We start from the raw sequence: 55,923 nt of genomic DNA, 5'->3' as shown, positions 1-55,923 counted from the left end.
GCCTGGTCCGGGCGCACACCAGCCTCATGCTGATCTTCGCCGTCGGCGTCGTCCTGACCGCCGCCACCAGCCTGGTCGCCGCCCTCGCCGTCGACCGGAGGCTCGCTGTCAGGCTTGTCCTGGCCCGAACCGGCCTCGTCCTGGTCCTTGTCACCGGCGCCGTCCTGACCGTCGCCACCAGCCGGACGCCCACTGCCAGGCTTGTCCTGACCCGAACCGGCCTCGTCCTGGTCCTTGCCACCAGCGCCGTCCTGACCGTCGCCACCAGCCGGAGGCCCACTGCCAGGCTTGTCCTCGCCACCAGCCGGGCCCCCACCCTGGTCGTCACCGGCCTCGTCGTGGTCGTCGTGGTGGTCGTGGTCGCCGTAGGTGCCGTGGTCGTCGTAGGGGTTGTCCTTGGTGGTGCCGCCCGGGCCGCTGGTCGCGAGGTCGGCGACCACGTCCTTCAGCAAACCGCCCACGTCCGGGAGGATGCCGTCGAACTTCGCCTTGGCCGTCTCGTCCATCTCGTTGTACGAGCGGGCCGCGGCCTCCGCACTCGCGATGAACGTCTGCATGCGGCGCATGGCCTCCTCGAGCATCGCTCGCAGGCCCGACGTCGAGTTGAGCCGGTCGTCGAACTTCTTCGCCAGCTGCTGGCCCACCGGGCTGGTGCCGAGCTGGGGCGTGAAGTCGGCGCCCTGCATCCGCGACACCTTCGCCTGCACCGCGTCCAGGAACGATCGGGCCCGGGTGACCGAACCGACGAACGCGCGCATCCGGTCCGGGTCCACCGCCCAGCCGTACTCGGGCGTGCTCGGGGCGGGCGTCGCGGTGGTGACCGGCATCGGCGGCGGCGCCTCGCCCCCGGTCGCCACCACGTCCTGCTCGGCCGCGGCCATGTTCCCGACCTGCTCCTGTTCCATCGCTTCCCTCGTGCCCTGCTGGCGGCTCAGAGGCCGATGACCGGTGGCGACGCCTTCTGCCCTGGGTCGAACGGGTCCTCGGCGTCGAACGGGAACCGTCTGCGGTGCTGCTGTGCGTCGCTGCCCGTACCGAGGCCGGCGCCCATCGGCGCCCCACCGATCGGGGCGGCGGCGCCGCCGGACGCGCCCGCCGGCACCGCGCCGGGGCCGGCGGGCGCCACGCGGCCGGGCAGACCGATACCCGGCCGAACACCGCCGCCTCCCGGACCGGGCCCGGCTCCCGCCCCGGGGCCGGCGGCGAGCATGCCGCCGCCGACACCGCCCGACACCGCACCGAAGCCCCTGCCGCCGACACCGTCGCCGCCGCTACCGGCACCCACGGGTTGGGCGGCGGCCCCGGTCGCCTGGTCGCCCATCCCGGTGAGCACCTGCCAGCGCTGGTCGACCCCGGCGGTCTGGGTGACCTTCTTGACCCATGACGACCCGCCGCCCAGGTCTCGCTCCGGACCCTCGTCGACCACCGAGTCGTCCGGGTCCGGCCGCAGCACCGTGTCCTGCCCGAGGAACCGCGGGATCGTCCGGTCGATGCCGAGCGCCGCCGCCTCGAAGCGCTGCATGGTCTCCACCGCGACGCGCTTCAGCTCCTCCTGCTCCGCCTGCGCGGCGAACCCGCCGTCCGCGCTCTCCGCCGTGGCACCGACGGCAGCACCGAGGGAGCTCTGGGTGAGCGCACCGGTCTCGGCCGCCCCATGTGGCGCGGCTCCGGGGAACGGGCTGGCCGGGGTGGCCGGGAGCGGGGGCATGGCCTCCTGCGCGGCCTTCAGGGCACCGGCCGCCTCCTCGATGGGATCACCCATCTGGTGGGCGGTGGTACCGAGGTCGGCGACCCACTGGGCGTTCAGCGCCACGGCGTGCCTCGCCTTCTCGGCGGAGGCTCCCGTCCAGTAGTACATGAGGTCGTCGAGCGCCTCGCCGAGCTCGTCGGCCGCGGCCACCACGCCGTCGCCGGTCTCGCGCCAGTCCTGGGCGAGGCGGACGAGCTGGGGGACGCTGGCCTGGTCGGACACCATCGCCACCAGTTCCGCCAGGCTGAACGCCGCCCAGTTCACGCCCCCGTTGACGTAGTAGTCACTGGAGTCGGCCGTCTGACCACCCATTCGTGTCAGCGCTCCCTCTGATCCCCGAGCCTTTCGTGCCTGAGGGTAATGGGTTGACTGCGCAGTCGGCACTAGCCCGACCGGACGCCGTGTATGCGCTCCCATCCGGTCCTGCCGCAGCTCCGCGCGGACGTACGCTGGCTGGGTGCCCAAGGTGCTCACCGTCGCCGACGAGGTGGTCGATTCGCTGTGGACCGAGTGGGTCCACAAGCGCGCAGGCGACGTCGACCTCGTGCTCGCGGCCGGTGACCTGCCGTTCGACTATCTCGAGTACCTGGCCGACGCGCTCGACCGGCCCTGCGTGTTCGTCCCCGGCAACCACGACCTGGACCTGTCCGGCTACTCCCGCTCGCGCGGGATGTCGATGCGGGACGGCCTCCCCTCGGACTACCCCGGTCCGGCCGGTTGGGTGAACGCGGACGGCCGCGTGGTGGACGTCGCCGGCGTCCGGATCGCAGGACTCGGCGGCTCGATCCGGTACAACGGCGGTCCCAACCAGTGGACGGAGCGGCAGCAGGCCCGCCGGGCGGCCCGGGTCAGCCGCTCGGCGTCCCGGCGGCGCCGCCGCGACGGGCGGCGGGTGGACGTGCTGCTCACCCACTCCCCTCCGCTCGGCCTCGGCGACCGCGACGACGCGCCCCACCGCGGCTTCGCCTGCCTTCGCACGGCTGTCGAGCGCATGCGGCCGGCGTTGCTGCTGCACGGCCACATCCACCCGCACGGCCAGCCCGTCCCCGACCGTGAGCTTGGCGACACCCGCATCGTGAACACCGTCGGGCACCGGATCCTGGATCTACCGGCTCAGGGGGAGGCGAGAAGTGAACCGTGACACGGGGTTCCCCGTCGCCGACGCGGAGAACGACTTCCTGCGGGTGCGGCGCCAGCAGGTGATGTCGCGGCTGGCGGCGTGGATGCGGCGCGCGCCGGACGACGTCAACATCATGCTCCCGTTCGACGAGGTGGTCTCCGCCCTCGGCCACGCCGGTGAACGGCGCCTGGGCCTGCAGGTGATCACGCTGGACTCGATCGTCGGCAGCGTCGACCGCAGCCGTGAGTTCGACCGCCGGTTCCGGCCCACGTCGGGCCTGGTCCGCGAGCGCTGGCAGCGGTTGGCGCTCGCGCAGCGCCGCGGCGAGTCGATCCCGCCGATCGAGGTGTACCGCATTGGCGACATGCACTTCGTGCTCGACGGCCACCACCGGGTCTCGGTCGCGCACGCGCTCAGCCTCAAGACGATCGACGCCTACGTGACCGAGGTGATGACGCGCCTGTCCGCCGAGGGCGTCCGCTACCGCGGAGACCTGCTGGTGAAGGACTACCGCCGGGTGTTCCTCGAGCGGGTGCCGCTGACCGGCGAGGCCCGGCGGTCGATCGCGCTCAGCGAGCCGGAGGAGTACGGGGACCTGGCGGAGAACATCGAGGCGTGGGGTTTCCGGCTGATGCAGGACGAGGGCCAGTTCCTCGACCGGGCCACCGTCGCCCGGCGGTGGTACGAGGAGGAGTTCCAGCCGGTCGTGCGGATGTTGCGGCAGGCGGCGTTGATCGAGACCGAGAGCGAGGTCAAGGCCTACATGTCGGTCGCCTGCGAGCGGTACCGGTTGATTCGCAGCCACCGCTGGGACGACGACGTGATCAACGCGATCCAGGAGCAAAAACGGCGGTAACGCCCAGCCGCCTGACCGGCGCGATGTGGACAACTTCCCCGCCCTGTGGACAGCCATTTGGCCCGTTCGCCCTTTCCCGGCACGCTCGGACACAGCCGGCACCACCGCCGGCCCGGGCAGGGAAAGGACAGTCCAATGAGGAATATCAGCCTGCGTTTGGTCGGGGTCGCGACGGTCGTCGGGGTCGCGCTTGTCGCCGGAGCGGGGGTCGCCGGAGCCGGCGTGGCCAAGCCGAAACAGTGCGAGCGCGGTGAGTTCTGTCTGTGGCGTGGCGAGGGGTACGCGGGCGAGGTTCGGCGGGTCGCGCTCGAGAGCTCCAGTCCCGGGGAGTGCGTGTCGATGCCGGCGGGTTTCGACGCGCGCTCCTTCGCCAACCGGGGCTCCCGGCCGGTCACCGTGTACCAGGGCCGCGACTGCGCGACCGAGGGCGAGTTCGACACGTACCCGGGCGGGGGCACGTTCGTGCCGGAGGGGCCGTATGTCGTTCGGGGGGTGCAGATCTGGGAGCACTGAGGCGTTTCTCAGGTGGGGTGCGGGAATCTGTGAGGGGGTGCAAGCGTTGATCTAGGAAGAAACGGTTGAAACCGTGGGGGGAGCAATGCACGGCGGTCCTGGAGAGCCAGGGGCCGGCCACGGTGGGTGGTTACGCGGGTTCCTGGCGCTGTCAACGGTTCTCTCGCTGCTGTCGATCTTGGCACTGATCAGGTCGTTGGTCGCCATGACCTACCTGAACATCCATTTCGCGCACGAGGTCGACCCGTTTTCGCGTGCGGTCAGCTACTACGTCTTCTACGGGGACGGCCGCCAGGAGTTCGCGGTGGCGGTGACCGTGCTGGCGGTCGGCACCGCGCTGATGCTGACCGGGATGCGCGTGGCGGGGGTCCGGGTGGGCGGCCGGGTGACGGTGCTGTTCGCGATCTGGTGCACGAGCCTCGTCCTGTGCGCGGTGTTCCCGACCGACAACGGCAAGTCGATCGTCAGCACCTCCGGGCTCATCCACCAGGTGGCGGGCGCCTCGCTGTTCGTCAGCCTGCCGCTGGCCGGGCTGGCGCTGGCCAGGCGGCTGGCCGGGGACGAGCGGTGGGCTCGCACGGCGCGGGGCGTGCGGTGGATGGCGATGGTCGCGATGGGATTGGCAGCCACCTATCTCGCAACACGGTTACCCGACATCTTCCCCAGCCTCTCGATTCCTGGTGTGCTGGACGGGCGGGGAATCTCCGGTCTCGTCCAGCGGTCGCTGTTCGGGCTTGAGATGCTGATGTTGATGGCGCTCGCGGACGCCTGCTGCGGGTCGCTGTCATCGCCGCGCGGGAGGGTCCGCAGCCAGCGAGAGTCGAGGCCATCTGATGATTGCGCTCGCGATCACGTTCGCCGTGCTGGGCGCGTTGTGCAGCGCTGTCGGGGCTCAGTTGCAGCACCAGGGGGTGCGCAGCGAGACCCAGGACCGGGACCTCGGCCTGCGCGGCATCGGCCGGCTGGTCCACAACCGGCGGTGGCTGCTGGGGGTCGCCGTGCTCACCGCGTGCGCCATCCTGCAGATCCTGGCGCTGGCGTTGGCTCCGGTGACGATCGTGGCGCCGATCGTGGTGCTGGCCCTGCCCGCGGTCGCCGTGCTCAACGCCCGCACCGTCGGCGCCCGCCTCGACGCCACCGCGACGGTCGCCGTCATCGCGAGCACGCTCGGTGTCGCCGTGTTCGTCGCGCTCGCGTCCGGCCGCGCGACGGCGGTGACGTTCCCGGACTCGGCGGTGCTGCTGGCCTGCCAGATCGTCGCCGGCGCGGTGGTGTTGTTCGGGGTGATCGGCGCGTTGCGGGAGGGGATCGTCCGCTGCGTCATGCTCTCCACGGGCGCCGGTGCCGCCTACGGGCTGGTGTCGGTGCTGGTCCGCGACGTGACGTACACCTTCCAGACCAACGGTTTCGCCGGTGTGTCACCCCTGTCGGCGACGGGCCTGGTGGCCGCGTTCGCGGTGGGCTCGTGGTTTATCCAACTCGCCTACGCGAGCGGACCTCCCGACATCGTCGTCGGCTGCCAGACCGTGCTGAGCCCCATGGTCGCCACCGCCATCGCCATGGGCCTGCTGAACGAAACAGCGAACGCGGGCGGCGTGACCGGCCTGGGCCTGGTCGCAGGCGCCCTGGTCGCCGTGTTCGGCGTGGTCATGCTGGCCCGCCACCACCCGGAGGCCACCTCGCGAGCCACCCCGCACGCCGCGGAGCGCCGCCTCTTCCGCGCGGCCTCCCGCCACTGACACGACGGAGAACACCTCCGCCCGTGGCGAGACGTCGAACGCGGTTGGCAGGGGCCGGCGGGGCGGCGGCTGAACCGGCACGCGGACGCGGAGTCAGCGGCTCTCCTCGCAGTGGCCGTCGTTGGGGCGTGGGGCGCGGAGGGCCTCCAGCGGTGCCGGTGACGGCGGAGGCGGGGGGAGGGACAGGCCGCGGCTTCTCGTGTCGGTCAGCGGACGCGGGGCGGGAATCGAGGGCTTTCGGGCCGGGGGGTTGGTGCTTCGGGGTGAGGATGCTGGGGCGGGGGCGAGAACAGAGCCGCGCGGGGCGGCTGGTTGGGGTTGGGGGGACAACTCGTCGGGGGGCGGGGAGGCGGGGAGGGGTGTGGCGGGGATCGAGGCCGAGAGCTCTGGGCGCGGGGGCACGGACAGCGTGACGCGGGGAGGCGAGGAAGACGTGGCCGGGGCCGGGGTTGACGCCGGTACCGCGGTGGCGGTGCCGATCTCCGGGGAGTCCTCGTCCGAGGTGGGGATGCATCCGGTTGTCAGGACGGCGGCCGCCAGCAGGGCGGTAAGGGTGGGGCGGCGGGGCGACGCCATCGGTAATGGCATCGTGATGATCTGGGGTGCGGGCGCTGGGCCCGCGGCCAGGGGCCATGGCCCACGCTTTCTCCCGCGAACTCGTTTGACCTCGGCTTTTCCCGGCATGTCTCCTCGCATTCCCCTGCGCGAGCTGGTTGAAAGATGAACAGCACATCGTGAGAAAAGGGGAGCTTGTTACGGCGGAAGAGCAGACGGACGAAAAGTGGACACTGCGGTGAGGACATTTGGCCAGCGCAGAATAATCTGCCCCAGAAACGCCGAACCGCCCGCCGCGAGGGTGCGCGGCGGGCGGTTCGGGTGGGACCGACGAACTATTCCGCGTAGGTCAGGTTCTTGCCGGTCTTCGGGTCGAACAGCTGCACCTTGTCCGCGTCGAACCACACGTCGACCGGGTGGCCCTCGGCGGCCGCGGAGGACGCGGACAGGCGGGTCACCAGCTGGGACCCGCTGTCGGACAGTTCGTGGGAGCCGGCGTCCGCCGCCAGCTCGTCGAGCTCGGCGGACGTCGCGGCCTCGCCCTCCACGGTGAAGTACACGAACTTGTCCGAGCCCATCGACTCCAGCACGTCCACCGTCGCGGTGAACGTGGAGCCGCCGGACTTGGCGGAGTCGTCCATCAGGTTCGCGTCCTCGAAGTGTTCGGGACGAATGCCGGCGATCACCTCGCGGGGCGCCTTCGCCTCCTCCGCCAGGCGGCGGACGCGGTCGGAGAGGGTCAGGGCACCCAGGCCCGTCGAGAGCTGACCGTTCTCCAGGGTGCCGGGGAGGAAGTTCATCGCGGGGGAACCGATGAAGCCCGCCACGAACAGATTGGCCGGGTTCTCGTAGAGGAACTGGGGGGAACCGATCTGCTGCACCACGCCGCCACGCAGCACCACTACCCGGTCGCCGAGGGTCATCGCCTCGGTCTGGTCGTGGGTGACGTACACCGTCGTCGTCGCCAGCTGCTTCTGGAGCTTCGACACGGAGGTGCGCATCTGCACGCGGAGCTTGGCGTCCAGGTTGGACAATGGCTCGTCCATGAGGAACGCCTTGGGGTTGCGGACGATCGCTCGACCCATCGCAACCCGCTGGCGCTGCCCGCCGGACAGGTTCGCCGGCTTGCGGTCGAGATGCTGGGTGAGGTCGAGGATCTGCGCGGCTTCCTCCACCTTGGACTTCACCGTCGCGTCGTCCACCTTGGCCAGGCGCAGCGGGAACGCCATGTTCTCCCGCACGCTCATGTGCGGGTAGAGCGCGTAGGACTGGAACACCATCGCGATGTCGCGGTCCTTGGGGGCCTTCTCGTTCACGCGCTGGCCGTCGATGCGCAGCTCGCCGGACGTGATGTCCTCAAGGCCGGCAATCATGTTCAGCATCGTGGACTTCCCACAGCCGGACGGGCCGACCAGGATGATGAACTCACCGTCCGCGATCTTCATGTCTACTTCGGACACCGCAAGGGCACCGTCGGGGTACCGCTTGGTCAGCTTGTCAAGGACGATCTCTGCCATTTACCTCAGCCCTTCACGGCACCGGACGTCAGCCCCGCAACGATGCGGCGCTGGAAGAACAACACGAACACGATGATGGGGATGGTGATCACCACGGCGGCCGCGGAGATCGTCCCGGTCGGCGCCTCGAACTGGGAGGCACCGGTGAAGAACGACAGCGCCGCCGGCACCGTCCGCGACGCCTCCGTCGAGGTCAGCGAGATGGCGAACAGGAAGTCGTTCCAGCAGAAGATGAACACCAGGATCGCGGTGGTGAACACCCCCGGCGCGGCCAGGGGTGCGATGACCCGGCGGAACGCCTGCGCCGGCGTCGCACCGTCCATCTTGGCCGCCTTCTCCAGCTCCCACGGGATCTCGCGGAAGAACGCCGACAGCGTGTAGATCGCCAGCGGCAGCGCGAACGTGATGTACGGCAGGATCAGGCCCGGCCAGGTGTCGAAGATGCCCAGCTGACGCTCCATCTCGAACAGCGGCGACACCAGCGACACCTGCGGGAACATCGCGATCAGCAACGACACGCCGACCAGTACCTGCTTGCCCGGGAAGTCCAGGCGGGCGATCGCGTACGCGGCCATCGTGCCGAGCACCACCGCGATCAGCGTCGCGATCAGCGCGATGCCGATCGAGTTCACCAGCGCACGGACGAACTCGTTCGTGCTGAAGATGTCCCGGTAGTTCTGGAACGTCCACTCGCTCGGGAAGAACTTCTTGTCCGTCTGGCTCTCCGCCGTCTTGAACGAGAGGGAGAGCGTCCACAGCACCGGGATCAACGCGTACGCGACGATCGCGATGTCGACAATGGTCCACCGCACCTTCCGGCCGGTGGTACTGCCACCGATGACGGCCATCAGCGCTTCCCTCCAGGGTCGTTGCCGGGCGCCGCGGCGCCGAACAACTTGACGAACACGAACGCGATGATCGCCACCGCGATGAAGATCAACACCGACATGGTGGATCCGATCCCGAGGTTCAGGCCCCTGATCAGGTTGTTGTAGGTCTGCATGGACACCGACGACGTGTCGTTCGCGCCCTTGGTGAGCACGAAGATGTTGTCGAAGATGCGGAACGCGTCCAGCGTGCGGAACAGCAGCGCCACCAGGATCGCCGGCTTCATCACCGGCACGATCACCTTGGTGAACCGCTGCCACGCCGTCGCGCCGTCCATCGACGCGGCCTTCAACAGGTCGTCAGGAACCAGCGCCAGGCCCGCCATCAGCAGCAGGGCCATGAACGGCGTCGTCTTCCAGACCTCGGCGAGGATGATGATCAGCAGTGACGGGATCTGCTGGGTCAGCGGCGCCTCCGCGCCGAACAGGTCGGCCAGGTAGCCGGTGTCGGCGTTCCAGGCGTAGAACCAGGAGAACGCCGCGACGACCGTGACGATCCCGTACGGGATCAGCGAGACCGTCCGGATCAGCCCGCGCCCGACCAGCGTCCGGTGCATCGCCAACGCCAGCAGCATGCCGAGCACGAGCTCGATCACCACCGACACCGCGGTGATCAGCGTGGTGATGCCGAAGGCCGTCCACCAGTAGCCGTCGGTCAGCACGGCGATGTAGTTGTCCAGCCCGACGAACTCACGCTGGTCCGGGAACCTCAGGTCGTAACGCTGCAGCGACAGCCAGACCGAGTAGATGATCGGCCAGCCGGTGACCGCCAGCATGACGATCGCGGCCGGCGCGCACAGCAGCAGCCCGAGCCGCCGCTCGGCCTTCTTGCCCTCGCTCAGCGCCGGCTTCCCCTTCTTGGCCGGCGGGGGTGTTGCGGGTGCCTCGCTCTCCAGCGTCTGGCTCACGGAAGCACTCCCTTCGACTCGAGCGCCTTCTGCAGCCCGTCACGCAGTTCGTCCGCTGTGGACCGCGGGTCGATGTCCTGCGGTGGCGAGAGCACCTTCGAGGTGATCGTGGACAGGTTCTGGTACACGACGGTGAGCGGGCGGACCGCGGCGTCCTGGAGCGACTCCAGGATCGTCTCCCGCATCGGGTAGGCAGTCGCCATGCTCGGGTTCTCCGCCGCGTCCTCCGGCTTGGAGGGGTCGAGCGGGCGGTCGTCGGTGTAGACCGACTCGATGGTCGGGGGCACACCGTCCTTGATGGCGGAGAACTTCTGCTGATCCGGGCTGCGCAGGCACAGCGCCGCCTCGAAGGCCTCCGGCTTGTGCTGGGAGTAGGCGCTCACCGCGAGGTTGTAGCCGCCCACCGTGACCTTGCCCGGACCGTCGATCCCCGGGTAGCGGGCCCACTTGAGGTGCGCCGCGCGCTCCGGGTTGGCCGTCTGTATCGCCGAGTAGACGTAGGGCCAGTTGAGCTCGAACGCCGAGTTGCTGTCCGGCGCCTCGAACGCCTGCTGGACCTGCTGCTCCTGTGCGTTGGTGAGCGACGGGTCGGTGAGACCGGAGCTCGCGACCTCCTTGAGGAGCTCCAGGGCCTCGATCGCGCCCTCGTCCATGACCACGCTCTTGCCGTCCTCGGACAGGATCAGGCCCCCGGCGGAGGCCACGAGCGTGTTGTAGGTGACCACGAGGCCCTCGTACTGGGCGGCGGTGAACAGGATCTCGTATGGCTCGCCGTCCGCCTTGAGCTGCCTGGCCATGTCGATCATCTCGCGCCAGGTCTCCGGCGGCTCCGGGGTGACCCGCTCGTCGTACCAGAGCAGCTGCACGTTCGTGTTCTTCGTGGCCGCGTAGAGCCGGTCGTTCCACCGAGCCGTCTCCAGCGGCCCTTCCAGGACACCGGCCTCGGCGTCGGACTTGTTCTCGCCCGTCCACTCCGCGAGCCACTCGGCCTCGGCGAACTCCGGGACCCAGGTCACGTCCAGGCCGAGGATGTCCAGGTCGGTGTCGCCCGCCGCGAGCCGCCGGACCATCTGCTCGCGCTGTCCGTCCGCGTCACGCGGCAGCTTGCGGTAGACGATCTCGTAGCGCCCGTTCGCTCTTTCGTTGCAGGCGTCGATGACGGTCTGGAAGTTCTGCTCCGGCGCGTAGTACACATTGATCTGCATGCCGCTGTCGGACCCGCAGGCCGCGACGGCCGGCGAGGCGACGAGCGCGGCGCAGGTCGCGGCGAGCGCACGCCAGCGGACCACGCCCCGGCCACCCGTCCGGGTACTGCCCATCAAAATCCTGCCTTCCCTCCCGCTGGGCACGGGAGGTCCCTGGCCGGAAAAACCGCACCCCTACGTGCCACCGGGAACGCGTGTAACGCCACCCTGATGCGTTGGTGCACCGAACCTAGGCCCGATGATCACGGCCCGCAAGCCACTCCGACAACGATTCAGACAAGCCCGTAACGCCGGGCGCGAATCAGTCCATGGATGGGCGCATGGCGAGTTTCGCCAGCAGGTCACGGCCCTTCTCGGCGTGACGCGGCTGCGCGAGGACGTCGTACCGACCGGCCACGAGCTGGCTCGAGGAGGCGATTTCGCGGCCGGAGCTGCGCGTGGTCGCATACCCCACCGCGGCGAAGACCAAACCGAAAACCACGCCGGAGGACAAACCCACCAGAATCGGCGCGAACGACATCGCCGAGGAGTTGAACAGGCCGAGCAGCAACCCCACGAACAAGCCGAACCAGGCCCCGGACAGCGCCCCGGTACCGAGCACCTTCGGCCAGCTGAGCCGCCCGATCACCCGCTCGACCAGCATCAGGTCGACCCCGACGATCGTGACCTCCTGGACCGGGAACTCGTTGCCGGCCAGGTACTCGACCGCCTTGTGGGCCTCCTTGTACGTGCTGTAGGACCCGATCGGCCAACCCGACGGCGGCGTGGGCACCTTGGGAAGGCCCTGATTCCCTCGTCCCGAGCCGGAGAACGCACCGGTCACCGTTGCTCACCTCGTTCGCCCAAGTTGACACCATCCTGCCAACATCCGCCACGAGGTGCTAACCCTGCCCGACGATCAGGCGACGATACCGACGCCCCTGGGTAGAACGGCTCAGCTCCGGCTGCGGTACTCGCGCAGCAGACCCCGGCTGATGATCGTCTTCTGGATCTCGCTGGTGCCCTCACCGATCAGCAGGAACGGCGCCTCACGCATCAGGCGCTCGATCTCGTACTCCTTGGAGTAGCCGTAGCCGCCGTGGATGCGGAAGCTCTCCTGGGTCACCTCGGCGCAGTACTCCGAGGCGAGCAGCTTCGCCATGCCGGCCTCGACGTCGTTGCGTGCGCCGGAGTCCTTCAGCCGCGCGGCGTTGACCATCATCAGGTGGGCGGCCTCGACCTTGGTGGCCATCTCGGCCAGCTTGAACGCGATCGCCTGGTGCTCGGCGATGGGCTTGCCGAAGGTGCGCCGCTGCTGGGCGTACTCCACGGCCAGCTCGAAGGCCCGGATCGCGATGCCGCAGGCGCGGGCGGCCACGTTCACCCGGCCGACCTCGACACCGTCCATCATCTGCGCGAACCCACGCCCGGGTGCGGCACCCAGCACGGCGTCGGCCGGGACCCGGAAGCCGTCGAAGACGGCCTCGGTCGTGTCGACGCCCTTGTACCCCATCTTGTCGATCTTGCCGGGGATCGTCAGGCCCGGCGCGACCTCGCCGAAGCCCTCCGGCTTCTCGACCAGGAACGCGGTCAGGTTCTGGTGCGCCCGCTCCGCGCCCTCGTCGGTCCGCACCAACAGGGCGATCAGGTTCGAGCTGCCGCCGTTGGTGAGCCACATCTTGGCGCCGTCGACCACGTAGTCGTCCCCGTCCCGGCGGGCGCGGGTCTTGATCGCGGCGACGTCGGAGCCGAGGTCCGGTTCCGACATCGAGAAGCTGCCGCGGACCTCGCCGGTGGCCATCCGCGGGAGCAGGCCCTGCTTCTGCGCCTCGGTGCCGTGGTGGCGGACCATGTGGGCGACGATGAAGTGGGTGTTGATCACGCCGGAGACGCTCATCCAGCCGCGGGCGATCTGCTCCACCACCAGCGCGTAGGTGAGCAGGGACTCGCCGAGGCCGCCGTACTCCTCCGGGATGGTCAGGCCGAACAGGCCCATCTCCCTCATCCCGGCGACGATGTCACTGGGGTAGGCGTCCTCGTGCTCCAGGTGCTGCGCGTGCGGGATGATCTCCTTGTCCACGAAGTCCCGGACAGTCGCGAGGATCTCCTCCTGCACGTCGGTCAGTCCGGCGGTCTGGGCAAGGCGGGCCATGGTGGGCGCTCCCTCCGGGCGACACTGGTTACCGGTCAGTATCGCGCGGTTAACGGCCGTTCGCGCCGGGAAGGTGCGCAGCACCACTTGCACGGTTCAGCCGATGCGGGCCTCCACCCGGGAGCCGCAGCCGCGGCAGCCGTCGGCGAGCACGTAGACGTCCTGGCCACACCGGCGGCAGGACCGGAAGCTCCGCTCGAACAAGTCGTCACGGGACGAGCGGCCGAACAGGCCCCGCCGCTCCTTGCTGATCCGATGCTTTGCCATGCCGACACTGTGACTCGAAACCTGCCCGCGGCGCCGTTATCTGTGCGTTATATCACCGCAACCTCGCCGACGCTTACACGGTGAGTGATCGAACGACCGCGATCCGACGCGGGCCGGCACCCGTCCGTGCGTCACCCGAGTCGGGCAACGGCCTCGGCCAGTGCGAGCACTCGGCGAGCGTTGTCCACGTGGAGGTTCTCCACCATCCGGCCGTCCACGGTGGCCACCCCCCGCCCCTCGGTCCGCGCCGCCTCGAACGCCTCGATGACCCGCCGGGCGAACGTCACGTCCTCTTCGGACGGTGCGAAGACCCGGTTGCACGGCTCGATCTGGGCGGGGTGGATCAGGGTCTTGCCGTCGAACCCGAACTGCTTGCCCTGGAGGCATTCCGCGGCGAAACCGGGGGCGTCCCGGACGTCGTTGTAGACGCCGTCGAGGATCGCCCGCCCGGTGGCCCGAGCGGCCAGGACGCACATCGAGAGTGGACCGAGCAGCGGCGCCCGGCCCGGCACCTGCTCGACGAGCAGTTCCTTGGCGAGGTCGTTGGTGCCGAGCACCAGCACGGTCAGCCGCTCGCTGGCGGCGGCGATCTCGGCACAGCGCAACACCGCCGCCGGCGTCTCGATCATCGCCCAGATGGCCGTGTGGTCCGGAGCGCCGGCCAGCGCGCTCTCCACCGCGTGCACGGCCGCGGCCGAGTCGACCTTGGGCACCACGACCGCCGCCGGACCTGCCTGCGCCGCGGCACGCAGGTCGTCGGCATGCCAGGGCGTGCCGGCGGCGTTGACCCGGATGGCCACCTCACGGTCGCCGTACCCACCGGAGGCCGCCGCCGCGGCGACCCGGTCCCGCGCCGAGGGCTTCGCGTCCGGCGCGACGGCGTCCTCCAGGTCCAGGATCAGCGCGTCCGCGGGCAGCGTCTTGGCCTTCTCCAGCGCCCGCTCGTTCGCCCCGGGCATGTACAGCACCGAGCGGCGCGGCCTCATGCGCCTGCCCCCCGGTAGGCCTCGGCCAGCTCCGGATCCCGGGCGGCGAGCTCGTCGGCGAGCGAGGCGACCACCTGGCACTGCTTGACCGTCGCGTCGTCCTGCATCTTGCCGTCCAGCATCACCGCGCCGGTGCCGTCGCCCATGGCGGCGAGGACCCGCCGGGCCCAGGCGACCTCCTCCGGTGCCGGCGAGAACACCTTCCTGGCGATCGCGATCTGCGCGGGGTGCAGGCTCCAGGCCCCGACGCAGCCGAGCAGGTAGGCGTTGCGGAACTGGTCCTCGCAGCCGACGGTGTCACGGATGTCGCCGTACGGGCCGTAGTAGGGCAGGATCCCCGCCGCCGCGCAGGCGTCCACCATGCGTGCCACGGTGTAGTGCCAGAGGTCCTGCTGGTAGGTCGTGCGCCCGGCGGTGAGGTCCTCGCCCACCGGATCGGTACGGACGAGGTAACCGGGGTGTCCCCCACCCACACGGGTGGTTTTCATCCGACGACTCGCGGCCAGATCGGCCGGGCCGAGCGAGATGCCCTGCATCCGGGGGCTGGCCGTCGCGATCTCCTCGACGCGCGCGACGCCGCTCGCCGTCTCCAGGATCGCGTGCACGAGCAGGGGCCAGCGCAACCCCGCGCGGGCCTCGAGCTGGGCGAGCAGCCGGTCGACGTAGTGGATGTCCTCCGGGCCCTCGACCTTCGGGATCATGATCACGTCGAGCTTGTCGCCGACCTCGGTCACCAGCGTGACCAGGTCGTCGAGCACCCAGGGCGAGTCGAGGCTGTTGACCCGCGTCCACAGCTGGCTCTCGCCGAGGTCGACCTCCCGCGCGACCCGGACCAACCCGGCACGCGCGGCCTCCTTGCGGTCGGCCGCGACCGCGTCCTCGAGGTTGCCGAGCAGGACGTCCGTGCCGGCCATGCCGGGAAGCTTGGCGACCATCTTCTCGTTGCCCGGGTCGAAGAAGTGGATCATCCGCGACGGGCCGAGCGGGATCTGCCGCACCGGTTCCGGCGCGCCGACCGCCAGCGGGCGGAAGAAGTCCTTCGGTGAGCGCATCGTTGCCTCCAACCGTGTGCTACCTGCCGGTAACCCTAGGGGCGGAGGAGCCGGGTCGCCGTACTCATGTCACCAAGGCCACGCGTTCCCGGGCCAGGCAAGGGGATTGCCAACGGCGATGAACCATGCGGATGGCCTGGCAGCGGTCGGCCAGCTCCCGCGAGCGGGTGATCAGGGCTCCGGGCGGATAGCCTGATCGCCGTGGGTGCCGTCAACAGGGTCTTCGTCGCGCAGCTGACCGGCCTACCGGTGTACGGCCCGGACGGCGAGTCGATCGGCAAGATCCGCGACGTCGTGGTGACCTTGCGCAGCGACTACCTGCCGCCCCGGGTGCTGGGCGCGGTGGTGGAGCTCGCCACCCGGCGGCGCATCTTCGTCCCGATGCTCCGGGTCACCTCCATCGACGCCACGGCGGTCACGCTCGCCACCGGGTCGGTCAACCTGCGCCGCTTCACCCAACGCCCCAACGAGATCCTCGTCGTCGGGCAGCTGCTCGACGCCCGGGTCACGCTCGGCGCGGACGGGCAGGGCGCCGTCGTGGTGGACGCTGCCATGGAGCTGTCACGGACTCGGGACTGGCTGCTGGGCCGCGTCGCCGTCCAGGTGCGCACCGGCCGGCTGGGCCGGTTGGGCCGGCGGGGCCCGGTGCAGGTGCTGCGGTGGGAGGACATCCGCGGGCCCGGTGTCAGCGACCTCGCCCGGCTGCCCCAGGGCACGGCCCAGCTGCTGGCCGTCTTCGACACCATGCGCGCCGCCGACGTGGCCGCGGCCCTGCGGGAACTGCCGGCCAAGCGCCGCTACGAGGTGGCCGACGGGCTCGACGACGAGCGGCTCGCCGACGTGTTCGAGGAGCTTCCGGAGAAGGTCCAGAAGGACCTGCTGGCGCACCTCGACGAGGAGCGGGCGGCCGACATCCTCGAGGCGATGGACCCCGACGACGCCGCCGACCTGCTCGGCGAGCTGTCGGAGTTCGACCAGGACCGCCTGCTCCAACTGATGGAGGCCGAGGAGTCCGACCCCGTACGCCGGCTGATGGCCTACTCGGCCGACACCGCGGGCGGCCTGATGACCTCCGAACCGATCGTGCTCAGCCCGGACGCGACCATCGCCGAGGCGCTGGCGATGGCGCGCAACCCCGACCTCACCCCCGCACTGGCGAGCATGGTGTTCGTCAGCCGGCCGCCCTCGGCCACGCCCACCGGGCGCTACCTCGGCTGCGTGCACCTCCAGCGGCTCCTGCGCGAGCCCCCGGGCGAGCTGGTCGCCGGCGCACTGGACACCGAGCTGGCCCGGCTTCCACCGACCGCCACGCTGGCCGACGTCACCCGGTACTTCGCCGCCTACGACCTGGTGTGCGCGCCGGTCGTCGACGACACCGACCACCTGCTCGGGGCGGTCACCGTCGACGACGTGCTGGACCACCTGCTGCCGTCGGGCTGGCGGGACGACGGGATCTGGGAGCCGAACCACGGCATGACCGAAGGCGAGACCTCCGATGCCTGAGCCCCGCCGCCGTCTCGACCAGCCGCGGTCGACCCGCCGGATCCGGCTGCGGCTCTCGGTGGACCCGGAGATGTTCGGTCGGCTCTCCGAGCGCCTCGCCCGGTTCCTCGGAACCGGCAAGTTCCTGTTCTGGCAGACGCTGCTGGTGATCATCTGGATCACGCTCAACCTGTTCGCGGTCTCGCTGCGCTGGGATCCGTACCCGTTCATCCTGCTGAACCTGGCCTTCTCGACCCAGGCGGCGTACGCCGCGCCGCTCATCCTGTTGGCGCAGAACCGGCAGGACAACCGCGACCGGGTGTCGCTGGAGGAGGACCGGGCCCGCGCCGCGCAGACCAAGGAGGACACCGAGTTCCTCGCCCGGGAGCTGGCCGCGCTGCGGCTGGCCGTCGGGGAGGTCGCCACCCGCGACTACCTGCGCGGTGAGCTCGACCGGCTCCGCAAGGACCTCAAGGACCACAAGCGGCGCCCGAGCGCCGAGGCCATCCGGGAGGACGCCCGCTGGTCCGACGCCTGAGCGGCCGCGGGCTCAGCCGCTGAGGCGGGAGCACAGCTCGCCGAAGGCGGTCAGCTCCTTGTCGTCGAAGTGGTCGACGAAATGCCGGACCACGCCGGCGAGGTGGGTGCGCGAGGCAGCACGCAGGGTGTCCACGCCCTTGGTGGTGAGCACGGCGACGACGCCGCGGCCGTCGCCGGTGAACCGCTCGCGGGTGACCATCCCGGCCAGCTCGAGCCGGTCGACGAGCCGGGTGACCCCGGACCGGGACAGCAGTACGGCGTCGGCGAGCTCGGCCATCCGCAGCCGCCGGTCGGGTGCCTCCGCGAGCTGGACCAGCACGTCGTAGCCGCCGAGGGAGACCGGGTGCTCGGCGACGAGCTCGGTCTCGAGCACGCGGACGAGCCGCGCGTGGGCGCGCAGGAACGAGCGCCACGCGTCGAGCTCGGTCCCGGTCGGCAACCGGTTCACGGCTGGTTCCGCCACAGCGCCGATGTTACGGAATGCGTGTGTCCACATGCACCAGCGCCGCGGCGGTCACGGAACGGGCGGGGGAGGAATAGCCGTAGCATGGGATGTGTGACGACCAGCGAGCCAACTCGGGTTCCCGACGTCGAGGCCGTGCGTGCGGCGTTGGCCGGCGTGCAGGACCCGGAGATCCACAAGCCGATCACCGACCTCGGCATGGTCAAGAACGTGACGATTGGCGACAACGGCGCTGTTCACGTCGAGATCTTCCTGACGGTGTCGGGCTGTCCCCTCCGCGACAAGATCACCAACGACGTGACCGCGGCCGTGTCGGCCGTCCCCGGTGTGCGCCATGTCACTGTCGAGATGGACGTGATGAGCGACCAGCAGCGGAGCGAACTGCGCCGCAGCCTCCGCGGTGACGCGGAGGAGCCGCGGATCCCGTTCGCCGAACCGGGGTCGCTGACCCGCGTGTACTGCGTGGCGTCCGGGAAGGGCGGCGTCGGCAAGTCGAGCCTGACGGTGAACCTCGCCGTGGCCATGGCCGCGCGGGGCCTGTCGGTCGGCGTCGTCGATGCCGACATCTACGGGCACTCGGTGCCCCGCATGCTGGGAGTGCGGGGCCGGCCGACGCGGGTGGAGAAGATGATCCTCCCGCCGGACGCGCACGGCGTGAAGGTCATCTCGATCGCGATGTTCACCCAGGGCAACACCCCGGTCGTGTGGCGCGGGCCGATGCTGCACCGGGCACTCCAGCAGTTCCTCGCCGACGTGTTCTGGGGTGACCTGGACGTGCTGCTGCTGGACCTGCCGCCCGGCACCGGCGACATCGCCATCTCGGTGGCCCAGCTCATCCCGAACGCGGAGATCCTCGTGGTCACGACGCCACAGCAGGCGGCAGCGGAGGTCGCCGAGCGCGCCGGGGCGATCGCGATGCAGACCCGGCAGCGGCTGGCCGGCGTGATCGAGAACATGTCGTGGCTGGAGCTGCCCGACGGTTCGCGGATGGAGCCCTGGGGCTCGGGCGGCGGGCAGACCGTGGCCGACTCGCTGTCCAGGGCGCTGGGCGCGGAGGTGCCGCTGCTGGGCAAGGTGCCGATGGACCCGCGGCTCGTGGAGGCGGGCGACGCCGGCAACCCACTGGTCACGGCGGTCCCGGACGCACCGGCATCGAAGGTGGTGTCCGACATCGCCGGCCGGCTGACCACCAGGGCCAGGGGCCTGGCCGGCCGGATGCTGTCGGTCTCGCCGGCCTGACGCGCTCCGCGGGCCCGGCGCTGACGTCGGGCCCGCACCCTGCCTGGTGAGGCCGGAGCAGGGCGGCTGGCCTGCCGGAGCGCTGGTCGCGAGCTGAGCGACATTCGCCGATGCCGGTTCGCCCGACACCTCGTCAGCTGAGCAGTACCCAGTTCCGCGGCGCTGCCTGCGAGGAGCTTTTCGGCCCGGCTAGCGCAGCGTCAGGTGGCATCGGGGTCGAACGGCGAGGGTTTGTCGGCCGAGGCGGCCGGCGGCTCGGCCGGGGTGGGCTTGGCCGGCTCCCGGGCAGCGGGGGTCTCCTGCGCGGGCGGTGGCGGCGTGTAGCCGTTGGGCTTGGTGTGCCCGTTGGAGACGTCCACATCGTCGAAGAGGTGACGCGTCACGGCCCGGCGAGGGTCGAAGTTGCGCAGCTGCTGCAGGTCCTCCAGCGGTTTGCGCAGCTCGTCGAAGTCGTCGCCCATCTCGTTGCGCAGCTGTTCCCGGGCGCCGGTGGCGTACTCGCGCACCTTCCGGACGTTGCGGCCGAGCCAGGCGGCCGCCGACGGCAGACGTTCCGGCCCCAGGATGAACAGACCCGCAACGATGATGATGAGGATCTCGGCCCAGCCGATGCTGTCGAACACTGTGGCCTTCCTCCGCCCCACTCTCGCCCAACTACTGCACAGCGTAGCCAATCAGTCCGACTGCAGGGTCACCTGAACGGTCAGCTCGCGCCCTTCGCGGGCGAGTACGACCGCGACCCGTTCGCCGATCTGGTGCGAGCGCACCGCCACGATCAGCTCGGCGGCGTCCGCGATCGGTCGGTCCGCGACCTTGCGCAGCACGTCGCCCTGCCGGATACCGGCCTTGCTCGCCGCACCGCCGTCGCGCACGTTCTGCACCCGGGCCCCCTCGGCCGTCTGGGCCGAGACCGAGGCCACGTTCACGCCCAGGTCGGCGTGGTTCACCTTGCCGTCGCGGATCAGGCTCTCGACAATGCCGCGGGCGTAGTCGATCGGGATCGCGAACCCAAGGCCGACGTTGCCCGCCGACCCGGCGGTCGCGATCGACGAGTTGATGCCGACCAGGGCACCGGTCGAGTCGACCAACGGCCCACCCGAGTTGCCCTGGTTGATGGCGGCGTCGGTCTGGATGGCGTCGTAGACGGCCGGCTCGCCGTCCTCCTCGCCGGCGAGCATCGGGCGGTTCAGCGCGCTCACGATCCCCTCGGTGACCGAGTCGTTGCGACCCAGTGGCGAGCCGATCGCGATCACGGTGTCGCCGACCTGGAGCTCCGAGGAGCGACCGAGCTGGATGACCGTCGGGTTCTGAACGTCCACCTTGATCACCGCGAGGTCGGTCTTCGCGTCCATGCCGACGAGCTCCGCGCTGGTGCGGGTGCCCTCGTTGAACACGACGTCGATGTCCTGGCCCTTGGTCACCGCGCCACCGATCGTGACCACGTGCTCGTTGGTGACGATGTAGCCGTTGCTGTCGATCACCGCACCGGAGCCGGAGACCGCGGTGGTGCCGTCGCTGACCACGATCGTGACCACGGCTGGCCGCACGCGCCGGGCGATGTCGGCGATGGACCCGGCCGGGCGCTCCTTGCCGGCCGTCACCTCGGCCAGCGTCACGTCCTGGTTCAGCCGTTCGCCGCCGCGGGCGATGAACCAGCCCGCCACCCCGCCGGCGGCACCGACCAGCAGGGCCACCAGCATGAGCGTGAGCAGCGCGGTCACCTTCACCCGGCGGCCGAACACCAGCTCGGGCAGGCTGAGCAGCTCGCCGGGCGGGCGGGTGGACTTCCGCTTGCCGTCGCCGCGGCCGCCCGCGTCGTCGGCGCCGAGTGCCGGCGGACCGATCACCGCGCCTGCGGCTGGGTCGCGCCACGGGTCGTGTGCCGACTCGTCGTCCCACGGGTCGACCCCGTCCGGCGCGTCCTCGACCGGAGGACGCTGGAGCAGCTCGGTCGTCCCCGAGGGGCGGCCGAACGCGTTCGCCAGCGACTCCGCCGGCGGCGGCGCGCCGCGCAGCTCACCGAACGCCGTCCGTGCGGCCGAGGGGCCGCCCGGCGGCGGGGAGAACGCACCGTCCACGCCGACCGGCCGGCCGAACGCGGCGGCGGCCGACGGGTCGACCGGGGGTCGGTTCAGCGGACGCGGCCCGAGTCGTGGCCGGTCGCCCGGCGACTCGGGCGTCTGCTGCTCGTTCATCGCTGCTCAGCCTGCCTGAAGACCGGTGAAGTGCGCGTAGCGGAGAAATGAAACCGGCGCCTCCCTCGCGCAGACCGCGGGAAAGGCGCCGTGTGGGGGGTAAGTCTTGCCAGACGCTGAGGTCAGCGGCCGGTGTACAGCACGTAGCCGGCCTGCTGGAGCTGGGCGTCGGACACGGCCGGGTGATCCGGCTCAGGGGTCGCCGGCGTGGGCTCCTCCTCGCCACCGCTGGTGCTGACCAGCGCCAGCGCGCCGAGCACGAGCCCGGACACCACGACCCCGGCACCCTGGGCGGTGCGGCGGCTGGGCCGCCGGCCCAGTATCGCCCGGCCCTCACCGAGCTTGGCGGAGGACCCGAGCGGGGCGCTGGAACCGAAAGGGGCCGGCATCGCTTCCGGCCGTTGCACCGCGACCAGCTGCCCGTCCTCGGTCATCGCGAGGCCGTCCGGCGCCGCCGGGATCTCGACCTGCTGGGGTATCGCCCGCAGCGTCGCGAGTAAACCGGCCGGCACGACCGGCGCGTGGGCGGACTGGACCGCCGAGGCGGCCTGTCGCTGGGCGACGATGTCGGCCAGGCACTGCGAGCACCGGGCCATGTGGGCCGCCACGCGGTCGTGCGCGGTCGCCGACAGCTCGCCGTCGACGAACGCCACCACGACGTCCGGAAGAAGATGCTGCTCGGACAGACCCCAACCGCGCTCGTCGGTCACGACCTACCCTCCCGTACCAGTTCTCTGCGCCGCTCCAGCGACGCGCGCAACGCCTGCCGCCCCCGGTGGATCCTGCTTCGAACAGTACCCAACTTCACGCCGAGGGTGGCACCGATCTCCTCGTAGGAGAGGCCCTCCACGTCACAGAGCACGACCGCCGCACGGAACTCCGGGGGCAGCTCGTCCAGCGCGGCCTGCAGATCGGGGTCGAGGTGCGTCTCGACGTACACCTGCTCCGGGCTCGGGTCGTCGCCCGCGAGCCGGTCGGTGTCCTCGGGCAGGCCCTCCATGCGCAGCCGCGAGCGGCGGCGGGCCATGTCGAGGAACAGGTTGGTGGTGATGCGGTGCAGCCAGCCCTCGAAGGTGCCCGGCTTGTAGCTGGCGAGCGACCGGAACACCCGGATGAACGTCTCCTGGGTGAGGTCCTCGGCATCGTGGGCGTTGCCGGTCAGACGGTAGGCAAGCCGGTAGACGCGGTCGGCGTGCTCGCGCACGACCTCGTCCCACGACGGCGGCGTCCAGGCGGCCTCGTCCAGCTGGACGGGCTCGGCCACGATCTCGGTCGACTGCGTGTGCATCGGGCGGGTTGCCACCTCCTCAGGGCTTTCAGCCCCACTGCCGTGCTCAACGTCGACGCTGCTCATCGTGTTCCCACCCCTGTGCCTCCGCGGTTACGCGGCCCCTGTACCGCTGGTCGATCCCCGTCAAACATGGATACTGCGCGACCCCCATGTGAAGGTAGTGAGAACCGCCTGAGAGCCCCCTGAGAAACGACCGGCCGCCGGTAGCCGCGGGTGCACCCGATCTACGCCGGACAACGCTAACCTCACACTCCGTGGCTCCCGATTCGCCGACGATCGCCTCGGACGCCCTCAACGCCTACGTCGAGGGCTACCTGTCCGAGGACGACACGCTGGTCACCGCCCGGGCCAGGGGCGTCGAGCTCGGCTGCTCGCCCATCTCCCCCGGCGGCGGGGCGGCGCTGCGCTTCCTGGCGACCGCACTGAAGGCCAAGGCGGTCGTCGAGATCGGCACGGGCTCCGGGGTCAGCGGCCTCTACCTGCTGCGCGGCATGACGGCGGACGGCGTGCTGACCTCGATCGACGTCGAGCCGGAACACCAGAGCGCGGCCAAGCGCGCGTTCGCCGACGCCGGCGTCGGCCCTGGCCGCACCCGCCTGATCATGGGCCGGGCGTTGGACGTGCTGCCCCGGCTGACCGAGGAGGCCTACGACCTGCTCTACGTCGACGCCGCCAAACCCGAGTACCCCAGCTACCACGAGCAGGGGGTGCGCCTGCTCCGGCCGGGCGGCGTGATCGCGTTCGACAGCGTGCTGTGGTCCGGGCGGGTGGCCAACCCCGCCCGGCGCGACGCGGAGACCGTCGCCCTGCGCGAGGTCGCCAGGGCCGTCCGCGAGGACGACCGACTGGTCCCAGTCATGCTTCCGCTCGGCGACGGACTGCTGCTCGCCGCGAAGAACCACTGAGCGACGAAGCGGCTCAGTCCTGGGAGGACGCGACCACCGCGCCGACGGCGAAGCCGGCAGCCGCGCCGATCAGCACGTTGACCCAGCCCCCGCTGCCCCAGTTCGCCTCGCCTTCCCACCAGCCCCACAGGATGGTCGCGATCAGGCCGAACGGGAAGAAGATCAACAGTCCGCCGACGAGACCGGCGCCGAGCCGCAGGTCGCTGCGCCGCCGGCCGGCCCGACCGGCGGCGCGGGCGTCGGCGACCGGGGACATGCTCCAGACGGCCCCGAACGGGTCGGCCTGCTGCGAGGGCTGCGGGGCCTGCTCCGGGGGCTGGGTCCAGGAGGGCTGCGCGGGGTCGGCGGACGGGGGCTCGGGCGGCGGGTCGTCCGGCATGCACCCACGGTATCGGCTGACCGCGCCCGGGGGGTCTATTCCGCTCTTTCGCCCTTGCCGAGAACGACGATCCCGCCCGGGCTGACCGTGAACCGGTGCCGGTCGGCGGCCAGGTCGACGCCGATCTGCGCTCCGTCGAGCACCGAGACGTTCTTGTCCAGGATCGCGCGGCGTACGACCGCGCCCTTGCCCACCCTGGCCCCGGGGAGCAGCACGCTGCCCTCGACCGTCGCGCCGTCGTCGATCACGACGTCCGCGCTGATCACGGACTCCCGCACGGTCGCACCGGAGATGATCGAGCCCGGCCCGACCATGGACTCGACCGCGGTTCCCGAGTTGACGAACTTGGCCGGCGGCAGCGGCGGGGTCGCGGTTCGGATCGGCCAGCGGTGGTTGTACAGGTTGAACACCGGGTGCACCGACACCAGGTCCAGGTGGGACTCGTAGTAGGCGTCGAGGGTCCCGACGTCGCGCCAGTAGCCCCGGTCACGCTCGGTGGCGCCGGGCACCTCGTTCTCGTCGAAGTCGTAGACCATCGCCGCCCCCTCGCCGACCAGCATCGGGATGATGTCGCCGCCCATGTCGTGCATGGACTCGGGGTTCGCGGCGTCCGCGCGCAGGGCGTCGAGCAGCACCTCGGTGCGGAAGACGTAGTTGCCCATCGAGGCGAACGTGACCTCGGGGTCGTCCGGGACGTGCGGCGGGTCGCTCGGCTTCTCCAGGAAGCGGGTGATCCGCCCGTGCTCGTCGGAGTCGATGCAGCCGAACGCCTTGGCCTCCGCCCGCGGCACCCGGATCCCGGCCACGGTCACCCCCGCGCCGGAGTCGACGTGCTGGGCGACCATCTGCGAGGGGTCCATCCGGTAGACGTGGTCGGCGCCGAACACCACGATCTGGTCGGGTCGCTCGTCGTAGACGAGGTTGAGCGACTGGTAGATGGCGTCGGCGCTGCCGGTGTACCAGCGCGGGCCGAGCCGCTGCTGGGCCGGTACCGGCGTGATGTACTGCCCGAGCACGCTGGACAGCCGCCAGGTCGTGGAGATGTGCCGGTCCAGCGAGTGCGACTTGTACTGGGTCAGCACGCACAGGCGGTGGTAGCCGGCGTTGACGAGGTTCGACAGGACGAAGTCGATGAGCCGGTAGTTGCCCCCGAAGGGGACCGCGGGCTTCGCCCGGTCGGCGGTCAGCGGCCACAGCCGCTTCCCCTCGCCACCGGCGAGCACGATCGCGAGCACGTGCGGCTGGCCCTTCACGAGCTGACCCTAACCGTGCGTGGCCGATCAGGGCTACCTTGAGCCTTGTGCGTGTTGGTCTGCTAACAAGAGAGTTCCCGCCCGAGGTCTACGGCGGGGCGGGTGTTCACGTCGAGTTCCTCGTGCCGCGGTTGCGCGAGCTGGTCGACGTCGACGTCCACGCGTTCGGCGCGCCGCGTTCGGCGGAGGGTGTCCACTCGCACAACCCGGCGGCCGGGCTCGAGCACGCCAACCAGGCACTGCGCACGCTCTCGGCGGACCTGTCCATCGCCGCCGCCGCCGAGGGCCTCGACCTCGTGCACTCGCACACCTGGTACGCCAACCTCGCAGGTCACCTTGCCAAGCTCCTCTATGACATCCCGCACGTGGTCACCGCGCACTCGCTGGAGCCGCGCCGGCCCTGGAAGGCCGAGCAGCTCGGCGGCGGCTACCGGCTCTCCTCCTGGGTGGAGCGGACCTGCTACGAGGCGGCCGACGCGGTGATCGCGGTCAGCGAGGGCATGCGGGCCGACGTGCTCGACTGCTACCCGGCGCTGGACCCCGACCGGGTGCGGGTGGTCCGCAACGGCATCGACTCGACCGCCTACCACCCGGTGACCGAGGACGACGCGCTGCGTCACCACGGCGTCGACCCCAACCGGCCGCTCGTCGTGTTCGTGGGGCGGATCACCCGTCAGAAGGGCCTCGCGCACCTGATCGCCGCGGCACACCAGATCGACCAGGGCGCCCAGCTCGTGCTCTGCGCCGGCGCCCCGGACACCCCGGAGATCGCCGAGGAGACCCGCACCGCCGTCTCCGAGCTCGCGGCCGCGCGGCCCGGAGTGTTCTGGCTGCAGAAGATGCTGCAGCCGGCGGAGGTGCGCCAGCTGCTCAGCCACGCGACGGTGTTCGTGTGCCCGTCGGTCTACGAGCCGCTCGGCATCGTCAACCTCGAGGCGATGGCCTGCGGCACAGCGGTGGTCGCCTCCGACGTGGGGGGCATCCCCGAGGTCGTCGAGGACGGGCGGACGGGCCTGCTGGTGCACTACGACCGGGAGGACGAGTCCACCTTCCGGGTGGGCCTGGCCGATGCGGTGAACGAGCTGCTGGCCGACCCGGACCGGGCGCGGGCGATGGGTGCCGCCGGCCGCGAGCGGGCCGAGCGCGAGTTCTCCTGGGCCGGTGCCGCGGCCAGGACCGTCGAGGTCTACCGGTCCGTGCTGCCCTGAGGTCCCTCGGGGACGCGTACCGGGTGAACCCGGGGTTGTTCCTGAGAGCGTGTTCAGCGGGCAGCCACTAGCTTGGCCGTGTGGCACAGAGATCACGGCTCCGCATCCGCCTGGCGCGGTTCACGGTGGCGTCCGCGATCGCCACCGGCATCAGCCAGTTGGTCCTGTTGACCCTCTACTGGACCGGCTGGAGCGACGGGGCGACCACGGCCAGCACGATCGCGTTCCTCGCCGGCTCCGTCCCGCACTTCCTGATGGTGCGGTACTGGGCCTGGCGGGACACCGAGCCGGCCCGCCTCGGCAGCCAGCTCACCACCTACTTCACCGTGACCCTGCTCAGCGGCGTGGCCTCGATCGGGTTGACCACGCTCGCCGAGGAGGCGCTGCTGCCGATGGTGACCGAGCAGGGCTGGCGCGCGGTGATGCTGGCGGTCAGCTACCTGGCCGCGAGCGGGCCGGTGTTCCTGGTGAAGTTCGCCCTGTTCGAGCGGGCGTTCGCTCACCCCTCGTACGCCGCCACCAGCTCCACCAGGGTCCGGGCGGCGAACCCGGTCGCACCGGCCGCCACCTCGTCGTAGGGCCGCTCGGCGCGGGCCGGCCCCGCGATGTCCAGGTGCGCCCACGGCAGCCCGCCGGTGAACTCACGCAGGAACATGGCCGCCGCGATGGCGCCCGGGCCCTGCGGCGACTGGGCGACGTCGGCGATGCCGGCGTCGTGCACCGTCTCGGCGAACTCGTCCGCGACCGTGACGGCGTCCGAGCCGAGCGGCATCCGCCACCAGCGCTCGCCGGCTCGGGAGCCCGCCGAGGACACCCGCTCCCAGACCCCGTCCTCGCTGGCGAACACCCCGCCGGTGCGCAGGCCGAGTGAGACCTTCATCGCCCCGGTCAGCGTCGCCACGTCCACGAGCAGGTCGGGGGACAGCCGGGCCACCGCGTAGGCGATCGCGTCGGCCATGACCATCCGCCCCTCGGCGTCGGTGTTGGTGACCGCGGTCGTTCGCCCGCCGAAGTGCCGGACGACGTCACCGGGGCGGTAGGCCGAGCCGGACAGGTGGTTCTCCGCACACGGCACCAGCGCGGTCACCCGCACGTCCGGGGCGAGCGCGGCGAGCGCCTCGACCGCGGCGATCACCGCGGCCCCACCCGCCATGTCGGTGCGCATCAGGTGCATCCCGTCGGCGGGCTTCACCGAGATGCCACCGGTGTCGAACGTGATGCCCTTGCCGACCAGGACGACGTGCGGGGCGTCACGGCGGGAGGCGTAGGTCAGCTCGACCAGCCGCGGCGGACGGGTCGACCCGCCGCCGACCGCGAGCACCCCGCCGAAGCCCTGCTCGGCGAGCCAGCGCTCGTCGTGGACGGTGACCCGCACGCCGGGCGCACGGCCCGCGGTGCGCTCGGCCATCCTGGCCAGCCAGGCCGGGTCCTTGACGTTGGACGGGGTGTTGGCCAGGTCCCTGGCCAGCGCGGTCGCCCTGGCCAGCGTCGACGCGCGGTCGACGATGGGGGCGAGGTCGCGGTCGCCGGCGACGAGCCGGACCGTGCGCAGCCGCGGCGTGGCCGCCTCCGCGCCGATCACGTACGCGTAGCCGCCCAGTCGAAGCCCGAGCACGAGCTGTCCGACCTCCTCGGCGCCCACCCCGTCCGGGAGCTCGAGTGTGAGGACCCGCACCGCGGAGCGACCGGCGGCGTCGTCGCTCGCGATGGCGGCGTTCACCGACCTGGCCAGGGCCCCGCCCGCGCAACGCCAGTCACCGGGTTCTCCCTCCCCCACCCCGACGACCCAGCGCACTGCGGAGCCCACCGGTCCGGCGTGGACCTCGCCGGCCTTGCCGGTCAGCCCGACGGTGTCGGCCCACTCCTCGGTAAGGTCGGCCTCCCGGCCGGGGACCGAGCGGTCGGCCGCGTTCACGACGACCGCCAGCGGATCGGCCCGCCGGACGGTGGGGACGACCTCTACCTGGGGAAGCGCCGTCGGCACGGCGGGCACCGACGAAACCACGTCTCCTCCTACTCCACGAAGCGCCAGGCCCTGCCCTCCACTCCGGACACGACTCAGCCCGCGGCGGCCTTCAGCGCGTCCCCGAGAGCGCTTGCCTCCTCCGCCGACATTTCGACGACGAGGCGTCCACCACCCTCGAGCGGGACGCGCATCACGATGCCCCTACCCTCCTTGGTCACCTCGAGGGGACCGTCACCGGTCCGGGGCTTCATGGCCGCCATAGCGTGCTCCCTCCGTCATAGCCTGCCGCTTCGGACGGGGCCGACCCGGCCGAAGACGACGACATTCTCCCCCATGCCATCTCGCCGGTGAAATCGAACCGATCAACTGCGTGTCGATGACCGGCCGTTATGCACTGGCGCGGGCAGCGTGACGGCTGACAGACTCGAAAATCGTGCGAGCCAGGTCCGCGCTGTTCGACGTCTACGGCAGCTACCTCCGGGCGCGAGGTGGCTCGGCCGCCATCGCCGCACTGGTGCGCCTGCTCGAGCCGCTGGGGTTCGAGGCCCCGGCGATCCGCACCGCCGTGTCCAGAATGGTCCGTCAGGACTGGTTGCGCCCCGTACGGCTGGCCGACGGCCCGGGTTACGCGCTGACCAGGCGGGCCGAACGCCGGCTGGACGAGGCCGCCGCACGCATCTACCGCACCCGACCCTCTACTTGGGATGGGCGGTGGCAGGTGCTGGTGCTCGAGGAGCTCCCGTCGCGCACGGCCAGGGAGCGCCTCGACTCGTCGCTGCGACTGCTCGGCTACGGACCGCTCGGCCCGGCGACCTGGGTGGCGCCGCGTCCGTCGGCCGAGCTGGAAGAGGTCCTGGCAGCGGAAGGGCTGACCGTCCGCGCCTTCCTCGGCGAGCACGACGGCGACGACGCCGAGCTGGCCGCGCGGGCGTGGGACCTGCCGGCGCTGGGCGCCGACTACGCCGCGTTCGTGACCCGGTGGCGACCCGAGCTGTCCGCAGTAGACGGCTCGGTGCCGGCGGCGGCGTTCGCCGCCTCCCAGCGGCTGCTGCACGCCTGGCGCAAGTTCCTGTTCCGCGACCCGGGCCTGCCCCCGTCGCTGCTGCCGCAGGACTGGCCGGGGACCGCGGCGGCCGAGTTCTTCGACGGGGAGACCGCGCGGCTGGCCGGTGCCGCCGAGACCTTCCTCACCGACTGCCTGACCCGAGGTACCCGCGCGCGATCCAGCGCATGACACGTGGAGGTAGGACACCTTGCCCGCTCTTCTGGTCGACGACCGCGACGGAGTCCGCACGCTCACGCTGAACCGGCCGGAGTCGTTCAACTCGCTGACCGTCGAGCTCAAGGAGCTGCTGCTGGCCGCGCTGACCGAGGCCGGGACCGACCCGTCGGTGCGCGCGGTCGTGCTCACCGGTGCCGGCAAGGCGTTCTGCGCGGGCCAGGACCTCAAGGAGCACGTCGCCGCGCTGCGGGCCGAGGACCCGACGCCGTTCGAGACCGTGGCCAAGCACTACAACCCGATCGTGCGCGCGCTCACCGGGATGCCCAAGCCGGTGATCGCGGCGGTCAACGGGATGGCCGCCGGCGCCGGCGCGTCCTTCGCCTACGCCTGCGACCTGCGGGTCGCGGCCCCGTCGGCGAAGTTCCTGATGGCCTTCGCCACGATCGGGCTGACCGCGGACTCAGGGGCGTCCTGGACCCTGCCCCGGCTGGTCGGCTACGGCCGGGCCATGGAGCTGATGCTGCTGGCCAATCCGGTGACCGCGGAGCAGGCCCTGGCCGTCGGCATGATCACCCAGGTCGCCGACGACGCCCTGGCCACGGCGCACGAGCTGGCCGCGCGGATGGCCACCGGCCCGACGACGGGCTACGGCAAGATCAAGGAGGCGCTGCTGGTGGGTGCGGGTGCGGACCTGGAGAGCGCGCTGGCCTGCGAGGGCGCCGGTCAGAACCTGCTCGGCGGGACGTCGGACCACCGGGAGGCCGTGGACGCGTTCGTGGCCAAGCGCGAGCCCACGTTCACCGGGCGCTGACGCCCGACCCCTCAGCCGCCGCTGAGCCCTCCGACTCGGCGGCGGCGAGGGCGCTCTCGATGCGCTCGCGGGCGCCGGCCAGGTGCTGGTCGCAGATCTTGGCGAGCGCCTCGCCGCGCTCCCAGAGCGCGAGCGAGTCCTCGAGCGACAACCCGCCCGTCTCCAGCCTGGCGACCACCTCGGCCAGCTCGTCGCGAGCCTGCTCGTAGTTCAGATCGTCGGTCACTGAGCCGGGGTCTCCAATCGGGAGTGGGAGTTCACCAGCACCGTAGCCACCGCCTGGTCGTAGCCGACGAACGCCTCGGCGAAGTCGGCCCCGTCCCGCTCGGCGACGGCCTCCTCGATGCGCGCCAGCGCGCTCGACACCCGCTCCCGTTGCTGCGAGCCGCGACCGAACCACCAGCGGGTGCCGGCGTAGGCCGAGGTCGCCTCGGACAGCTCACGCAGGCGGTTGGGCAGCACCCGCCGTCCCGGCGCGTCACAGCCCGCGCACAGCGCCGCCCAGCACTCGGCCGCCGCGGCGTCGGCGCGGCGGGCGCTGTCGCGGACCAGCTCGGCCGTCGCACGCAGGTCGGGCGTGCGGGCGACGGCCCTGGCGACCGTGGACGTGGCGCTGATGGTCAACGGCAGGAAGGTGGGGTCACGCTCAAGCCTCGGCACCGCTACCTCCACTCGCGCTCGGCTCGCGCCGGGACACCGTTGCGTGCACCGCGCCGTCCGCGACCCGGACCCGAAGTCGGGCCCCCTCCGGCGCCTCCTGGGTCGAGCGGAGCACCCGCGGGTGCCCGTCCTCGGCTACCCGCTGCACAACCGCGTACCCGCGGGCAAGCGTGGCGGCTGGTCCCAACGTCGTCAAGCGGGCACGCGTGTGGTCCAGGGCGGAACGCTCCGTGGCCACCAACCCGCGGACGGCACGACGTGACCGCTCGACGAGCGCGTCCACCTGTGCGCTCCGCTGTTCGAGCGGGGTCAGCGGGTCGGCCAGGACGGGACGGCTGCACAGGGCGGCGAGCAGGCGGCGCTCCCGGTCCACCCACCCGTGCAGGGCTCGCCGCGCCCGGTCGCGCAGCTGGCGGACCCGTGCCGACTCCTCGGCGATGTCGGGCACGACCCGTTTGCCGGCGTCGGTGGGCGTGGAGCAGCGGACGTCGGCGACGTGGTCGAGCAACGGGGTGTCCTGCTCGTGGCCGATCGCGCTGAGCACCGGCGTGCGGCAGTCCGCGACCGCGCGGCATAGCGTCTCGTCGGAGAACGGCAGCAGGTCCTCCACGCTGCCGCCGCCCCGGGCGATCACGATGACCTGCACGTTCCTGTCCCGGTCGAGTGCGGACAGGGCGTCGACGATCTGCGGCACCGCGAGCGCGCCCTGCACGGCGACGTTCTCCACCCGGAACCGGACCGCCGGCCAGCGCGCCCTGGCGTTGGTCAGCACGTCCTTCTCCGCGGCCGAGGCGCGGCCGGTGACCAGCCCGACCGTGTGCGGCAGGAACGGCGGCCGGCGCTTGCGCCGCGGGTCGAAGATCCCCTCGGCGGCGAGCAGCTTGCGCAACCGCTCGATGCGGGCGAGCAGCTCGCCGATACCCACCGCGCGGATCTCGTCGGCGCGCAGGCTGAGCGTGCCGCGGCCGATGAAGAAGGCCGGGCGGGCGTGCACGACGACCCGGGTGCCGTCGGAGAGCGGCTGCTCGCGCAGGAGGCCCGTGGCGCAGGTCACGGTCATCGAGACGTCGGCCGCCGGGTCCCGCAGCGTGAGGAACGCGGTGCCGGTGCCTGGGCGGTTGGAGATCTGGGTGACCTGGCCCTCCACCCAGATGTCGCCCAGCCGGTTGATCCAGTCGGCGATCTTGCGTGCGACCGTCCGGACCGGCCAGGGCTTCTCGGGGGAGGTGGTCGGTTCACTCACCGCTGTCGCGCACTGTCGCGATCCGGCGGGTCAGCATGCCCACGAACGAGGGACGGTTGCCGTGCGCGCGCTCGTACTCGAGCAGCTCGGTGAGCTCCTCGACGGAGAAGCGACGGAGCCGGGCCCGCAGCTGGGGCAGCGACAGGTGGTCGTAGTTCTCGGCGGTGACGAGGTCGAGCTCGCGCGCGCCGGCCTCCTCCACGAGCGCGCGTTCCTCCTGCACCCAGGGGTCCGCGCCGACGAAACCGTTGGTCCGCCGGGTGAGGTCGGTGACGTCGGCGAGCTCCGTCACATCGTCGTCCTCGGCGGTCTCGGCGGTCTCGGTCGAGACCCGGTCGAACGCCGACGGACGGGGTGCCGCCGCGGTGTCGTCGTCGAGGTCCTCGTCGAACGTCGCCCACTCCGGCGTCTCCTCGACCGGGCGCAGGCCGGCGAGCACCTCGTCGCCCCGGATGGCCAGCTCGGTGACCTGCTGCTGGACCCGCATCGAGACCTGAAGGGCCTGGCTGACGACGGTGACGGGCAGGCCGGCGAGCTTGGTGGGGAGGGTGCGGGCTTGCTCCAGGGCGGTGGCGGCGAGGCCGGCGGCCACCCGAACCGGGAGCGGGATCGACTTCATGGCTCTAGCCTGCCTCAGTCCAATCGATATGCCTACCGGCCGGTCCGGTCCGTAGGCTGGGGATATGACGAAACGAGTCCTCCTGGCGAAACCCCGCGGCTACTGCGCCGGCGTCGACCGGGCGGTCGTGACCGTCGAGAAGGCGCTGGAGACCTACGGCGCGCCCGTGTACGTGCGCAAGGAGATCGTGCACAACAAGCACGTGGTGCAGACGCTCTCCGAGCGCGGTGCGATCTTCGTCGAGGAGGCCGACGAGGTGCCGGAGGGCGCGCTCGTGGTCTTCTCCGCGCACGGGGTGGCGCCCGCGGTGCACGAGCAGGCGGCCGCGAGGAACCTGCGGACGATCGATGCGACGTGCCCGCTGGTGACCAAGGTCCACCAGGAAGCGAGGCGGTTCGCGCGGGAGGACTACGACATCCTGCTCGTCGGCCACGAGGGCCACGAGGAGGTCGAGGGCACCGCCGGTGAGGCGCCCGACCACGTACAGCTGGTGGACACGGCGGAGGACGTGGACAAGGTGGCGGTACGCGACCCGAGCAAGGTCGTGTGGCTGTCGCAGACCACCCTGTCGGTGGACGAGACCCTCGAGCGGGTGAACCAGCTGAAGGGCCGCTTCCCCGAACTGCAGGACCCGCCGAGCGACGACATCTGCTACGCGACGCAGAACCGGCAGGTCGCGGTGAAGGCGATGGCGCCGGAGTGCGATCTGGTGCTGGTGGTGGGGTCCACGAACTCGTCGAACTCGAAGCGGCTGGTCGAGGTGGCGCTCCAGGCGGGGGCGCGGGCGTCGTACCTGGTCGACTACGCGCGCGAGGTCGACCCGGCGTGGCTTTCTGGCGTGTCGACGGTGGGCGTGACCAGCGGGGCGTCGGTGCCGGACATCCTGGTGATGGACCTGCTGGCCTGGCTGGCGGACCGCGGCTACGCCGACGTCCACGAGGTGACGACGGCGAACGAGAAGGTCGCGTTCGCGTTGCCGCGGGAGCTGCGGAAGGCGCTCCAGGAGAACGCCAGCTGAGTGGTTCCGGTGCCGTGGCCGACCAGCGATAGCTAGGGCACGTCCGCACAGCCCTCGATCGCGGTCTTCGCGCCCAGCCCGCCGCTGGCAGCGTTGTCGGACAGACCGAGTACAACCCGGTACGAGGCCTGCCCTCCGACTTGCCAGCGACGACCTGGATCACCAAGCCCATCGACCAGGACTCTGCGGACGCGCCCTAGGTCGGCTCGACGGCCGGGCACTCAGCGGCGCTGGTCCGGCGGCCTGCGGCGGGGGCGGCTCGAAGGGCCGTCGCGGTCGGGTTGGTCGCGGCGCGGGCGGGGGGTTTCGGTGTCGCGCCGGCGGGGTTGGTCCTGGTCGCGGGAACGGGCGCGGTCACGGGGGCCCTGGTTCCGGTCCCGGGCGGGGCGGTTGCCGCGCCGTGGGGAGGACTCGTCCTCGGGCGGGGTGGGGCGGTTGGTGGGGCGCTTCTTCTGCGGGGACGCGGGTGGGGAGGTGTCCGCGGCGGGGCGGGTGGCGCGCACCGGGGGGTTCGGGTCGCGTTGTTTCCAGAGGCGGTACAGGCCGAGCGCCACGGTGAGGGCGGTCGTGATCGCCATCGTGGGGAAGTTGCTGGTCAGCGGGAGCGCCACGGAGAAGATGAGCTGCTTCAGGCCGCTCCCGCCGTCCTCGCCGAAGATGATGACCGCACCGATCGCGGTGACCGCGAACACGAGCGGGGGCTGGACCATGGGGCCGAAGAGGCTGCGCCGGCGGACCAGGCAGATCGCGGCGACACAACCGAGCAGGTAGGCACCCTGGTAGATCTTCCCGAGAGAGCCCTGCACCTGCATCTCCACCACCGCGGCCACCGCCGCCAGGCCGAAGGCGAGGAGGACGGCTCCCCACCACGGCAGGCCACGAAACGTGCCGAGGATCGGGCGGTCGTCCCACGCCATGTCGGCGTCTTCTGCTGGATCGCTCCGGCGATCGCGGGTCGCGGTCACGGCGCACACGTTAGTAGGTCTGTCACCCCTGCTGACCGCCGTTCTGGAAACGCTCCCGGGGAGTCCACTCCAAGATGTGAACCAGAGCACACCCGGCGGGTCAGAAAGGCGGCTCCGGCTCCGCTGCGTAGGGCTGCTCGCCGGCGGCAGCGGCGATGGCGGCCGCCGACGCCCCGCCAGGGACCATCACCTCGTCGGAGCGGCGCACCGGCGGGAGAGCGCTCGGGCTGCCGGACGCCTCGGTAAGCGGGGTGACCGCGGTGGTGAACTGGGTCAACGCGTCCAGCTCCCGCCGGCGGGCCTGCAGGAACCGCTGCAGGTGCGTGCTCGAGACGTTCACCGCGTCGATGGCTCCTTCGGCGGCCCGGTGCGCCGCCGACGCATGAGCCCGAACGGCCTCGATGTCCTCGGCCACCACCCGCTCGCTCGCGGCGAGCATCGCGGCGGAGGCGATCACGGCGAAGCCGGTGGGTCCGCAGACGAACACCCGCCGGTCCAGCAGCCAGCGCAGCAGGTCGGGGTCGGCGTCCAGGGCGGCGACGACCGCCGCGTCCGACGGGACGAACATGACCGTGCCGTAGATCGCGTCCGCCCAGCGCTGGTAGCCCTTGCCGGCCAGCTCGGCGGCCCGCGAGCGGATGTTGCGCACGTGCACGCGCAACGCGTCGAGCCGCTCGTCGGCGTCCTCGGTCTCCACCGCCTCGATCCAGCAGGCGATGCTCATCTTGGCGTCGACCGGTACCCGGCGGCCGTCGCCGACCAGGAGAAGCATGTCGGGGCGCACCGAACCGCCGCCGCCGACGTCGGTCTGCAGGGAGAAGTGCAGGCCCTCGCGTAGGCCGAGCGCGCGGGCCGTCTCGACCAGGGCACGTTCGCCGAGCTCGCCGCGGCCGTGGATGGAGGCGAAGGTCACCTCGTACCGGCGCAGCGCCGCGGCGTGGGCGTCGGTGCGCTCGCGTTCCCGCTGCACGGCGAGCATCGCCGCGTCCAGCCTGCGCTGGCCGTCCGCCCAGAGCCGGTGGAACAGCACCGCACCCGCGATCACCAGCAGCAACAGCACGACGGCTGCGGTGCCGAACACAGCGGCCACCTCGGCGTCTCCTCTCCTGGACGGGCAGTGAGCCAATCATGACCGGGGGTACCGACAATCCCTGTGGCGTGCCTCCCGCACTCGGCGGGCCGGCGGCCCTAACTTTGGCGGCCATGCGGGTGCTGCACACCTCCGACTGGCACGTCGGCCGGACCTTCCACGGCCGGGACCTGCTCGCCGACCAGGAGTCCGTGCTGGGCGGGCTGGCCGACCTGGTCGTCGACGAGCGGGTGGACGTGGTGGTCGTGGCCGGCGACCTGTACGACCGCGCCGTGCCCTCCGGGGAGGCGGTCAGCGCCTGCACTCGCATCCTGGACCGGATCAGGGCGGCCGGCGCCCAACTCGTCATCACCTCCGGCAACCACGACTCCGCCCCGCGGCTCGGCGCGTTCGCCGAGTTCGCCGCGGCCGGCGGGCTCCACCTGCGCACCCGCGTGGCCGAGCTGGACCGTCCCGTGCTGCTCGAGGACCGACACGGCCCGGTCGCCCTGTACGGCGTGCCGTACCTGGAACCGGAGCCGGCGCGGCACGCCCTCTCGCTCGACGCGTGCGGGCACGCCGAGGTGCTCACCGAGGCCATGCGGCGCGTGCGGGCCGACCTCGCCGGCAGGGCCGAGGGCACCCGGTCGGTCGTGCTCGCCCACGCCTTCGTGACCGGCGGCAGCGCCAGCGCCTCGGAGCGGACGATCGCGGTCGGCGGCGTCGAGCAGGTCCCCGGCGCGGTGTTCGGCGGCGTGGACTACGTCGCCCTCGGACACCTGCACGGCCCGCAGCGGCTGGCCGAGAACCTCCGGTACTCCGGCAGCCCGCTGGCCTACTCGTTCTCCGAGGCGCGGCACCGCAAGTCGGTCTGGCTGGTGGAGCTGGACGCCGCCGGGCTCGCCGGGGTGGAACGGCGGGAGCTGCCGGTGCCGCGCCGGCTCGCGACGGTCACCGGCCGGCTCGAGGACCTGCTGACCGAGCCGGCACACGAGACGCTGGTGGACCGGTACCTCTCGGTGGAGCTGACCGACCGGGTGCGGCCGACCGACGCGCTGCGCAGGCTGCAGCAGCGGTTCCCGCACGCCGTGCACCTGGACTGGCGGCCCGACGGCGGGACGCTCGCCGCGTCGCTGACCTACTCCAAGGTCGTGCACCGGCGCTCCGACCACGACGTCGCGTGCCAGTTCGTCGAGGACTGCCGGGGCGCCGGGCCGTCGGAGACCGAGTCGGCGCTGCTGCGGGAGGCACTGGCGGCCGTGGCCAACCACGAGCGGGCCGAGCTGGCCGGGCAGCGCGGAAACCGCGCCGCATGAGGCTGCACCGGTTGGAGGTGCGGGCCTTCGGGCCCTACCCCGGCCACGAGGTGGTCGACTTCGACCGGCTCGGCGCGGACGGCCTGTTCCTGCTCCACGGCGACACCGGAGCCGGCAAGACGACCCTGCTCGACGCGGTGGCGTTCGCCCTCTTCGGCGCCGTGCCGGGCCTGCGTGACCAGGCCAAACGCCTTCGCTGTGACTACGCCGACCCGGACGTGGCGACCGAGGTGCGGCTCGAGCTGACCGTTCGTGGGCACCGGCTGCTGCTGGTGCGCGGGCCGGAGTACCCGCGGCCGAAGAAGCGGGGCGGAGGTACGACCAAGCAGCAGGCCCGGGCGTCGCTCACCTGGGTGGGGGCGGCGCCGGCCGGGCACGCCCCCGACGGCCTGACCCGCATCGACGAGGTCGCCCGGACCGTCGAACGGCTGCTGGGGATGAGCAAGGAGCAGTTCTTCCAGGTGGTGCTGCTGCCGCAGGGCGAGTTCGCGCGGTTCCTCTGCGCGGAGACGACCGAGCGCGAGAAGCTGCTCGAGAAGCTGTTCGGGACGCAGCACTTCGCGCTGGTCGAGCAGTGGTTCCGGGAGCGCCGCGTTGAGCGCGGGCAGGCGCTGGCGCAGGGACGGCTGGAGTGCGAGCGCCTGGTGGCCCGGCTGGGGCAGGCCGTGGGCGAGGAGCCGCCGCAGGACGCGGACGAGGCGTGGCTCGACGAGCTCGTGGCGAGGACCGAGCTGGCCGCGGCGGAGGCGGTGACGACCGAGCTGGCCGCGGCGGCCGTGCGGGACGAGGCGGAGGCGGAGTACCTGGCGCTGCGGACCACGGCGGAGCAGGTGGCGCGGGCGCGGACGGCACACGAGGAGCTGGCCGAGCTCGCGGCCGGCGCACTGGCGCGGGAACGGTCCCGCGAGGAGCTGGCAGCGGCGCGGCGAGCGGCCGCGGTGGTGCCGGTGGCACGGGAGCTGGAGCGGGTCACCGAGCTGTCCCGGCGTGCGGAGGCCGAGCTGGAACGGCGCCTGGCGACGCTGCCGGACGACGTGCGTTCCCGGCTGTTCGACGACGTGGCGGACGCGGCCGGCAGCCAGCCCGCGGCGGCGGGACCGGGAGAGGCACAGCTCGGGCTGGACCTGTGGGTCGAGCTGGACGGCGCCCCGGCGGAAGACGCCGGGGCGGGGCGGGAGACAGCGGTACCGGGCGAGCCGGCGGGTCCCGAGACGCGCCTGGCCGGGGCCGCGCGGGGCGAGGCCGCGCGGTTGCGGGAGGAGGCCGGCGCGCTGGCCTCGCTGGTCGAGGAGGCGGGGCGGCAGCGCGTGGACCGGGACCGCGAGCGCGAGCTGGGCCGGCTCGCCGGGGCGGGGCGCGAGGTCATCGCCCGCTGTGCGGCGCGGCTCGCGGAGGTGCCGGCTGAGCTCGAGGACGCTCGGGAGCGGCTCGCCGAGGCGGTGCGGGCCGAGGACGCCCTGCCGGGGCTCACGGCCGCGAGGGACGAGGCCGGCACGCTGGTCCAGGACCTTCGTCGGGTTCCGGGGGCGCTCGAGGTCGTCCGGGAGCGGGAGGCGGCCCACGCGGCGGCCGTCGACGCGTACCAGGACGCGCGGGAGGCCCTGCTTGACGTGCGGCAGCGGCGGCTGGACGGGATGGCCGCGGAGCTGGCCGGACGGCTCGCCGAGGGCGCGCCGTGCCCGGTGTGCGGCTCGGCGGAGCATCCGGTGCCCGCTGTCGGCACCGCTGGCCAGGTCGGGGCGGAGGACGAGCGGGCCGCGGTGCGGCGTGAGCAGCGTGCCCAGGCCGGCCGGGAGGCGGCGAGGACGGAGCTCGACGCGGCCGTGCGTGTGCTCGACGGACTCCGCGAGCGGGTCGGGGACCGGGACGTGGACACCGCGGCGGCGAGCTTCCGGGACGCGGTCGCCGCCGTCGAACAGGCCGAGGAGCTCGCCGGCGGGCGGGTCCGGCTGGCCGGGCGGGTCACGCGGCTGGAGCGGGAGGCCGAGCGGCTCGGCGAGCAGCGGCTCGCGGCCGAGCGGGAGGTCGCGGGCTACGAGCGGGAGCTCGCCGGGGTGCTGGCCCGGGTCGCGGAGCGGACGGCCCGGCTGGAGGGAGCACGCGGTGCCTACCAGGACGTCGCGGCTCGACGGGCCGCTCTGCTCGCCACGGCCGAGCGGCTGGAGGCCGCGGGTGAGGCCAGCTCGGCGCTGGGCGCGGTCCGGGAGCGCGAGGGCGAGCAGCGACGGGCGCTGTCGACGGCCCTGACCGAGGGAGGGTTCGACGACGCCGACGAGGCGCTGCGGGCGGCACGCGGCGAGCAGGCGGTCCGGACGCTGGAGCGAACGCTTGCCGACGCGCAGGCGCGCGAGGCCGGCGCGCGGCAGGTACTGGCCTCGCTGCCCGACGTGGACCCGGGGCGGGAGGTGCCGTTGGGCCCCGCAGCGGAGGCGTCACGGGTGGCGCGGGAGGCGTTCGACCAGGCCAAGGTGGCCGAGGATGCCGCACGCCGGGCCCGGGCGGCCGTGGCGGAGCTGGCCGAGCGGCTCCGGGCCGTGTGGGCGGAGCTCGCACCGGCGGTTGCCGAGTACGAGGAGCTCTCGGCGCTTACCGACGTGGTGAACGGGCGGGGGCAGAACGCGCGCAAGATGTCGCTGCGGGCCTACGTACTCGCCGCGCGGCTGGAGGAGGTCGCGGTGGCGGCGAGCGCTCGGCTGCGCCGGATGAGCGATGGCCGGTTCTCGTTCGTGCACAGCGACGCCGCCGGCCCACGGGGTACCCGCGGTGGGCTGGGGCTGGACGTGCTCGACGACTACTCCGGCCGGGTGCGGCCGACCAGGACGCTCTCCGGCGGTGAGACCTTCCTCGCCTCGCTCGCGCTGGCACTGGGGCTCGCCGACGTGGTGGCCGGTCAGACCGGTGGGGCGCTGCTCGACACCCTGTTCGTGGACGAGGGGTTCGGCATGCTCGACGCGGACACCCTCGACGAGGTGATGAACATCCTCGACGAGCTGCGGGCCGGCGGTCGCGTGGTCGGGCTGGTGTCGCATGTGGAGGAGCTGCGACAGCGCATCCCGACGCGGTTGCTGGTCCGCAAGTCGCGCACGGGATCCTCTGTGGAGTTGATCGCCTGAGCGGCTCAGTAGGACACCGCGGAGACGACCAGGTCGGCCGCGGAACGGGTCGCGTTGATCAGGAGCGCGTTGCGCTCGTCGGAGCCGAGGGTCCGGTCGCGGGCCTGTTCGGGGGTGCGGCCGTAGGCCTCGTGGCGGGCCTGGAGCCAGCGGCGGCGCAGGTCCTCCTCGGGTGCGAGGAACCAGGCCCGGGTGAGCAGGGGCCGGACCCCGCTCCACGGCGGGTCCGGGAGCAGCAGGTAGTTGCCCTCGGTCACCACCAGCCGCACCTCCCGCGGCACCGGGACCGCGCCGGCGATCGGCTCCTCCAGGTCCCGGCGGAACAGGGGTGCGTAGACCGGGTCGTCGTTGGGCGCGGCCAGGCGGGCGAGCAGGTGGACGTAGCCCGCGGCGTCGAAGGTGTCCGGGGCGCCCTTGCGTTCGGTCCGGCCGAGCCTGGCCAGCTCCACCTGCGCGAGGTGGAAGCCGTCCATCCCGACGTGGACGGAGTCCGGGCCGAGCGCGGCCACCAGGCGCTGCGCCAGCGTGGACTTGCCGGCGCCGGGCGGACCGCAGATCCCGAGAACCGCGCGGTCGGCCGTCATCAGCGAGGTCGCCTCGGCGACCAGCTCCGCGAACCTCATGAGGCCAGCTCGCGCATGGGGAGGACCCAGCCGCGGGCGCCCTCGTGTCCCACCCGGACCGCCGCCGCGCGGTTGGCGAACGCGATCAGCCCGGGCAGCTCCGCCGGCCCCGGCACGCGGCCGAGGCGGGCCACGGCCAGGGCCGCCGCCCCGTGCCAGACGTCACCCGCGCCGACGGTGTCGCGCACCTCGGTGTCGGGCACGGCCACCTCGCCGGATTCGCCCTCGGCCTGCCAGCGCACCGGCGCCGGACCGGCCGTCCGGATCACGACCGGGTTGGCCAGCGGTTCCGGTGGCTCGAACGCCGCCGAGCACGCACACACGTCGACCAGCGGCAACAGCTCGGCCAACACCGGCTTCCAGCTCCCCGCGTCGAGCACGACGGGTACGCCGCGGCGACGGGCCGCGGTGGCCGCACGCAGGGCGAGCTCGGGGTGGTGGCCGTCGACGAGCAGGGCGCCGGCGCCGGTCAGGTCCGTGTCCCCGGCGGCGGCCATACCGGCGGCGTTGTGCGAGACCACCGTGCGTTCGCCGTCGGACTCGCGCACCGAGACCGCGCTCACCGCGGGCGGTGCGACGCGGTACGGCAGCACGTCGCTCACCTCGACCCCGCAGTCGGCCAGGTCCCGCAGCGCCAGCCGGGCGAGCGGATGCGAGCCGAGCACGGTACGCAGCCGCGCCGAGCCGCCCAGCGCGGCCACCGCGACCGCCGCGTTCGCGGCCGGGCCACCCGCCGCCAGCTCGACCGATCGGGACTGCACCTTCTGCCCCGGCGCCGGCAGCCGGTCCACCCGCTGCACCAGGTCGACCGTGCAGAGGCCGACGGCGACGACCACGCTCACCGGGGGATCGCCCACCGGACGATCGCCCCCTGGAGGATCACTGACGGGTGCATTGTGGACCTCCACGGCGCGTCGGTTTGCGCAAACGGTAGTGATCCGCGATAGCGTGTCGCAACCGTTTGCGCAAGCGGTTGCGGGCATTATCGATGGCAGGAGATCACTCGTGGTCACCATGCGGGACGTCGCCCGGCTCGCCGGCGTGTCCATCACCACTGTCTCGCACGTGGTCAACTCAACCAGGGCGGTAGCCCCGGAGACCAGGGCAAAGGTACTCGACGCGATCGAGCAGACCGGCTACACGGGTGACGCGATCGCCCGCTCGCTGGTCACCGGTGGGACGCAGTCCCTGGGAGTGGCGATCTCACTGGTGGCGAACCCGCACTTCGCCGAGCTCATCCGGGCCATCGAGCACGAGGCCACTCGCTCGGGGTACACCCTCGTCCTGGCCGACACGCACGACGATCCGGAGACCGAGCGGTCGGCGGTGCGGATGTTGCGGTCGCGCCGGGTGGACGGGCTGGTCCTCACCCCGTCGCCGCGGGACTCGGGAAGCGTGGTGCCGGAGCTGAAGCGGCTCGGTGTCCCGGTCGTGCTGCTGGACCGGCTGACCACCAGCCAGGACATCGACCAGGTCGGGCCCGAGAACGTCTACGCGACCTCCGGGCTGGTACGCCACCTCGCGGAGAACGGGCACCGGCGGATCGGGATGATCAGCGGCGCCACCGGCCTCGCGACCACCTCCGAGCGGGTGCTGGGGTACCGGCTCGGCCTGGGCCGGTCACGGCTGAGGTGGGACGAGTCGTTGGTCGTCGCCGGCGTTTCAGCCGACCCGGCGGACGACCTGACCGGGGACACGGCCAGCGACACGACCGGTTACCCGCCACCCGAGGCGACCGGTGAGCAGGGCGAGGACCCGGTCGCCGAGGCGCTGACCGCGCTGCTGGCGTTGGCCGACCCACCCACGGCGGTGATCGCGGGGAACAGCACCGTTCTCCGGGGCGTGCTGCACGAGTGCCGGCGGCGGGGCGTCACGGTGGGCAGCGAACTCGCGGTCGTGGGCTACGACGACGTCGACTGGGCGGAGCTCGTCGACCCCCCGATGACAACGGTTGCGCAACCGCTTGCGGAGATGGGCTCCCTGGCGGTTCGCCTGCTCCTGGAGCGGATCGCCGATCCCGACGGCAACCCGGTCACCAAACGTTTGCCCACGGCGTTCATGCACCGCCGCTCGTGCGGCTGCGACTGAGCGGCCCTACTCAGCTCGCCCGCCACAGGTGCAGGCCCGCATAGGAGCGCCAGGGGCGCCAGGCCCTGCTGCGCTCGACCAGCGCCGCCGGCTCGGCGGGCAGGCCCAGGGCCGCCGCTCCCCTGCGCAGCGCGAGATCGGTGTCGAGCAGCACGTCCGGTGCCCCCAGTACCCGCACCAGGACGTAGCCCGCGGTCCACGGGCCAACCCCGGGGAAGGCCCGCAGCTGCGCCGTCAGCTCGTCGGCGTCCGCGCCGACGTGCGGTTCCAGCTCCCCCGAGGCCAGGGCGGCGTTGACCGCGAGCACCGTGTCGATGCGTCGGCGAGGGCCGGTCAGGACCGATGCGGCCCCGGCAGCGATGGCCGCCGGAGTGGGGAACAGCGTGGTCAGGGCGCCGTCGGGGGTGGGGAGGGGGTCGCCGAGGGCGGCGGCCAGCCTGCCCAGGGTGGTCCGGGCCGCGGGAACCGAGATCTGTTGCCCCACGAGTGCCCTGGTGACTACCTCGGCCGCGTCGACGCTGCCGGGCAGCCGGATGCCGGGCACCGCCGCGACCGACGCGGCGAGCGCCGGGTCGGCGCCGAGCACCTCCGCGACCGCCTTGGGGTCGGCGTCCAGGTCGAACAGGCGGCGCAGGCGGGCGACGGCGATGCCGAGGTCGCGCATGTCGGTCAGGCGAAGCGTGCACTCCAGGTGACCGTCGGCCGGACGGAGCCGAGCCGTGCCCGTGCCGTGGGGCAGCCGCAGCGTGCGCGCGTACTCACCGTCCTCGACGGACTCCACGCCGGGCACGGCCCGGGCGGCCAGGAACGCGAAGATCCCCACGGCGTCGTAGGGCGCGCGGTAGGGCAGGCGCAGGGTCACCCGGCCCGGTGCCGGCCCGGCCGTCCGGGAGCGGCGGCGGGCGGCGAGGCGCAGGCCGGAGGGGGTCGTGGCGAACACCGAGCGGATCGTGTCGTTGAACTGGCGGACGCTCGCGAACCCGGCGGCGAACGCGATGTCGGCGAACCCCAGGTCGCTGGTCTCGATCAGCATCCTCGCCGAGTGCGCCCGGTGGGCCCTGGCCAGCGCGAGCGGGCCCGCGCCCAGCTCCGCGGAGAGCACCCGGGTGAGGTGCCGTTCCGAGTAGCCGACCCGCCGGGCCAGGCCGGGGACGCCTTCCCGCTCGACGATCCCGTCGCCGATCAGGCGCATCGCCCGGCCGGCGAGGTCGGCCCGCAGGTTCCACTCGGGCGAGCCGGGCACCGAGTCCGGCAGGCAGCGACGACACGCCCGGAAACCGGCCTGCTGAGCTGCCGCCGCCGTCGGGTAGAACCTCATGTTCTGCCGCTTGGGGGTGATGGCCGGACAGGACGGCCGGCAGTAGATCCCGGTGGTGCGCACGGCCACGACGAACTGGCCGTCGAACCGCGCGTCCCGGGAGGCCGAGGCCCGGTAGCCCTGCTCCTCGTCGATTCGCACACACCCATGCTGCCGCCGGCGGCACCCCCGGGCTAGCGGGATCCGGACACCACGGTCCCCCGGACATGGCGAAGGCCGCCCCCGGGGGACCGGAGGCGGCCTTCGCCAGTCCTACGGGGTGACCGACCGGACGATCACGTCACCCGTGCCGACGAGCACGTTCGTGTCCGTGCGGACCTGGACGTTGCCGTACAGCACACGCCCAGCGGCCGGAGCCGTGCCCGGGGTGACCGTGCCGGACACCGTCCAGGACGAGCCACCCGCCCGTGGCGCGTCCGCGTCGTTGACGGTGATCGCGCCGAACGAGGGACCGGAGAACACGTCCACGTAGTCGTAGGTCGTCGTGCCCGCCGGTACGGCGAACCCGACCACCAGGACGACCCACTCACCGGCCGCCGGGTTGGCGATCGTGACCTCCTCCTCCGAGTCGCCGTCCGCCGCCCGGCCAGCCTCGACGCAGGCTCCGCTGGTGCAGTTGAACACCAACAGGTCCAGGTCCGCGCCCAGGTCGGACGTCCTGCCGATCTTGGCGCGGAGCTGTCGGGAACCCGCCGCGACGGTCACCCCGTACTGCTGCTGGGCACCGTCGGCGATGGTCGGCGTGGCGATCCGGGCGCTGCCCAGTGGGGTGCCCACCGCGCGGCCGGTGAACGGACCGAACGCGTTGGTCAGCGTGTACTGCCGGGCGACCGGCTGGCCGCTCTGGGCCGACGCGATCACGTCCGGGTTCGGTGCGACGGTCGCCCCGAGGATCGAGGCGGTCAGCGTGTAGGGCGCGCGTACCGCGTCCGAGGTCCGCCTGGCCTCGACCACGACCTCCCACACCCCGGCCAACGGGTTGGTGAACGTGCGGCTGGTCGGGCTGCCCGCGTCGCAGGCGTTGCCCGGGGGCACCGGTGGGTTGTAGCAGTTCGGCGTGGAGTTGCCCTCGACGCCGACGCCGTAGGGGTGGAACCGCAGGAAGCGGATCTGGCCCGCGCCCTCGGCGGTCCCGCCGCCCTGCAGGTCGACCTTGAGTGCCGGCGTCCCGGCCGGGACCCGGACGAAGTAGCTGTCGGTCTCGTTGCGACCGAGCTGGCCGCCGTGCCGGACCTGGTACCCGCCGCCGGCGGTGAAGTCCTCGGCCGCGATGACGGTGTTCATCGTCTGGTGCTCGATGCCGGTGGTCATCGGGCTGTCCAGGTTCAGGATCGCCGAGTGGGCTCCGGCCGTGCGCGGGTTGACCGTCACGCGGAACTTGACGGCGCTGTTCTTCGGCAGCGTGACCGAGTTGCCGGAGCTGAACGTGCCGTCGTTGCCGACCCAGGACACCGCGTAGGTGAGCGGGTGGTTCGGACCCGAGGTGCGCCTGAACGTGTACTCGCGGGTGAAGCGATCGCCCTTCTTCACGCCTTCGCGGTCGTAGATGCCGGTGCCGACGTCCGGTGTGGCGAGGAAGTCGGACAGCACCGTGTTCACCGGCACCGAGGAGCTGATGTCGACGGTGTCGATGTTCGCCTTCAGCGCGTTCCAGGCCTTCCGCGTGTCGACAAGGCCGTTGCCCTGCTCGTAGGCGTCGTAGCCAGGGATGAACCGGGTGGTGGAGACGAGCGCCTGGCGCAGCTGCGCCGGGCTGTGCTCGACGTTGCGCTGAAGCGCGGCGCTGACCAGCACGGCCGCCGCCCCGGCTGTCTGCGGCGAGGCCATCGAGGTGCCGTTGAGATGGCCGTAGCCCGGCGGCAGCGGGTAGGTGCCGACCAGCGGACTGCCGTTCATGAACATCGGGATCGGGGAGATCGCCGAGCCCGGCGCGATCAGGTTGGGCTTGAACCCGCCGTCCTCACGGGGCCCGCGGGAGGAGAAGCCGTGCATGTTGTCCTCCTGGGCAGCGTCGGAACCGTAGTTGCGCTGCCAGGTGGCCCGGGAGATGTAGGAGCCGACGCTGATCACCTTGTCGGCGAGCGACGGCGTGCCGGCCGTGTTCATGCCGGGGCCCGAGTTCCCCGCCGAGATGAACATCTGCACGTCGTAGGTCTCGATCAGCTCGTTGTAGAGCAGCTCGCGCACGGTCTGGCCGTGGTTGAGCAGCTCGAGCCCGCCGATCGACATGTTGATCACGTCGACGTCGGCGTCCCTGGCCGCGTAGATCATGCCCTCGTCCAGGGCGTGGTTGGTGCAGCCGGGGAGGAACATGCAGGCGCGGACGGACACCAGCTTGGCGCCGGGCGCCGCACCGCTCATCGTGCCGCCGAACATCTTGTTCGCCGCGACGATGCCCGCCACGTGGGAGCCGTGGGCGCCGGAGACGATGCCGATGTTCACCGACTCGGTGGCCGGGCTCGTCTGCACCACGAACGGCATCGACTCGTGCACCGGCGTGGCCGGGTTGTCCCGGCCGAACCTGCCGACGTCCCGCTTGACCTTGAAGTCGGTCATCGCGGCCTCGTCGGCGAAGCTCTTGTCCTGGTCGGTGTCGACCCAGACGGTGTTGGTCGCCGGGTCCCACAGCACGCCGAACGTGCCGATGCTGCCGGCCGGGTTCCCGTCGCGGTTGACGTCGTTGCCCAGCTCGCCCGCCAGGCGCGGGTCGCGCTCGTTGAACAGGCCGTACCGGTAGCCGGTCGGCTGGCCGGGGGCCGGGTTGGACATGTCGATCCAGGTCGGGTCCGCGTCCTCGTTGAGACCCGTCTCCTCGTCGAACGCCGGATCGGTCGCGGTCACCCAGTCAACGATCTTGTCCTCGCCCGTGCTGGTCGTGTTGAGCGCCGGGTGGGCCAGGTCGACGCCGGTGTCGACGATGCCGACGGTGACGCCGCGGCCGTCGTACTTCGGGTTGGCCTCCACGAACTGGGCGGTGCCGATGTCACCGGTGGGCATGTAGGGGTTGACCCGGGGTGTCGTCGGCCCGGGCGCGGGCTGGGGCGTGGGGTCGTCGATGCCCAGCGGGCGCGGCTCCTCGAACTTGATCACCCGGTCGACGTTGAGCGCGTCCACGCCGGGGAACGCGGCCATCTTCTCCACCGCGTCGATAGGCACTTCGGCCCGCAGGTAGCCGAGCTCGTCGGCGCGGTACCGGATCTCGGCGCCGGCGGCCACGAGCCGGTCGTCGACCCCCTGGTCGGCCATCACCTGGATCTCGACGGTGGTCTTGCCCTCCCGCCGGGCCTTCACGAGCAGGTCCCGGTCCTGCTTGCCGAGCTCCGTCCCGAGGTCGGGCACCTCGGGCGGGGCGGCCACGGCGGTGCCCGGAAGCGCGGCGAGCGAGGCGCCGACCACAGCGGCGGCCAGCGCCGCGGCGAGGCGGGTTCTGCCTCGGCCGCGCGAGTCACGTTGGGTCATCCCACGTCCTTCGTTCTCGAGCGGGCCGGGGAGGGACCGCTCGGGGGGTATACCGGTCCACAAGCGCTCACGGAGTGTTGTTGAGCGATGCCGGAACTGACTAGCGTCCAAACGGGCTAAATCCTTCTCGCAGGTACAGCGCCGAAGCCCCGGCGTAGACAGTGTCGCTCGCAGTAGCGCGTTCGCTACGCGGCCAGGGGTAACCGTTGGCGCACGAAAGCCGGCGCGACGCTGACCGTAGAATTACCGCACGTGAGCTTGACCCTCGGGATCGTCGGCCTGCCCAACGTCGGCAAGTCAACCCTCTTCAACGCCCTGACCAGCAACGACGTGCTCGCCGCGAACTATCCGTTCGCGACGATCGAGCCCAACGTCGGCGTGGTCCCGCTGCCTGATCCGCGACTTTCCGTGCTGTCGACCATGTTCGAGAGCCAGCGGGTCGTACCGGCCACCGTGTCCTTCGTGGACATCGCGGGACTGGTGAAGGGGGCGTCCGAGGGCGCGGGACTGGGTAACAAGTTCCTCGCGAACATTCGCGAGGCGGATGCGGTGTGCCAGGTGATCCGGGTGTTCGACGACCCCGACGTGGTGCATGTGGACGGCCGGATCGACCCGTCCAGTGACATCGAGACGATCAACACCGAGCTGATCCTGGCCGACCTGCAGACGCTGGAGCGCGCGCTGCCCCGGCTGGAGAAGGAGGCGCGGACACGCAAGGAGGCGCGGCCGGCTCTGGAGGCCGCCGAGACGGCGAAGAGGATCCTGAACTCGGGCCGGACACTGTTCACCGCGCAGTCCGAAGTGGATCTCGCGGTGCTGCGCGACCTGACGCTGCTGACCACCAAGCCGTTCCTGTACGTGTTCAACGCGGACGAGGCGGTACTGGCCGACGCCGGGCGCCGCAAGGAGCTCGCCGAGCTGGTCGCACCGGCGGACGCGGTGTTCCTGGACGCGAAGGTCGAGGCCGAGCTGCTCGAGCTGGACGACGAGGCCGCCGTCCGCGAGCTGCTGGAGTCGATCGGACAGGAGGAGCCCGGGCTGCACTCGCTGGCGCGGGCCGGCTTCCACACCCTCGGCCTGCAGACCTACCTGACCGCCGGGCCCAAGGAGGCGCGGGCCTGGACCATCCACAAGGGGTGGACCGCCCCCCAGGCGGCCGGCGTCATCCACACCGACTTCGAGCGCGGGTTCATCAAGGCCGAGATCGTCTCGTTCGAGGACCTGGTCGCGGCCGGCTCCATGGCCGCGGCGAAGGCGGCTGGCAAGGTGCGCATGGAGGGCAAGGACTACGTGATGGCCGACGGCGACGTGGTCGAGTTCCGCTTCAACGTCTGACAGCGCCGGCCGCGCTGGACGGCTGGCGCGCCGGGGCGGACGCGGCCGAGCGGGGCGACGCCGGTTCGCTCCGACGCCCGCCCCGCCCTCGGCTTCAGCGCTGCGTGTCCGGCTGGGGGCCGAGCATCGCGGCCAGCGCCTGCTTCGAGGCGACCACGAACCGACCCATCGTCACCTGGGGTGCGCCGATCAGGACCAGTAGCAACGCGCTGGTCAGCGGGAAGACCCCGGTGCAGCCGCGGTTGCCCTCGAACGTCACGGCCTGCATGGTGCCGCTGCCGGCGGCCTGGGTGAACTGGGCACCCAGTCCCGCCGCCACCGCCGCCATCGCCGAGGTCTTGTGGGCCGTGTCCTCGGGGGCGGACCGGCTCCGCCGGCCCACCGTCTCGTTCGCCGCGACCTCGACCACGGGGTCGATGTCGGACGCGACCACCAGCCCGTCGTGGCTGGCCACGACGGCGCCGGCGATGTCGCGGACGGTGGCCCGCATCCGCTGCAGCAGTTCGGCGACGGCGGCCGGGTCCTGGAGCTGCACGTGGACCGCTCGCACGCTCATGCGTCGACGAGCTGCTCGACGCGGCGCAGGTGCCGCCGAGCCAGGGCGAGGTTGGCCCTGGAGCGGTCGAGGACGTAGTAGAGGAACAGCTCGCCCTTGGCCTCCATCAGGGGCCGGATGATGTGGTACTGCCGGCCGAGCGTGATGAGGATGTCCTCGATCTGGTCGTTGAGCTGCAGCGCGTGGATCGTCCGCATCTTCGCCCGGACGACCTCGGTGTTGCCGGCACCCGCGGTCTCGAGGTCCATCAGGGCGCCGCCGCCGCGGGTCCCGAGGGTCATCCCGCTCTCGTAGTCGACAAGCGCCACGCCAACGGCACCCTCGATCGTCATCGCCTCGTGCAACGCGTCGTCGATGTTCACTGTCAAACCCTTCTTCTCTCCCTGCCGGGATCCGCGGGCGCACGGCGACGCCGCGCGAAAACTCGAAATGTCGAGCAGCGCGTTGTTCAGGCCGTGATTACACGTTCACGTGACGGTCCGGGCGGGCATGTCACCCACCCGGACTGTCTACATGAGAACGTCTACCTGAGGATCCCCCATATGGGTGGTTGTACGAGAATGTGAATACGCTGCGTTAACACGTCGGTACATGCCGGCGCGAGTTCAACGAGCGATGCGGGTCGGCTGCGCCGCCGCCCTGTCCATCCCCGCCGCCACCAGCGCGGCGGCACGAATGGCCTCGTGCAATTGCCAGATCGACTGCGACGGCAGGTAGAAGCCCTCGCCCGGAGGCGGGAGCACAGCCACCCGGCCGTCGGACACCGTCACCACCAGGCTGCGCTGGCGGTTCAGTCCATCCACAACAGGAACATCCCAAATCATTTGCGGCTCCACGGGCCACCTCCCATGCACTCGGATGGGGGTCGCCCGAATGGCCGCACGTGTTACGCAGTGTCAGCGAAGTAACGAACGGTCCGTCGGCGCCAGGTGGAGTTGCTCGGGCGGACGCGCCAGATACTTGGTGAGCAGCGGCAACAGCTCGTGGGTCCACCGGGCGGAGCGGCCCAGCGTGCGCACGTGCTCCAGGTGGGCCTCCTGGTCCGGATAGGCCGCCACCCAGGCGAAAACGTTTGCGTCGGCGCGAACCGGTAGCGCAGGGTAGTTGTTCTCGGCTGTCTCGGTGCGCAGGCAGGCCAGCGGCGGTGCGCCGGTCTCCACCAGCAGCGGGCGGACCTCGGTGAGGAAGAACTCGGCGAAGTCGTCTCCGTCGGGTGGCAGGTGGTACAGGGTCACGGTGACGAGCGACACCTCCGCGTCCTCGACGTCGGCACCGGCCGGTGCCCGAGTACGGCCCGCCAGATCGAATCCGCAGTCCGGAGCGGCCGGGCGGAGCAGCAGGACGTCGTCGAACGTCACCATCGTGGCGTTCGCCACCTCTTTGTGCTCGGCCCAGACCGGCCCGCCGTAGAACGCGGCGAGGGCGGTGGCGCGCGTCTCCATGTCCGGGAAACCACGGAACCAGACGAACCGGTCGGGGTCGTCGAGGTCGCGGAACTGGCCGTACAGCCGCATGCCCAGCGCCTCCTGGGACTCGACGAACTCCCGGTCGAACAGCTCGATCAGCACGTCGCGCTGACCCGGGTGCAGGGTGTACTGCCGGAGCTCGAGAACCTCGGTCATCGCGGCGCCGCTCCTTACGCGGTGGAAGACTCGGGTGAGCGACACCCTATTGGGGCGCACCGATCGCGAGTCGATCGGATCACATGTGCCGCAGGCAGAAGGAGCTCCGCGTGACCGAACCACTCGACCGGCTGCTGGACGAGGTCGCGGCGCAGGGCTGGGAGCTCAACAAACCGGCCGAGCCGAGCGCGCTCGACCGCCTCGACGCCTGGTGGCTGGCCCGCACCGGCACCCCTCTCGCCGACGCCCACCGCGACCTGCTGGCCCGCACGGACGGCCTGGACTTCAACGGCTGCGTGCTCTACGCCACACAGGACGGGCGCACCCCGGGCGGACTGTTCGTCGCCGGGCTCGTCGAGTCCAACGAGCGCCTCGGCGAGACCGCGGCGACCTGGTTGGGAGAGGCCAACGGTGACCTGTTCGGCCTGGTCGGCGGGGTCTGGCTGACCGCGGACAAGGTCTCCCGACGGGAGTACGAGCGCCACGACGACTGCGCCGCGCTGCTCTCGACGATCCTCCACCGGTACCTGGAGACCTGACCAGCCGCGTCCGCGACAGGGCTGAACCCGTGCGACGGTCTACGCCGTACTCACCCAGGGCGGTGTTTGATGTGGCACGAGCCGGAGAACCCGAGGAGAACCATGCCCAAGCTGTTACTCGGTCCGCTGCTCAGACATACGGACACGACCTCGGCCACCATCTGGGTGGAGACCGACCAGCCGTGCACCGTCACGGTCAGCGGCCCGGAGCCGGCGCCCTCCGCTCACACCTTCACCGTCGCCGGGCACCACTACGCGTTGGTCGTGATAGCCGGCCTCACGCCGGCGACGAGCACCCCGTACCAGGTGCTGCTCGACGACGAGCAGGTCTGGCCGCTGGCGGACAGCAGCTACCCGCCCAGCCGCATCCGCACCTTCCCCGAAGGCGGCGACCCGGAGTTCCTGTTGCTGTTCGGCTCCTGCCGGATGCCGGACAGCGACGACCCGAAGGAGATGCGGACGATGGGCACCGACGCCCTCGCCGCCTACGCCACCCGCATGCACGAGCAGGACGAGCGGGACTGGCCGGACTCGCTGCTGCTGGTCGGCGACCAGGTCTACGCGGACGACACCACCAAGGCGACCAAGGAGTGGATCAGCAAGCGCCGCGACATCAGCAAGCCGCCCTACGGCGAGGTCGCCGACTTCGAGGAGTACACCCGGCTCTACCACGAGTCCTGGGCCTCGCCGCTGGCGCGATGGCTGATGTCGACCGTGCCCACGTCGATGATCTTCGACGACCACGACGTGCGGGACGACTGGAACACCTCGCAGGCCTGGCGGGACGAGATAGAGCGGACGTCCTGGTGGCACGACCGCGAGCGGGGCGCCCTGGCCAGCTACTGGATCTACCAGCACATCGGCAACCTCGCCCCGGACGACCTTGGCGACGACGAGATCTACGAGAAGGTGGTGGCCCAGGGGCGCGACGGTGACGCGGCCGACCTGCTGCGCGAGTTCGCCGACCGGGCCCGGCAGGAGGTCAACGGGCGCAAGGGCACCCGGTGGAGCTACCGGCGCGACTTCGGCAACGTGCGGATGCTGGTGATCGACACCCGGTCCGGCCGGATCCTGTCCGGCGGCGTGCGGTCGATGGTCGGCGACGGCGAGTTCGAGTGGATCGAGCAGCACGCCGACGGCACGTACGACCACCTGCTGATCGGCTCGTCGTTGCCGTGGCTGATGCCGCACGCGATCAGCCACATCCAGTCGATGAACGAGGTCGCCTGCCGGCGCCCGGGCTGGCGGGGCCGGTTGGCCGAGAAGTTCCGGCAGGTCAGCGACCTCGAGCACTGGCCGTCCTTCCGCGCCTCGTCCGATCGGCTCACCAGGCTGATCCTGCGCATCGCCAAGAGCGACGTGGCCAGTGTGAGCGTGCTCTCCGGTGACGTGCACCACGTGTACGCGGCCAGGGCGTCGTTCCCCGAGGAGGTCAAGGCCGCGGTGTTCCAGCTGACCTGCTCGCCGGTGCACAACCAGGTCGAGCGGCTGATGCGGCCGCTGTTCGTGCTGGCCTGGTGGCGCCCGCTGGCAGCGGTCTTCCGCTGGCTGATGTTCCGCTCGCCACACATCGACCCGATGCCGGTCGAGTGGAGCAAGGTCTCCGGCCCGTTCTTCGGCAACGCGATCGCCTCGCTGCGGATCAAGGGGCGGCATGCGGAGATGGTCGTCGAGCAGGCCGAGGGCGGCCGGTTCGCGCCCCGGCTGAAGCCGCTGACCACGGTGGTGCTGACCGACGACCCGAACAACCCCGCGGCCTCCCCTGGCCGGCGGGCGCGTTGGCGGTCCCGCCGGCCCTGACCAGGAGTTTCGGTGGGGGCCGGCGGGCGGTGCTCACCCCGCGCTCGCCGCCTGCCCGGCGGCCGCGTCGGCGAGGACCCCGTCGATCCGCTCGGCCAGCGTCACGTCGTTCTCGGTGAGGCCGTTGACCGAGTGGGTGATGCAGCGGAACGTGAGCGTCCGCCAGCGGATGTCGATGTCCGGGTGGTGGTCGAGGCTCTCGGCGATCTCCGCCACCCGGTTCACCACCTGGATGGCCTGGGGGAAGTCCGCGAGCTCGAGGGTCCGCTCGAACGACCCCTCGACCAGGCGCCAATCCTGGAGCCGGCCGAGGGCCTTTCCCTTTTCTTCGTCACTGAGCAGTTCTGGCATGTGCTCATGGTGGCCCCTGCCCGTGCGGGCCGCACCGGTAGGCTGGGCGATCACCACGGGAGTCCGGTGTGCGCCGGGCTGAGAGGAGGGCTCGCAGCCCTCGACCGTCGAACCTGATCCGGGTCATGCCGGCGCAGGGAGGAGGAGACGTGTTACTTCGCAGGGTTTTCGCCGCGACCGTCCTGGTGGTGTCGCTGGCCGGGTGCACGCTGTCCTCCGGCGAGGAGCCGGAGGACGGGGAGCGCCGGGTGGTGTTGGTCACCCACGACTCGTTCGCCATGAGCGAGGAGGTCCTCGACGCCTTCCGCGAGCGCTCCGGCATCAGGATCGACGTCCGCAAGCTGGGCGACGCGGGCGCGCTCACCAACCAGCTGGTGCTCACCAAGGACAACCCGGTCGGCGACCTCGCCTTCGGCGTCGACACCACGTTCGCCTCCCGGGCGCTGGACGAGGACGTGTTCTCGCCCTACGAGAGCCCGGAGGCCGACCAGGGGCCGCAGCGCTACGCGATCGACGACACCAACCGGCTGACCGCCGTCGACGTGGGCGACGTGTGCGTCAACATCGACCCCGCCGCGTTGACGGCGAAGGGGGTGCCGGAGCCCACCACCTACGCCGACCTGACCAAGGCCGAGTACCAGGACATGCTGGTCGTGGAGGACCCGGCCACCTCCTCTCCCGGGCTCGCGTTCCTGCTGGGCACGATCGCCGAGCTGGGCGACGGCTGGCGGGAGTACTGGATGGCGCTCAAGGGGCGCGGTGTCCAGGTCGTGAGCGGCTGGGAGGAGGCCTACACCCAGGAGTTCTCCGGCTCGTCGGGCAAGGGCCCCCGGCCGATCGTGGTCTCCTACGCCTCCTCACCGTCCGCCGAGCTGGCCGAGGACGGCACGCCCCGCACCAAGGCCGTGCTCGGGACCTGCTTCCGGCAGGTCGAGTACGCCGGGGTGCTCCAGGGCGCGGCCGAGGAGCAGGACGCGCGGAAGGTGCTGGACTTCCTGCTCTCCGCCGAGTTCCAGGCCCAGGTGCCCGAGCAGATGTACGTCTATCCGGCCCGTGAGGGCGTGGACCTGCCCGAGGCCTGGGAGAAGGCGGCACCGCTGCCCGACGCCCCGGCGGAGCTGGATCCCGCCGAGATCAGCCGGAACCGGGAGCGCTGGATCGACGAGTGGCGCGCGCTCGTCCAGGGCTGAGCGCCGGGCTGGTCGGGGTCGCGCTGGTCCCGCTGGCCTTCCTGGCGGTGTTCTTCGTCTGGCCAGTGGTCGCGATCCTGCGACTCGGTCTCGCCGAGGGCGGGGTGCTCGCGGTGCTCGGCCAGGCCCGCACCTGGGAGCTGGTCGCGTTCACCGTGGGCCAGGCCGCGGCGTCCACCGCGCTCGCCGTGGTCGCCGGACTGCCGGTGGCCTACCTGCTGGCGCGGACCTCGCTACCGGGCCTGGGGCTGGTCCGGGTGCTGGTCCTGGTCCCGTTCGTGCTGCCGACGGTGGTCGTGGGGCTCGCGTTCCGCACCCTGCTCCCCGACGGCGGGGTGCTGGCGATCGTGCTGGCCAACAGCTTCTTCAACGTCGCGGTCGTGGCCCGGACGGTGGCCGGGCTCTGGTCGCACCTGGACCGGAGGGCGCAGGACGCGGCCCGCTCGCTCGGCGCGTCCCCGCTGCGAGCGTTCACCTCGGTGACGCTGCCCGCCCTCACCCCCGCGCTGACCTCGGCCGCCGCCGTCGTGTTCCTGTTCTGCGCGACCAGCTTCGGGGTGGTGCTGATCCTCGGCGGCTCCCGGTACCGGACGCTGGAG

Annotated in this window: 56 protein-coding genes, 1 pseudogene and 1 riboswitch (1 of these 58 only partly in view); of the genes and pseudogenes, 22 read left to right on the top strand and 35 right to left on the bottom strand. The window is 71.8% G+C overall.

Annotated features, from left to right (window positions below; all coding sequences use genetic code 11):
• Both BU204_RS21130 and BU204_RS21125 read right to left on the bottom strand, forming a co-directional pair.
• Nucleotides 1-905, bottom strand: the 5' portion of a protein-coding gene (locus tag BU204_RS21130) for a hypothetical protein (RefSeq protein ID WP_075127445.1). 304 nt of this gene lie to the left of the window's left edge; the window shows 905 of its 1,209 coding nt (coding positions 1-905); the start codon lies at nt 903-905; its stop codon lies beyond the left edge, outside the window.
• A 26-nt stretch (nt 906-931) separates the two neighbouring features.
• A complete protein-coding gene (locus BU204_RS21125; protein ID WP_075127444.1) occupies nt 932-2,062 on the bottom strand; it encodes a PPE domain-containing protein in 1,131 nt (376 codons plus the stop codon).
• Between the two features lie 145 nt (nt 2,063-2,207).
• Between BU204_RS21125 and BU204_RS21120 the strand changes: the two genes are divergently transcribed.
• The 5 genes and pseudogenes from BU204_RS21120 (at nt 2,208) to BU204_RS21100 (ending at nt 5,978) form a co-directional block, all read left to right on the top strand.
• Nucleotides 2,208-2,891 carry a metallophosphoesterase family protein gene (locus BU204_RS21120; RefSeq protein ID WP_075127443.1) on the top strand — a complete coding sequence of 228 codons (684 nt, stop codon included), beginning with the start codon at nt 2,208-2,210 and terminating at the stop codon, nt 2,889-2,891.
• Nucleotides 2,881-3,726: a ParB N-terminal domain-containing protein gene (locus BU204_RS21115; protein ID WP_075127442.1), complete on the top strand. Its 846-nt coding sequence runs from the start codon at nt 2,881-2,883 to the stop codon at nt 3,724-3,726. Before BU204_RS21120 ends, BU204_RS21115 begins: the two co-directional genes overlap by 11 nt.
• A 135-nt stretch (nt 3,727-3,861) precedes the next feature.
• Nucleotides 3,862-4,239, top strand: a complete 378-nt coding sequence (locus BU204_RS21110) for a peptidase inhibitor family I36 protein (protein ID WP_075127441.1) — start codon at nt 3,862-3,864, stop codon at nt 4,237-4,239.
• 85 nt (nt 4,240-4,324) lie between these two features.
• Nucleotides 4,325-4,942 (top strand): annotated as a pseudogene (locus BU204_RS42285) (DUF998 domain-containing protein); the annotation flags it as partial.
• A 130-nt stretch (nt 4,943-5,072) separates the two neighbouring features.
• Nucleotides 5,073-5,978 carry a DMT family transporter gene (locus BU204_RS21100; RefSeq protein ID WP_075127440.1) on the top strand — a complete coding sequence of 302 codons (906 nt, stop codon included), beginning with the start codon at nt 5,073-5,075 and terminating at the stop codon, nt 5,976-5,978.
• A gap of 890 nt (nt 5,979-6,868) precedes the next feature.
• Here the strand turns inward: BU204_RS21100 and BU204_RS21090 are convergent.
• The 9 genes from BU204_RS21090 to BU204_RS21055 form a co-directional block, all read right to left on the bottom strand.
• A complete protein-coding gene (locus tag BU204_RS21090; protein ID WP_075127438.1) occupies nt 6,869-8,050 on the bottom strand; it encodes an ABC transporter ATP-binding protein in 1,182 nt (393 codons plus the stop codon).
• Nucleotides 8,051-8,055: 5 nt separating this feature from the next.
• Complete coding sequence (locus BU204_RS21085) at nt 8,056-8,898, bottom strand: carbohydrate ABC transporter permease (protein WP_075127437.1); 843 nt, start codon at nt 8,896-8,898, stop codon at nt 8,056-8,058.
• The gene (locus BU204_RS21080; RefSeq protein ID WP_075127436.1) at nt 8,898-9,845 is read right to left on the bottom strand and encodes a carbohydrate ABC transporter permease; all 948 of its coding nucleotides are present in this window, start codon (nt 9,843-9,845) and stop codon (nt 8,898-8,900) included. Before BU204_RS21080 ends, BU204_RS21085 begins: the two co-directional genes overlap by 1 nt.
• A complete protein-coding gene (locus BU204_RS21075) occupies nt 9,842-11,164 on the bottom strand; it encodes an ABC transporter substrate-binding protein (protein ID WP_083661486.1) in 1,323 nt (440 codons plus the stop codon). Before BU204_RS21075 ends, BU204_RS21080 begins: the two co-directional genes overlap by 4 nt.
• Before the next feature lie 187 nt (nt 11,165-11,351).
• Nucleotides 11,352-11,873: a general stress protein gene (locus BU204_RS21070; protein ID WP_075127435.1), complete on the bottom strand. Its 522-nt coding sequence runs from the start codon at nt 11,871-11,873 to the stop codon at nt 11,352-11,354.
• Nucleotides 11,874-11,984: 111 nt separating this feature from the next.
• Nucleotides 11,985-13,181 (bottom strand): acyl-CoA dehydrogenase family protein, encoded by a 1,197-nt coding sequence (locus BU204_RS21065; RefSeq protein ID WP_075127434.1) that lies wholly within the window; start codon nt 13,179-13,181, stop codon nt 11,985-11,987.
• Between the two features lie 96 nt (nt 13,182-13,277).
• Nucleotides 13,278-13,448 carry a hypothetical protein gene (locus tag BU204_RS40170; RefSeq protein WP_158073485.1) on the bottom strand — a complete coding sequence of 57 codons (171 nt, stop codon included), beginning with the start codon at nt 13,446-13,448 and terminating at the stop codon, nt 13,278-13,280.
• Between the two features lie 131 nt (nt 13,449-13,579).
• Nucleotides 13,580-14,434 (bottom strand): HpcH/HpaI aldolase/citrate lyase family protein, encoded by an 855-nt coding sequence (locus BU204_RS21060; RefSeq protein WP_075127433.1) that lies wholly within the window; start codon nt 14,432-14,434, stop codon nt 13,580-13,582.
• Nucleotides 14,431-15,486: an HpcH/HpaI aldolase/citrate lyase family protein gene (locus BU204_RS21055; protein WP_075127432.1), complete on the bottom strand. Its 1,056-nt coding sequence runs from the start codon at nt 15,484-15,486 to the stop codon at nt 14,431-14,433. The genes BU204_RS21060 and BU204_RS21055 overlap by 4 nt, the downstream gene beginning before the upstream one ends.
• Before the next feature lie 201 nt (nt 15,487-15,687).
• Here BU204_RS21055 and BU204_RS21050 point away from each other — a divergent pair, with 201 nt between their 5' ends.
• Nucleotides 15,688-16,989: a magnesium transporter MgtE N-terminal domain-containing protein gene (locus BU204_RS21050; RefSeq protein ID WP_075127431.1), complete on the top strand. Its 1,302-nt coding sequence runs from the start codon at nt 15,688-15,690 to the stop codon at nt 16,987-16,989.
• Nucleotides 16,982-17,506 carry a DUF1003 domain-containing protein gene (locus tag BU204_RS21045; RefSeq protein ID WP_075127430.1) on the top strand — a complete coding sequence of 175 codons (525 nt, stop codon included), beginning with the start codon at nt 16,982-16,984 and terminating at the stop codon, nt 17,504-17,506. The genes BU204_RS21050 and BU204_RS21045 overlap by 8 nt, the downstream gene beginning before the upstream one ends.
• A 12-nt stretch (nt 17,507-17,518) precedes the next feature.
• Here BU204_RS21045 and BU204_RS21040 read toward each other — a convergent pair whose 3' ends face one another.
• On the bottom strand, nt 17,519-17,971 hold the full coding sequence (locus tag BU204_RS21040; protein ID WP_233160442.1) for a MarR family winged helix-turn-helix transcriptional regulator: 453 nt from the start codon (nt 17,969-17,971) through the stop codon (nt 17,519-17,521).
• A gap of 93 nt (nt 17,972-18,064) precedes the next feature.
• On the opposite strand from BU204_RS21040, the gene BU204_RS21035 reads away from it, so the two are divergent.
• Nucleotides 18,065-19,210 (top strand): Mrp/NBP35 family ATP-binding protein, encoded by a 1,146-nt coding sequence (locus BU204_RS21035; RefSeq protein ID WP_075127428.1) that lies wholly within the window; start codon nt 18,065-18,067, stop codon nt 19,208-19,210.
• A 200-nt stretch (nt 19,211-19,410) separates the two neighbouring features.
• Here the strand turns inward: BU204_RS21035 and tatB are convergent, their stop codons facing one another.
• From tatB to sigE, 4 genes are all read right to left on the bottom strand, one after another.
• Complete coding sequence (tatB, locus tag BU204_RS21030; RefSeq protein WP_075127427.1) at nt 19,411-19,833, bottom strand: Sec-independent protein translocase protein TatB; 423 nt, start codon at nt 19,831-19,833, stop codon at nt 19,411-19,413.
• Nucleotides 19,834-19,884: 51 nt separating this feature from the next.
• Nucleotides 19,885-21,405 (bottom strand): S1C family serine protease, encoded by a 1,521-nt coding sequence (locus BU204_RS21025; protein ID WP_075127426.1) that lies wholly within the window; start codon nt 21,403-21,405, stop codon nt 19,885-19,887.
• A gap of 122 nt (nt 21,406-21,527) precedes the next feature.
• The gene (locus tag BU204_RS21020; RefSeq protein WP_083661485.1) at nt 21,528-22,115 is read right to left on the bottom strand and encodes an anti-sigma factor family protein; all 588 of its coding nucleotides are present in this window, start codon (nt 22,113-22,115) and stop codon (nt 21,528-21,530) included.
• Nucleotides 22,112-22,759, bottom strand: coding sequence for an RNA polymerase sigma factor SigE (sigE, locus tag BU204_RS21015; protein ID WP_083661484.1), 648 nt, complete (start codon nt 22,757-22,759; stop codon nt 22,112-22,114). Before sigE ends, BU204_RS21020 begins: the two co-directional genes overlap by 4 nt.
• A 191-nt stretch (nt 22,760-22,950) precedes the next feature.
• On the opposite strand from sigE, the gene BU204_RS21010 reads away from it, so the two are divergent.
• Entirely contained in the window at nt 22,951-23,601 is a 651-nt protein-coding gene (locus tag BU204_RS21010) for an O-methyltransferase (protein ID WP_075127424.1), read from the top strand.
• A 13-nt stretch (nt 23,602-23,614) separates the two neighbouring features.
• Here the strand turns inward: BU204_RS21010 and BU204_RS21005 are convergent, their stop codons facing one another.
• Both BU204_RS21005 and glgC read right to left on the bottom strand, forming a co-directional pair.
• Nucleotides 23,615-23,980 (bottom strand): hypothetical protein, encoded by a 366-nt coding sequence (locus BU204_RS21005; RefSeq protein WP_075127423.1) that lies wholly within the window; start codon nt 23,978-23,980, stop codon nt 23,615-23,617.
• A gap of 35 nt (nt 23,981-24,015) precedes the next feature.
• The gene (gene glgC / locus BU204_RS21000; protein ID WP_075127422.1) at nt 24,016-25,233 is read right to left on the bottom strand and encodes a glucose-1-phosphate adenylyltransferase; all 1,218 of its coding nucleotides are present in this window, start codon (nt 25,231-25,233) and stop codon (nt 24,016-24,018) included.
• Nucleotides 25,234-25,280: 47 nt separating this feature from the next.
• Here glgC and glgA point away from each other — a divergent pair, with 47 nt between their 5' ends.
• Nucleotides 25,281-26,441 (top strand): glycogen synthase, encoded by a 1,161-nt coding sequence (gene glgA / locus BU204_RS20995; RefSeq protein WP_075127421.1) that lies wholly within the window; start codon nt 25,281-25,283, stop codon nt 26,439-26,441.
• 80 nt (nt 26,442-26,521) lie between these two features.
• A complete protein-coding gene (locus tag BU204_RS20990) occupies nt 26,522-27,019 on the top strand; it encodes a GtrA family protein (protein WP_083661483.1) in 498 nt (165 codons plus the stop codon).
• Here the strand turns inward: BU204_RS20990 and BU204_RS20985 are convergent.
• Both BU204_RS20985 and BU204_RS20980 read right to left on the bottom strand, forming a co-directional pair.
• A complete protein-coding gene (locus BU204_RS20985) occupies nt 26,941-28,446 on the bottom strand; it encodes a leucyl aminopeptidase family protein (RefSeq protein ID WP_075127419.1) in 1,506 nt (501 codons plus the stop codon). The two genes, BU204_RS20990 and BU204_RS20985, sit on opposite strands and share 79 nt — an antisense overlap.
• 53 nt (nt 28,447-28,499) lie before the next feature.
• Nucleotides 28,500-28,667, bottom strand: coding sequence for a DUF3117 domain-containing protein (locus tag BU204_RS20980; RefSeq protein ID WP_075127418.1), 168 nt, complete (start codon nt 28,665-28,667; stop codon nt 28,500-28,502).
• Between the two features lie 173 nt (nt 28,668-28,840).
• On the opposite strand from BU204_RS20980, the gene BU204_RS20975 reads away from it, so the two are divergent.
• Nucleotides 28,841-29,641, top strand: coding sequence for a PaaX family transcriptional regulator (locus BU204_RS20975; RefSeq protein ID WP_075127417.1), 801 nt, complete (start codon nt 28,841-28,843; stop codon nt 29,639-29,641).
• A 19-nt stretch (nt 29,642-29,660) separates the two neighbouring features.
• Nucleotides 29,661-30,440, top strand: coding sequence for an enoyl-CoA hydratase-related protein (locus tag BU204_RS20970; protein ID WP_075127416.1), 780 nt, complete (start codon nt 29,661-29,663; stop codon nt 30,438-30,440).
• Here the strand turns inward: BU204_RS20970 and BU204_RS20965 are convergent.
• The 4 genes from BU204_RS20965 to BU204_RS20950 are packed head-to-tail and all read right to left on the bottom strand — an operon-like array spanning nt 30,427 to nt 32,962.
• A complete protein-coding gene (locus BU204_RS20965; RefSeq protein WP_332888584.1) occupies nt 30,427-30,666 on the bottom strand; it encodes an exodeoxyribonuclease VII small subunit in 240 nt (79 codons plus the stop codon). The two genes, BU204_RS20970 and BU204_RS20965, sit on opposite strands and share 14 nt — an antisense overlap.
• Nucleotides 30,663-31,100: a sugar ABC transporter substrate-binding protein gene (locus BU204_RS20960; protein WP_233160441.1), complete on the bottom strand. Its 438-nt coding sequence runs from the start codon at nt 31,098-31,100 to the stop codon at nt 30,663-30,665. The genes BU204_RS20965 and BU204_RS20960 overlap by 4 nt, the downstream gene beginning before the upstream one ends.
• Nucleotides 31,087-32,343: an exodeoxyribonuclease VII large subunit gene (gene xseA / locus BU204_RS20955; RefSeq protein ID WP_075127415.1), complete on the bottom strand. Its 1,257-nt coding sequence runs from the start codon at nt 32,341-32,343 to the stop codon at nt 31,087-31,089. The genes BU204_RS20960 and xseA overlap by 14 nt, the downstream gene beginning before the upstream one ends.
• Nucleotides 32,336-32,962, bottom strand: a complete 627-nt coding sequence (locus tag BU204_RS20950) for a lipid droplet-associated protein (protein WP_075127414.1) — start codon at nt 32,960-32,962, stop codon at nt 32,336-32,338. Before BU204_RS20950 ends, xseA begins: the two co-directional genes overlap by 8 nt.
• Nucleotides 32,963-33,026: 64 nt before the next feature.
• On the opposite strand from BU204_RS20950, the gene BU204_RS20945 reads away from it, so the two are divergent.
• Complete coding sequence (locus tag BU204_RS20945; RefSeq protein WP_075127413.1) at nt 33,027-33,980, top strand: 4-hydroxy-3-methylbut-2-enyl diphosphate reductase; 954 nt, start codon at nt 33,027-33,029, stop codon at nt 33,978-33,980.
• 221 nt (nt 33,981-34,201) lie between these two features.
• Here the strand turns inward: BU204_RS20945 and BU204_RS20940 are convergent, their stop codons facing one another.
• Both BU204_RS20940 and rmuC read right to left on the bottom strand, forming a co-directional pair.
• Nucleotides 34,202-34,945 (bottom strand): DUF6542 domain-containing protein, encoded by a 744-nt coding sequence (locus BU204_RS20940; protein ID WP_075127412.1) that lies wholly within the window; start codon nt 34,943-34,945, stop codon nt 34,202-34,204.
• Between the two features lie 100 nt (nt 34,946-35,045).
• Nucleotides 35,046-36,035: a DNA recombination protein RmuC gene (gene rmuC, locus BU204_RS20935; protein WP_083661481.1), complete on the bottom strand. Its 990-nt coding sequence runs from the start codon at nt 36,033-36,035 to the stop codon at nt 35,046-35,048.
• 113 nt (nt 36,036-36,148) lie between these two features.
• On the opposite strand from rmuC, the gene BU204_RS20930 reads away from it, so the two are divergent.
• Nucleotides 36,149-37,330 (top strand): exonuclease SbcCD subunit D, encoded by a 1,182-nt coding sequence (locus BU204_RS20930; RefSeq protein WP_075127464.1) that lies wholly within the window; start codon nt 36,149-36,151, stop codon nt 37,328-37,330.
• Nucleotides 37,327-40,443: an AAA family ATPase gene (locus tag BU204_RS20925; RefSeq protein ID WP_075127411.1), complete on the top strand. Its 3,117-nt coding sequence runs from the start codon at nt 37,327-37,329 to the stop codon at nt 40,441-40,443. Before BU204_RS20930 ends, BU204_RS20925 begins: the two co-directional genes overlap by 4 nt.
• Nucleotides 40,444-40,448: 5 nt before the next feature.
• Here the strand turns inward: BU204_RS20925 and BU204_RS20920 are convergent, their stop codons facing one another.
• Both BU204_RS20920 and BU204_RS20915 read right to left on the bottom strand, forming a co-directional pair.
• Nucleotides 40,449-41,066, bottom strand: coding sequence for a nucleoside/nucleotide kinase family protein (locus BU204_RS20920; protein WP_075127410.1), 618 nt, complete (start codon nt 41,064-41,066; stop codon nt 40,449-40,451).
• On the bottom strand, nt 41,063-41,923 hold the full coding sequence (locus BU204_RS20915) for a PfkB family carbohydrate kinase (protein WP_233160440.1): 861 nt from the start codon (nt 41,921-41,923) through the stop codon (nt 41,063-41,065). The genes BU204_RS20920 and BU204_RS20915 overlap by 4 nt, the downstream gene beginning before the upstream one ends.
• A gap of 157 nt (nt 41,924-42,080) precedes the next feature.
• Here BU204_RS20915 and BU204_RS20910 point away from each other — a divergent pair, with 157 nt between their 5' ends.
• Nucleotides 42,081-43,154 carry a LacI family DNA-binding transcriptional regulator gene (locus BU204_RS20910; protein WP_075127463.1) on the top strand — a complete coding sequence of 358 codons (1,074 nt, stop codon included), beginning with the start codon at nt 42,081-42,083 and terminating at the stop codon, nt 43,152-43,154.
• A 10-nt stretch (nt 43,155-43,164) separates the two neighbouring features.
• Here BU204_RS20910 and BU204_RS20905 read toward each other — a convergent pair whose 3' ends face one another.
• Nucleotides 43,165-44,613, bottom strand: a complete 1,449-nt coding sequence (locus tag BU204_RS20905) for an AlkA N-terminal domain-containing protein (protein ID WP_075127408.1) — start codon at nt 44,611-44,613, stop codon at nt 43,165-43,167.
• 111 nt (nt 44,614-44,724) lie between these two features.
• Nucleotides 44,725-47,931: a S8 family serine peptidase gene (locus BU204_RS20900; RefSeq protein WP_075127407.1), complete on the bottom strand. Its 3,207-nt coding sequence runs from the start codon at nt 47,929-47,931 to the stop codon at nt 44,725-44,727.
• Between the two features lie 252 nt (nt 47,932-48,183).
• On the opposite strand from BU204_RS20900, the gene ychF reads away from it, so the two are divergent.
• Nucleotides 48,184-49,266 (top strand): redox-regulated ATPase YchF, encoded by a 1,083-nt coding sequence (ychF, locus tag BU204_RS20895; RefSeq protein ID WP_075127406.1) that lies wholly within the window; start codon nt 48,184-48,186, stop codon nt 49,264-49,266.
• 94 nt (nt 49,267-49,360) lie between these two features.
• Here ychF and BU204_RS20890 read toward each other — a convergent pair whose 3' ends face one another.
• From BU204_RS20890 to BU204_RS20875, 4 genes are all read right to left on the bottom strand, one after another.
• Nucleotides 49,361-49,822, bottom strand: a complete 462-nt coding sequence (locus tag BU204_RS20890; protein ID WP_143229629.1) for a roadblock/LC7 domain-containing protein — start codon at nt 49,820-49,822, stop codon at nt 49,361-49,363.
• The gene (locus BU204_RS20885; protein ID WP_075127404.1) at nt 49,819-50,184 is read right to left on the bottom strand and encodes a hypothetical protein; all 366 of its coding nucleotides are present in this window, start codon (nt 50,182-50,184) and stop codon (nt 49,819-49,821) included. Before BU204_RS20885 ends, BU204_RS20890 begins: the two co-directional genes overlap by 4 nt.
• 243 nt (nt 50,185-50,427) lie before the next feature.
• Complete coding sequence (locus tag BU204_RS20880) at nt 50,428-50,658, bottom strand: hypothetical protein (protein WP_143229628.1); 231 nt, start codon at nt 50,656-50,658, stop codon at nt 50,428-50,430.
• Between the two features lie 60 nt (nt 50,659-50,718).
• On the bottom strand, nt 50,719-51,444 hold the full coding sequence (locus BU204_RS20875) for an NIPSNAP family protein (RefSeq protein WP_075127402.1): 726 nt from the start codon (nt 51,442-51,444) through the stop codon (nt 50,719-50,721).
• 110 nt (nt 51,445-51,554) lie between these two features.
• Here BU204_RS20875 and BU204_RS20870 point away from each other — a divergent pair, with 110 nt between their 5' ends.
• Complete coding sequence (locus tag BU204_RS20870; RefSeq protein ID WP_143229627.1) at nt 51,555-51,983, top strand: hypothetical protein; 429 nt, start codon at nt 51,555-51,557, stop codon at nt 51,981-51,983.
• 102 nt (nt 51,984-52,085) lie between these two features.
• Nucleotides 52,086-53,783 carry an alkaline phosphatase D family protein gene (locus tag BU204_RS20865; protein WP_075127400.1) on the top strand — a complete coding sequence of 566 codons (1,698 nt, stop codon included), beginning with the start codon at nt 52,086-52,088 and terminating at the stop codon, nt 53,781-53,783.
• Nucleotides 53,784-53,816: 33 nt separating this feature from the next.
• Here BU204_RS20865 and BU204_RS20860 read toward each other — a convergent pair whose 3' ends face one another.
• A complete protein-coding gene (locus BU204_RS20860) occupies nt 53,817-54,134 on the bottom strand; it encodes a 4a-hydroxytetrahydrobiopterin dehydratase (protein ID WP_075127399.1) in 318 nt (105 codons plus the stop codon).
• A 45-nt stretch (nt 54,135-54,179) separates the two neighbouring features.
• Nucleotides 54,180-54,291, top strand: a riboswitch (TPP riboswitch).
• Between BU204_RS20860 and BU204_RS20855 the strand changes: the two genes are divergently transcribed.
• The gene (locus tag BU204_RS20855; RefSeq protein WP_158073484.1) at nt 54,260-55,324 is read left to right on the top strand and encodes a thiamine ABC transporter substrate-binding protein; all 1,065 of its coding nucleotides are present in this window, start codon (nt 54,260-54,262) and stop codon (nt 55,322-55,324) included. It overlaps the preceding riboswitch by 32 nt.
• On the top strand, nt 55,300-55,923 hold a 624-nt coding region (locus BU204_RS20850), incomplete at its 3' end, for an ABC transporter permease (RefSeq protein WP_233160439.1). The genes BU204_RS20855 and BU204_RS20850, both read left to right, overlap by 25 nt.

The organism is Actinophytocola xanthii (genome assembly GCF_001921205.1).
GTDB lineage: Bacteria > Actinomycetota > Actinomycetes > Mycobacteriales > Pseudonocardiaceae > Actinophytocola > Actinophytocola xanthii.
Note: the sequence above shows the minus strand (reverse complement) of the source record. Positions and strands in the feature narration are given on the sequence as shown.

Excerpts from the sequence above, each read along its gene's own strand:
- BU204_RS20920 (WP_075127410.1), bottom strand. The coding sequence starts at position 41,066 with ATGAGGTTCGCGGAGCTGGTCGCCGAGGCGACCTCGCTGATGACGGCC.
- BU204_RS21090 (WP_075127438.1), bottom strand. The coding sequence starts at position 8,050 with ATGGCAGAGATCGTCCTTGACAAGCTGACCAAGCGGTACCCCGACGGT.
- BU204_RS20930 (WP_075127464.1), top strand. The coding sequence starts at position 36,149 with ATGCGGGTGCTGCACACCTCCGACTGGCACGTCGGCCGGACCTTCCAC.
- BU204_RS20950 (WP_075127414.1), bottom strand. The coding sequence starts at position 32,962 with ATGAAGTCGATCCCGCTCCCGGTTCGGGTGGCCGCCGGCCTCGCCGCC.
- BU204_RS20875 (WP_075127402.1), bottom strand. The coding sequence starts at position 51,444 with ATGACCGAGGTTCTCGAGCTCCGGCAGTACACCCTGCACCCGGGTCAG.
- BU204_RS20980 (WP_075127418.1), bottom strand. The coding sequence starts at position 28,667 with ATGGCGGCCATGAAGCCCCGGACCGGTGACGGTCCCCTCGAGGTGACC.
- BU204_RS21025 (WP_075127426.1), bottom strand. The coding sequence starts at position 21,405 with ATGAACGAGCAGCAGACGCCCGAGTCGCCGGGCGACCGGCCACGACTC.
- sigE (WP_083661484.1), bottom strand. The coding sequence starts at position 22,759 with ATGAGCAGCGTCGACGTTGAGCACGGCAGTGGGGCTGAAAGCCCTGAG.
- BU204_RS20925 (WP_075127411.1), top strand. The coding sequence starts at position 37,327 with ATGAGGCTGCACCGGTTGGAGGTGCGGGCCTTCGGGCCCTACCCCGGC.
- BU204_RS20860 (WP_075127399.1), bottom strand. The coding sequence starts at position 54,134 with ATGCCAGAACTGCTCAGTGACGAAGAAAAGGGAAAGGCCCTCGGCCGG.
- BU204_RS21005 (WP_075127423.1), bottom strand. The coding sequence starts at position 23,980 with ATGCCGGACGACCCGCCGCCCGAGCCCCCGTCCGCCGACCCCGCGCAG.
- BU204_RS20855 (WP_158073484.1), top strand. The coding sequence starts at position 54,260 with ATGCCGGCGCAGGGAGGAGGAGACGTGTTACTTCGCAGGGTTTTCGCC.
- BU204_RS21100 (WP_075127440.1), top strand. The coding sequence starts at position 5,073 with ATGATTGCGCTCGCGATCACGTTCGCCGTGCTGGGCGCGTTGTGCAGC.
- BU204_RS21075 (WP_083661486.1), bottom strand. The coding sequence starts at position 11,164 with ATGGGCAGTACCCGGACGGGTGGCCGGGGCGTGGTCCGCTGGCGTGCG.
- BU204_RS20900 (WP_075127407.1), bottom strand. The coding sequence starts at position 47,931 with ATGACCCAACGTGACTCGCGCGGCCGAGGCAGAACCCGCCTCGCCGCG.
- BU204_RS40170 (WP_158073485.1), bottom strand. The coding sequence starts at position 13,448 with ATGGCAAAGCATCGGATCAGCAAGGAGCGGCGGGGCCTGTTCGGCCGC.
- BU204_RS21125 (WP_075127444.1), bottom strand. The coding sequence starts at position 2,062 with ATGGGTGGTCAGACGGCCGACTCCAGTGACTACTACGTCAACGGGGGC.
- BU204_RS21055 (WP_075127432.1), bottom strand. The coding sequence starts at position 15,486 with ATGCGCTCACCGAAGGACTTCTTCCGCCCGCTGGCGGTCGGCGCGCCG.
- BU204_RS20910 (WP_075127463.1), top strand. The coding sequence starts at position 42,081 with ATGCGGGACGTCGCCCGGCTCGCCGGCGTGTCCATCACCACTGTCTCG.
- BU204_RS21060 (WP_075127433.1), bottom strand. The coding sequence starts at position 14,434 with ATGAGGCCGCGCCGCTCGGTGCTGTACATGCCCGGGGCGAACGAGCGG.
- BU204_RS21065 (WP_075127434.1), bottom strand. The coding sequence starts at position 13,181 with ATGGCCCGCCTTGCCCAGACCGCCGGACTGACCGACGTGCAGGAGGAG.
- BU204_RS20890 (WP_143229629.1), bottom strand. The coding sequence starts at position 49,822 with ATGAGCGTGCGAGCGGTCCACGTGCAGCTCCAGGACCCGGCCGCCGTC.
- BU204_RS21110 (WP_075127441.1), top strand. The coding sequence starts at position 3,862 with ATGAGGAATATCAGCCTGCGTTTGGTCGGGGTCGCGACGGTCGTCGGG.
- BU204_RS20865 (WP_075127400.1), top strand. The coding sequence starts at position 52,086 with ATGCCCAAGCTGTTACTCGGTCCGCTGCTCAGACATACGGACACGACC.
- BU204_RS20945 (WP_075127413.1), top strand. The coding sequence starts at position 33,027 with ATGACGAAACGAGTCCTCCTGGCGAAACCCCGCGGCTACTGCGCCGGC.
- BU204_RS21045 (WP_075127430.1), top strand. The coding sequence starts at position 16,982 with ATGCCTGAGCCCCGCCGCCGTCTCGACCAGCCGCGGTCGACCCGCCGG.
- BU204_RS21085 (WP_075127437.1), bottom strand. The coding sequence starts at position 8,898 with ATGGCCGTCATCGGTGGCAGTACCACCGGCCGGAAGGTGCGGTGGACC.